The sequence below is a fragment of the Halomonas sp. ANAO-440 genome, assembly GCF_019915905.1.
In the GTDB taxonomy this organism is placed as follows: Bacteria; Pseudomonadota; Gammaproteobacteria; order Pseudomonadales; family Halomonadaceae; genus Halomonas; species Halomonas chromatireducens.
The window spans coordinates 114,395-169,222 of sequence record NZ_JAHXBV010000009.1; the positions used below are offsets into that span (position 1 = coordinate 114,395).

At 61.5% G+C, this 54,828-nt stretch carries 58 protein-coding genes and 1 tRNA gene (2 of these 59 only partly in view); 33 read left to right on the top strand and 26 right to left on the bottom strand.

All coding sequences use genetic code 11. From position 1 onward, the window contains the following. Positions 1–124 carry the beginning of a carbonate dehydratase gene (gene can, locus KZO25_RS08625; RefSeq protein ID WP_223136633.1) on the bottom strand. Its footprint begins 530 nt before the window's first position, so only the first 124 of its 654 coding nucleotides appear in the window; it begins with the start codon at positions 122–124; its stop codon lies beyond the left edge, outside the window. A 167-nt stretch (positions 125–291) separates the two neighbouring features. Here can and gorA point away from each other — a divergent pair, with 167 nt between their 5' ends. From gorA to KZO25_RS08685, 12 genes are all read left to right on the top strand, one after another. Next, a complete protein-coding gene (gene gorA, locus KZO25_RS08630; protein ID WP_223136634.1) occupies positions 292–1,653 on the top strand; it encodes a glutathione-disulfide reductase in 1,362 nt (453 codons plus the stop codon). A gap of 241 nt (positions 1,654–1,894) precedes the next feature. Beyond that, positions 1,895–2,473 carry a diaminobutyrate acetyltransferase gene (ectA, locus tag KZO25_RS08635; RefSeq protein WP_066448118.1) on the top strand — a complete coding sequence of 193 codons (579 nt, stop codon included), beginning with the start codon at positions 1,895–1,897 and terminating at the stop codon, positions 2,471–2,473. Positions 2,474–2,558: 85 nt separating this feature from the next. Next, a complete protein-coding gene (gene ectB / locus KZO25_RS08640; RefSeq protein ID WP_223136635.1) occupies positions 2,559–3,824 on the top strand; it encodes a diaminobutyrate--2-oxoglutarate transaminase in 1,266 nt (421 codons plus the stop codon). A gap of 89 nt (positions 3,825–3,913) precedes the next feature. Continuing rightward, entirely contained in the window at positions 3,914–4,309 is a 396-nt protein-coding gene (locus KZO25_RS08645; RefSeq protein ID WP_066448122.1) for an ectoine synthase, read from the top strand. Positions 4,310–4,600: 291 nt separating this feature from the next. Beyond that, on the top strand, positions 4,601–5,449 hold the full coding sequence (locus tag KZO25_RS08650) for an ATP-dependent zinc protease (protein ID WP_223136636.1): 849 nt from the start codon (positions 4,601–4,603) through the stop codon (positions 5,447–5,449). Between the two features lie 34 nt (positions 5,450–5,483). Further along, a complete protein-coding gene (locus tag KZO25_RS08655) occupies positions 5,484–6,989 on the top strand; it encodes a UUP1 family membrane protein (RefSeq protein WP_223136637.1) in 1,506 nt (501 codons plus the stop codon). A gap of 4 nt (positions 6,990–6,993) precedes the next feature. Continuing rightward, on the top strand, positions 6,994–7,995 hold the full coding sequence (locus KZO25_RS08660; protein WP_223136638.1) for an alpha-L-glutamate ligase-like protein: 1,002 nt from the start codon (positions 6,994–6,996) through the stop codon (positions 7,993–7,995). A 32-nt stretch (positions 7,996–8,027) separates the two neighbouring features. Further along, positions 8,028–8,480, top strand: coding sequence for a transcriptional repressor (locus tag KZO25_RS08665; protein ID WP_066448255.1), 453 nt, complete (start codon positions 8,028–8,030; stop codon positions 8,478–8,480). 39 nt (positions 8,481–8,519) lie between these two features. Next, positions 8,520–8,972: a phosphoribosyl-AMP cyclohydrolase gene (hisI, locus tag KZO25_RS08670; RefSeq protein ID WP_223136639.1), complete on the top strand. Its 453-nt coding sequence runs from the start codon at positions 8,520–8,522 to the stop codon at positions 8,970–8,972. A gap of 3 nt (positions 8,973–8,975) precedes the next feature. Continuing rightward, positions 8,976–9,326 (top strand): membrane protein insertion efficiency factor YidD, encoded by a 351-nt coding sequence (gene yidD / locus KZO25_RS08675; RefSeq protein ID WP_223136640.1) that lies wholly within the window; start codon positions 8,976–8,978, stop codon positions 9,324–9,326. Positions 9,327–9,451: 125 nt separating this feature from the next. Further along, a complete protein-coding gene (locus KZO25_RS08680) occupies positions 9,452–10,033 on the top strand; it encodes a DJ-1/PfpI family protein (RefSeq protein ID WP_223136641.1) in 582 nt (193 codons plus the stop codon). A 123-nt stretch (positions 10,034–10,156) separates the two neighbouring features. After that, on the top strand, positions 10,157–10,564 hold the full coding sequence (locus KZO25_RS08685; protein WP_223136642.1) for a ribbon-helix-helix domain-containing protein: 408 nt from the start codon (positions 10,157–10,159) through the stop codon (positions 10,562–10,564). Here the strand turns inward: KZO25_RS08685 and KZO25_RS08690 are convergent. Together KZO25_RS08690 and KZO25_RS08695 are read right to left on the bottom strand one after the other, a co-directional pair. Further along, positions 10,528–10,959, bottom strand: coding sequence for a SufE family protein (locus KZO25_RS08690; RefSeq protein ID WP_223136643.1), 432 nt, complete (start codon positions 10,957–10,959; stop codon positions 10,528–10,530). The genes KZO25_RS08685 and KZO25_RS08690 overlap by 37 nt on opposite strands. A 27-nt stretch (positions 10,960–10,986) precedes the next feature. Next, a complete protein-coding gene (locus tag KZO25_RS08695) occupies positions 10,987–12,099 on the bottom strand; it encodes a site-specific integrase (protein ID WP_316935628.1) in 1,113 nt (370 codons plus the stop codon). A gap of 341 nt (positions 12,100–12,440) precedes the next feature. Here KZO25_RS08695 and KZO25_RS08700 point away from each other — a divergent pair, with 341 nt between their 5' ends. Beyond that, positions 12,441–13,520 (top strand): DNA-binding protein, encoded by a 1,080-nt coding sequence (locus tag KZO25_RS08700; protein WP_223136644.1) that lies wholly within the window; start codon positions 12,441–12,443, stop codon positions 13,518–13,520. A 30-nt stretch (positions 13,521–13,550) separates the two neighbouring features. On the opposite strand, the gene nfuA is transcribed toward KZO25_RS08700, so the two are convergent. Further along, positions 13,551–14,141 (bottom strand): Fe-S biogenesis protein NfuA, encoded by a 591-nt coding sequence (gene nfuA, locus KZO25_RS08705; protein ID WP_223136645.1) that lies wholly within the window; start codon positions 14,139–14,141, stop codon positions 13,551–13,553. A 235-nt stretch (positions 14,142–14,376) separates the two neighbouring features. Here nfuA and metH point away from each other — a divergent pair, with 235 nt between their 5' ends. From metH to KZO25_RS08725, 4 genes are all read left to right on the top strand, one after another. Next, the gene (gene metH, locus KZO25_RS08710) at positions 14,377–18,078 is read left to right on the top strand and encodes a methionine synthase (protein ID WP_223136646.1); all 3,702 of its coding nucleotides are present in this window, start codon (positions 14,377–14,379) and stop codon (positions 18,076–18,078) included. A gap of 82 nt (positions 18,079–18,160) precedes the next feature. Beyond that, the gene (locus KZO25_RS08715) at positions 18,161–19,489 is read left to right on the top strand and encodes an MATE family efflux transporter (RefSeq protein ID WP_223136647.1); all 1,329 of its coding nucleotides are present in this window, start codon (positions 18,161–18,163) and stop codon (positions 19,487–19,489) included. 138 nt (positions 19,490–19,627) lie between these two features. Beyond that, a complete protein-coding gene (locus tag KZO25_RS08720; RefSeq protein WP_066448156.1) occupies positions 19,628–21,280 on the top strand; it encodes a nitrite/sulfite reductase in 1,653 nt (550 codons plus the stop codon). Next, complete coding sequence (locus tag KZO25_RS08725; RefSeq protein ID WP_066448158.1) at positions 21,273–21,806, top strand: DUF934 domain-containing protein; 534 nt, start codon at positions 21,273–21,275, stop codon at positions 21,804–21,806. Before KZO25_RS08720 ends, KZO25_RS08725 begins: the two co-directional genes overlap by 8 nt. Before the next feature lie 115 nt (positions 21,807–21,921). On the opposite strand, the gene smrA is transcribed toward KZO25_RS08725, so the two are convergent. After that, positions 21,922–22,515 carry a DNA endonuclease SmrA gene (gene smrA, locus KZO25_RS08730; protein ID WP_223136648.1) on the bottom strand — a complete coding sequence of 198 codons (594 nt, stop codon included), beginning with the start codon at positions 22,513–22,515 and terminating at the stop codon, positions 21,922–21,924. Between the two features lie 164 nt (positions 22,516–22,679). On the opposite strand from smrA, the gene KZO25_RS08735 reads away from it, so the two are divergent. The 5 genes from KZO25_RS08735 (at position 22,680) to pdxH (ending at position 25,458) form a co-directional block, all read left to right on the top strand. Next, a complete protein-coding gene (locus tag KZO25_RS08735) occupies positions 22,680–23,138 on the top strand; it encodes a gamma-glutamylcyclotransferase family protein (protein ID WP_223136649.1) in 459 nt (152 codons plus the stop codon). A gap of 61 nt (positions 23,139–23,199) precedes the next feature. Next, the gene (gene arsC / locus KZO25_RS08740; protein ID WP_066448167.1) at positions 23,200–23,553 is read left to right on the top strand and encodes an arsenate reductase (glutaredoxin); all 354 of its coding nucleotides are present in this window, start codon (positions 23,200–23,202) and stop codon (positions 23,551–23,553) included. A 35-nt stretch (positions 23,554–23,588) separates the two neighbouring features. Next, a complete protein-coding gene (gene wrbA / locus KZO25_RS08745) occupies positions 23,589–24,209 on the top strand; it encodes an NAD(P)H:quinone oxidoreductase (RefSeq protein WP_066448170.1) in 621 nt (206 codons plus the stop codon). Continuing rightward, entirely contained in the window at positions 24,206–24,607 is a 402-nt protein-coding gene (locus KZO25_RS08750; protein WP_066448174.1) for a DUF2069 domain-containing protein, read from the top strand. Before wrbA ends, KZO25_RS08750 begins: the two co-directional genes overlap by 4 nt. Before the next feature lie 209 nt (positions 24,608–24,816). Next, the gene (pdxH, locus tag KZO25_RS08755; protein WP_223136650.1) at positions 24,817–25,458 is read left to right on the top strand and encodes a pyridoxamine 5'-phosphate oxidase; all 642 of its coding nucleotides are present in this window, start codon (positions 24,817–24,819) and stop codon (positions 25,456–25,458) included. Positions 25,459–25,536: 78 nt separating this feature from the next. On the opposite strand, the gene KZO25_RS08760 is transcribed toward pdxH, so the two are convergent. Beyond that, positions 25,537–28,284: a bifunctional acetate--CoA ligase family protein/GNAT family N-acetyltransferase gene (locus tag KZO25_RS08760; protein ID WP_223136651.1), complete on the bottom strand. Its 2,748-nt coding sequence runs from the start codon at positions 28,282–28,284 to the stop codon at positions 25,537–25,539. Positions 28,285–28,394: 110 nt separating this feature from the next. Here KZO25_RS08760 and KZO25_RS08765 point away from each other — a divergent pair, with 110 nt between their 5' ends. Both KZO25_RS08765 and KZO25_RS08770 read left to right on the top strand, forming a co-directional pair. Continuing rightward, positions 28,395–29,330, top strand: a complete 936-nt coding sequence (locus tag KZO25_RS08765; protein WP_066448595.1) for a histone deacetylase family protein — start codon at positions 28,395–28,397, stop codon at positions 29,328–29,330. A gap of 125 nt (positions 29,331–29,455) precedes the next feature. Beyond that, positions 29,456–30,088, top strand: a complete 633-nt coding sequence (locus tag KZO25_RS08770) for a helix-turn-helix domain-containing protein (RefSeq protein WP_066448597.1) — start codon at positions 29,456–29,458, stop codon at positions 30,086–30,088. 2 nt (positions 30,089–30,090) lie between these two features. Here the strand turns inward: KZO25_RS08770 and KZO25_RS08775 are convergent, their stop codons facing one another. Continuing rightward, positions 30,091–30,936: a formate dehydrogenase accessory sulfurtransferase FdhD gene (locus KZO25_RS08775; RefSeq protein WP_066448599.1), complete on the bottom strand. Its 846-nt coding sequence runs from the start codon at positions 30,934–30,936 to the stop codon at positions 30,091–30,093. 168 nt (positions 30,937–31,104) lie between these two features. Here KZO25_RS08775 and KZO25_RS08780 point away from each other — a divergent pair, with 168 nt between their 5' ends. From KZO25_RS08780 to glp, 3 genes are read left to right on the top strand one after another with little or no spacing between them, the layout of a single operon-like run. Continuing rightward, positions 31,105–31,428 carry a DUF1244 domain-containing protein gene (locus tag KZO25_RS08780; protein WP_223136652.1) on the top strand — a complete coding sequence of 108 codons (324 nt, stop codon included), beginning with the start codon at positions 31,105–31,107 and terminating at the stop codon, positions 31,426–31,428. After that, positions 31,425–31,946 (top strand): molybdenum cofactor biosynthesis protein B, encoded by a 522-nt coding sequence (gene moaB, locus KZO25_RS08785; RefSeq protein ID WP_223136653.1) that lies wholly within the window; start codon positions 31,425–31,427, stop codon positions 31,944–31,946. The genes KZO25_RS08780 and moaB overlap by 4 nt, the downstream gene beginning before the upstream one ends. Next, on the top strand, positions 31,939–33,147 hold the full coding sequence (glp, locus tag KZO25_RS08790) for a gephyrin-like molybdotransferase Glp (protein ID WP_223136654.1): 1,209 nt from the start codon (positions 31,939–31,941) through the stop codon (positions 33,145–33,147). The genes moaB and glp overlap by 8 nt, the downstream gene beginning before the upstream one ends. Here the strand turns inward: glp and KZO25_RS08795 are convergent. The 7 genes from KZO25_RS08795 to KZO25_RS08825 all read right to left on the bottom strand — a co-directional run bounded on the left by KZO25_RS08795 (position 33,134) and on the right by KZO25_RS08825 (position 36,545). Next, positions 33,134–33,730, bottom strand: coding sequence for an ACP phosphodiesterase (locus KZO25_RS08795; RefSeq protein WP_223136655.1), 597 nt, complete (start codon positions 33,728–33,730; stop codon positions 33,134–33,136). The genes glp and KZO25_RS08795 overlap by 14 nt on opposite strands. Positions 33,731–33,788: 58 nt before the next feature. Next, positions 33,789–34,142 (bottom strand): TusE/DsrC/DsvC family sulfur relay protein, encoded by a 354-nt coding sequence (locus KZO25_RS08800; RefSeq protein ID WP_066448611.1) that lies wholly within the window; start codon positions 34,140–34,142, stop codon positions 33,789–33,791. Next, on the bottom strand, positions 34,142–34,432 hold the full coding sequence (gene tusB / locus KZO25_RS08805) for a sulfurtransferase complex subunit TusB (RefSeq protein WP_223136656.1): 291 nt from the start codon (positions 34,430–34,432) through the stop codon (positions 34,142–34,144). Before tusB ends, KZO25_RS08800 begins: the two co-directional genes overlap by 1 nt. Positions 34,433–34,466: 34 nt before the next feature. Beyond that, positions 34,467–34,844 carry a sulfurtransferase complex subunit TusC gene (gene tusC, locus KZO25_RS08810; RefSeq protein ID WP_066448618.1) on the bottom strand — a complete coding sequence of 126 codons (378 nt, stop codon included), beginning with the start codon at positions 34,842–34,844 and terminating at the stop codon, positions 34,467–34,469. A gap of 10 nt (positions 34,845–34,854) precedes the next feature. Next, the gene (gene tusD / locus KZO25_RS08815) at positions 34,855–35,247 is read right to left on the bottom strand and encodes a sulfurtransferase complex subunit TusD (RefSeq protein ID WP_223136657.1); all 393 of its coding nucleotides are present in this window, start codon (positions 35,245–35,247) and stop codon (positions 34,855–34,857) included. Positions 35,248–35,320: 73 nt separating this feature from the next. After that, positions 35,321–35,989 (bottom strand): Bax inhibitor-1/YccA family protein, encoded by a 669-nt coding sequence (locus tag KZO25_RS08820; RefSeq protein ID WP_066448620.1) that lies wholly within the window; start codon positions 35,987–35,989, stop codon positions 35,321–35,323. Positions 35,990–36,086: 97 nt separating this feature from the next. Then, entirely contained in the window at positions 36,087–36,545 is a 459-nt protein-coding gene (locus KZO25_RS08825; protein WP_223136658.1) for an NUDIX hydrolase, read from the bottom strand. Positions 36,546–36,620: 75 nt separating this feature from the next. On the opposite strand from KZO25_RS08825, the gene KZO25_RS08830 reads away from it, so the two are divergent. Together KZO25_RS08830 and KZO25_RS08835 are read left to right on the top strand one after the other, a co-directional pair. Then, a tRNA-Ser gene (locus KZO25_RS08830) sits at positions 36,621–36,710 on the top strand. Positions 36,711–37,326: 616 nt separating this feature from the next. After that, positions 37,327–37,623, top strand: coding sequence for a hypothetical protein (locus tag KZO25_RS08835; protein ID WP_223136659.1), 297 nt, complete (start codon positions 37,327–37,329; stop codon positions 37,621–37,623). Positions 37,624–38,042: 419 nt separating this feature from the next. Here the strand turns inward: KZO25_RS08835 and KZO25_RS08840 are convergent, their stop codons facing one another. From KZO25_RS08840 to KZO25_RS08860, 5 genes are all read right to left on the bottom strand, one after another. Then, a complete protein-coding gene (locus tag KZO25_RS08840; RefSeq protein WP_223136660.1) occupies positions 38,043–40,217 on the bottom strand; it encodes a helicase RepA family protein in 2,175 nt (724 codons plus the stop codon). A 485-nt stretch (positions 40,218–40,702) separates the two neighbouring features. Next, complete coding sequence (locus KZO25_RS08845; protein ID WP_223136661.1) at positions 40,703–40,969, bottom strand: hypothetical protein; 267 nt, start codon at positions 40,967–40,969, stop codon at positions 40,703–40,705. Next, complete coding sequence (locus KZO25_RS08850) at positions 40,966–41,211, bottom strand: helix-turn-helix transcriptional regulator (protein ID WP_262488913.1); 246 nt, start codon at positions 41,209–41,211, stop codon at positions 40,966–40,968. The genes KZO25_RS08845 and KZO25_RS08850 overlap by 4 nt, the downstream gene beginning before the upstream one ends. 175 nt (positions 41,212–41,386) lie before the next feature. After that, entirely contained in the window at positions 41,387–42,625 is a 1,239-nt protein-coding gene (locus KZO25_RS08855) for a tyrosine-type recombinase/integrase (RefSeq protein WP_223136662.1), read from the bottom strand. A 364-nt stretch (positions 42,626–42,989) separates the two neighbouring features. After that, positions 42,990–43,250: a hypothetical protein gene (locus KZO25_RS08860; RefSeq protein ID WP_223136663.1), complete on the bottom strand. Its 261-nt coding sequence runs from the start codon at positions 43,248–43,250 to the stop codon at positions 42,990–42,992. A gap of 580 nt (positions 43,251–43,830) precedes the next feature. Between KZO25_RS08860 and KZO25_RS08865 the strand changes: the two genes are divergently transcribed. Next, complete coding sequence (locus KZO25_RS08865) at positions 43,831–44,376, top strand: YaeQ family protein (RefSeq protein WP_223136664.1); 546 nt, start codon at positions 43,831–43,833, stop codon at positions 44,374–44,376. Positions 44,377–44,416: 40 nt separating this feature from the next. On the opposite strand, the gene KZO25_RS08870 is transcribed toward KZO25_RS08865, so the two are convergent. Continuing rightward, positions 44,417–46,123 (bottom strand): potassium/proton antiporter, encoded by a 1,707-nt coding sequence (locus KZO25_RS08870; RefSeq protein WP_066448629.1) that lies wholly within the window; start codon positions 46,121–46,123, stop codon positions 44,417–44,419. A gap of 146 nt (positions 46,124–46,269) precedes the next feature. Between KZO25_RS08870 and KZO25_RS08875 the strand changes: the two genes are divergently transcribed. Beyond that, positions 46,270–47,532, top strand: coding sequence for an ABC transporter substrate-binding protein (locus tag KZO25_RS08875; RefSeq protein WP_223136665.1), 1,263 nt, complete (start codon positions 46,270–46,272; stop codon positions 47,530–47,532). Between the two features lie 20 nt (positions 47,533–47,552). On the opposite strand, the gene KZO25_RS08880 is transcribed toward KZO25_RS08875, so the two are convergent. From KZO25_RS08880 to KZO25_RS08890, 3 genes are all read right to left on the bottom strand, one after another. Next, on the bottom strand, positions 47,553–48,335 hold the full coding sequence (locus KZO25_RS08880; RefSeq protein WP_223136666.1) for an alpha/beta fold hydrolase: 783 nt from the start codon (positions 48,333–48,335) through the stop codon (positions 47,553–47,555). A gap of 24 nt (positions 48,336–48,359) precedes the next feature. After that, on the bottom strand, positions 48,360–49,031 hold the full coding sequence (locus tag KZO25_RS08885) for a 7-cyano-7-deazaguanine/7-aminomethyl-7-deazaguanine transporter (protein ID WP_066448639.1): 672 nt from the start codon (positions 49,029–49,031) through the stop codon (positions 48,360–48,362). A gap of 195 nt (positions 49,032–49,226) precedes the next feature. Beyond that, positions 49,227–51,179 (bottom strand): propionyl-CoA synthetase, encoded by a 1,953-nt coding sequence (locus tag KZO25_RS08890; RefSeq protein WP_410505380.1) that lies wholly within the window; start codon positions 51,177–51,179, stop codon positions 49,227–49,229. Positions 51,180–51,497: 318 nt separating this feature from the next. Between KZO25_RS08890 and KZO25_RS08895 the strand changes: the two genes are divergently transcribed. Beyond that, positions 51,498–51,818 carry an ArsR/SmtB family transcription factor gene (locus KZO25_RS08895; protein ID WP_223136668.1) on the top strand — a complete coding sequence of 107 codons (321 nt, stop codon included), beginning with the start codon at positions 51,498–51,500 and terminating at the stop codon, positions 51,816–51,818. Between the two features lie 15 nt (positions 51,819–51,833). Here KZO25_RS08895 and sohB read toward each other — a convergent pair whose 3' ends face one another. Continuing rightward, on the bottom strand, positions 51,834–52,874 hold the full coding sequence (gene sohB / locus KZO25_RS08900) for a protease SohB (RefSeq protein WP_223136669.1): 1,041 nt from the start codon (positions 52,872–52,874) through the stop codon (positions 51,834–51,836). Positions 52,875–53,022: 148 nt separating this feature from the next. On the opposite strand from sohB, the gene KZO25_RS08905 reads away from it, so the two are divergent. After that, positions 53,023–53,334: an SCP2 sterol-binding domain-containing protein gene (locus tag KZO25_RS08905; RefSeq protein ID WP_223136670.1), complete on the top strand. Its 312-nt coding sequence runs from the start codon at positions 53,023–53,025 to the stop codon at positions 53,332–53,334. Positions 53,335–53,390: 56 nt separating this feature from the next. Here the strand turns inward: KZO25_RS08905 and nudC are convergent, their stop codons facing one another. Then, a complete protein-coding gene (gene nudC / locus KZO25_RS08910; RefSeq protein WP_223136671.1) occupies positions 53,391–54,167 on the bottom strand; it encodes an NAD(+) diphosphatase in 777 nt (258 codons plus the stop codon). Beyond that, positions 54,167–54,828: the 3' portion of a DNA polymerase III subunit epsilon gene (dnaQ, locus tag KZO25_RS08915; RefSeq protein WP_223136672.1), read on the bottom strand. 97 nt of this gene lie beyond the right edge of the window; 662 of the gene's 759 nt are visible here — the last part of the coding sequence; its start codon lies beyond the right edge, outside the window; it ends in the stop codon at positions 54,167–54,169. Before dnaQ ends, nudC begins: the two co-directional genes overlap by 1 nt.

Below are 54,828 nucleotides of genomic sequence, written 5' to 3' on the forward strand. Positions count from 1 at the left end.
CGATCCAGAGGTAATGCGGTTGTTGCTGGCTTGAGAGGCGGGAGAAATAGTCCGGGTCTTCATCACGCATGCGCTCTGCCCAGGAGCGGTTGTTCTCGAGCAGGGCGGCGATTTCCTTGTCCATGCAAAGCATACCCGGTGGTTGGATTGGCAAGCCCGTATCGGACGATCTTTTTACAGGCGGTCAGTACAGTGGTCAACCGCCGCACTCCCGGGCAAGGGTCTGCACTGGTATCATCGCACCATTCCAACGGGCCCTGTTCGAGAGCCCGGTTCGAGAAGGAGAACTTCGTGCCAGACTTCGATTATGACCTCTTCGTCATCGGTGCCGGTTCCGGCGGCGTACGTGCTGCACGCACCGCCGCCGCCACGGGCGCGCGCGTCGCCGTGGCCGAGGACCGCTATCTGGGTGGCACTTGCGTCAACGTGGGTTGCGTACCCAAGAAACTCTACTCCTATGCCGCCCACTTCCATGATGCCTTCGAGGATGCCGCCGGCTTCGGCTGGCAACTGCCAGGTGTGCCCACTTTTGACTGGGCTACACTGCGAGACAACAAGACCGGTGAAATCAAGCGACTCAACGATATCTACGGCCGCCTGCTGGAGACGGCGGGAGTCAGGTTGATCAACGGTCGAGCCCAAGTGGTTGACACGCATCATGTCGACGTGGCCGGTGAGCGAATCAGTGCCGCCAAGATCCTGGTTGCGGTAGGCGGCTGGCCGTGGGTGCCAGACTTCCCCGGCAGTGAACATGCGGTAACATCCAACGAAGTCTTCGATCTTGAGCGCTTTCCCGAACGCTTTCTGGTACTAGGCGGTGGCTATATCGCAGTGGAGTTTGCGAGCATCTTCAACGGCCTGGGTAGTGAGGCCCACCTGGTCTATCGGGGCGAACTGTTCCTCCGTGGCTTCGACCGCGAGGTGCGGGAATTCACCCGAGACCAAATGGCTATCAAGGGCGTGAACCTTCATTTCGAAACCAACATCGAAGTGATCGAGCAGGGCGAGAATGGTCTGCTGGTGACGCTCACCAACGGCAACACACTGGAGGTCGACGCGGTGCTCGCAGCGACCGGCCGCAAGCCGCATCTGGAAGGGCTGGGCCTCGGTGAACTGGGTGTCGAGAGCAACTCGGACGGCACGCTCAAGGTCAATGAGCGGTTCGAGACTTCGGTACCATCCATCCTGGCCCTGGGCGACGTCACCGGCGGCCCGGAGCTGACACCGGTGGCCCTCGCCGAGGCCATGCACCTGGTCAAGCATCACTTCTCCGACACCCCGCCGGCGCCTCTGGATTACCAGAATATCGCCACGGCGGTTTTCTGCCATCCGAACATCGGCACCGTCGGTATCTCGGAAGAGCAGGCTCGGGAGAAATATGGGGCGATCCGCGTCTACCGAACCGACTTTCGTCCCATGAAGCACACACTTTCCGGAAGCCAGGAGCGCTGCCTGATGAAGCTCATCGTCGATGATGCAAGCGATGTGGTGGTGGGAGCCCACATGGTTGGCGAGGAAGCCGGGGAACTGATCCAGGGCATTGCCATTGCGGTGAAGGCTGGCCTGACCAAGGCCGATTTCGATGTCACCGTGGGCATTCACCCGACCGGTGCAGAGGAATTCGTCACCATGCGCTCGCCGTCGCGTACATAAACTCATAGGCGCTATGGTCATCCCGGCGAGCCGCCTCCGTGCGGCTCGCTTGCCTGGGGTAAGCAAGCGAAACCTGGACTAGACTATCGGAGTGATGCGTAAAACTGTCTCGATCGGTGAATGAATCGAGGCGCTGCATAATCTGCTGTTATGGAAGAGGGCGCGGGGCATAATGCCGAGTTTAATTTCGCCAAAAGCCCTGTTATCATTATGCGCAACATCGCTACAGCGAAGTCTGAACATGAATGTGACACCACAACCCTTTACGCCTTCTGCCGATCTCGCTAGGCCCAGCGTGGCAGATGCAGTGGTTGGCAGCGATGCTGCGCCGCTGTTTATCCGCAAGCCCAACCCCGATGACGGTTGGGGGGTCTATGAGCTGATCAAGTCCTGTCCACCGCTGGACGTCAACTCCGCCTACGCTTATCTGCTGCTGGCTACACAGTTCCGGGATACCTGTGCGGTGGCGACCAACGAAGAAGGCGAAATCGTTGGCTTTGTCTCTGGCTATGTGAAAAGCAACGCCCCCGACACCTATTTCCTTTGGCAGGTGGCAGTCGGTGAAAAGGCCCGCGGCACGGGACTTGCCCGGCGCCTGGTAGAAGCCGTCATGACCCGCGACGAGCTTCGCGATGTCCATCATCTCGAAACGACCATCACACCAGACAACCAGGCCTCATGGGGTCTTTTCCGCCGCCTGGCCAACCGTTGGCAAGCCCCCCTTAACAGCCGCGAATACTTCTCCACGGACCAGCTCGGTGGTGAACACGACCCCGAGAACCTGGTGCGCATCGGTCCCTTCGATACCGGGCGTCTCTAGAAGTCTATCCTCTGGATACCGGGCGGCCACGTCACTATGCCGTCACGCTCTCTCTCCCTTTCTACCCTTACCAGGAGGTCGCACGATGCAGACCCAGACACTTGAACGCATGGAATCCAACGTTCGGACCTATTCACGCTCTTTTCCGGTGGTCTTCACCAAGGCCATGAACGCGCGCCTCACCGACGAAACCGGCCGTGAATACATCGACTTCCTGGCGGGTGCCGGCACGCTCAACTACGGTCACAACAATCCCCACCTGAAGCAGGCGCTGCTCGACTACCTGGCCAGCGACGGCATTGTCCATGGCCTGGATTTCTGGACGGCAGCCAAGCGTGACTATCTGGAAACGCTGGAAGAGGTAATCCTCAAGCCGCGCGGACTGGACTACAAGATCCAGTTGCCCGGACCGACCGGCACAAACGCCGTCGAGGCAGCGATTCGCCTGGCACGCGTGGCCAAGGGGCGCCACAATATCGTCACCTTCACCAACGGTTTCCATGGTGTCACCATGGGATCGCTCGCCACGACCGGCAACCGCAAGTTCCGCGAGGCCACCGGCGGCATCCCGCTCCAGGGCGCGGCCTTCATGCCCTATGATGGCTATCTTGGCGAAAATACCGACACCCTGGACTATTTCGAGAAACTGCTGGCCGACAAGTCCGGTGGCCTTGACACTCCTGCGGCCGTGATCATCGAGACCGTGCAGGGGGAGGGCGGTATCAATGTGGCCGGGCTCGAGTGGCTGAAGCGCCTGGAGCAGATTTGCCGCGCCAATGACATCCTGCTGATCGTCGACGACATCCAGGCCGGCTGTGGCCGTACCGGCAAGTTCTTCAGCTTCGAGCACGCCGGCATCACGCCGGATATCGTGACCAACTCCAAGTCGCTGTCAGGTTTCGGCCTGCCATTTGCCCACGTGCTGATGCGTCCCGATCTCGACAAGTGGAAACCCGGTCAGTACAACGGCACTTTCCGCGGCTTCAACCTGGCCTTTGCCACCGCCGCTGCGGCCATGCGACAGTATTGGTCCGATGACACCTTCGAGCGGGATGTCCAGCGCAAGGGAGAGATCGTCGCAGAGCGCTTCCAGAAGATCGCAGCTTGGCTCACCGAGCGGGGAATCAAGGCGACCGAGCGGGGGCGTGGCCTGATGCGCGGCATCGATGTCGGCAGCGGCGATATCGCCGACAAGATCACCGGCAAGGCCTTCGAAAACGGTCTAGTGATCGAGACCAGCGGCCAGGATGGTGAAGTGGTCAAGTGTCTTTGCCCGCTGACCATTCCCGACGAGGATCTCCAACAGGGCCTGGACATTCTCGAAGAGAGCGTCAAACAGGTCATCACCTGAGGGAGCTTGAGAGAGCAGGGCGCTAGCGTCTGGTGTATCGGCCGGTTGCCCCACCGCCGGCCCGTCAATAGTTAATGGAGTGACACGTTATGATCGTTCGCAATCTTGAGGAAGCGCGCCAAACCGACCGTCTGGTCAAGTCCGAGAGCGGGACCTGGGACAGCACCCGTCTGGTACTTGCCGCCGATGGAGGTAACTTTTCCTTCCATATCACTCGCATCTACGAGGGCACCGAAACACACATCCACTACAAGCATCACTATGAATCGGTGTACTGCATCGAGGGTGAAGGTGAAGTGGAAACCTTGGCGGATGGCAAGATCTGGCCGATCAAGCCCGGCGACATCTATATTCTCGACCAGCATGACGAGCACTTGCTGCGAGCCCACAAGACCATGCATCTGGCATGTGTCTTCACGCCGCCGATCACCGGCAATGAAGTGCATCGCGAAGACGGCTCCTACGCACCGGCAGACGACAATTGATTGATTGACGTCATCACCGTGTAGGCAACCCCGGCAACCATGTTGTCGGGGTTTATTATTGGCTACCTTTTGGCCATCCCTCTTTAGCACATCTTAAGGTTCGCATAATGTATATTATGTTAAATTGGTGATGTCGCCACTTCCCCGGCTTGTCATGGGGTTGGACAACCCGGCCACAGACTCCTTATCATCTCTCGTCGCGCGCCGCGCGCGACGACTGCTCGCGCTCCACTCCACTCTCCAGGTCTCACCCACGCCGCGGGTGAAGCCCGATACGGAGGTTTTTGATTCATGCGACCGAGACCACTGATCGCCGCTATGCCCTGGTTGCTGGCCTCCCTGCTGATTTCCGGTTGCGCGCTGACGCCTCAGGTCGAGCCAGAGCCCGTCCTGAGCCCAGATGCCTTCGATGCACGTATCGACCGGCTCGAACAGACCATGGCCCTGCGCTGTGACCAGACAGAAGATCGCCTCTCGCGGCATGACCTTCGTCAGATCGAGATGATGGCAGATGTCAGGGATGCCAGCGCCTTGCTTCAACAGCTTCGCGGCAGCATCCAGCGGCTGGAACAGCGCGGCGAAGAACCCGTCATCGTCATGGCGGAATGCAACGAAGAGGCCAATGCATCGCTTGGCGACAAGGCACTGGTAGGTCGCGCCGAGTGGATTGGCTTGCCCGACATAGGCACTTATCTCAGGGCTCGTATCGATTCCGGTGCCAATACGTCCTCTCTTTCAGCCAAGGACATCACCCGTTTCGAACGCGATGGCGAAGATTGGGTGCGTTTCAGATTGGGCATCACTGATGACGATATCGTGGTCGACAAGGTCCGCAATGAATGGATCGAGGCGCCTGTCGAGCGGCGCGTACGCATCGTGCAGGCCGCGGGCAGCGAATCGCGTCCCGTTGTCAGCCTGCTGATGACCCTGGGGTCGATTCGCGAGCCGGTTGAGTTCACCTTGAATGACCGCACCCATCTCAACTTTCCCGTACTGCTGGGACGCCGGTTCCTGATGGATATCGCGCTGATCGATGTCGCCGAGACTTACCTGCATCCAAGGCCTGAATTCCCCGGAGGTCGACCCGCTGCAGAGGCGGAACAGGACGAACTCAACGATCAGGAGGAGGAAGACCGCTGAATAGCGGCGCCTCCAGCCCCAACAAGGAAGCTTCATGTCACGATTGCCCTTCTATCTTATTGTAGGCTTGCTGATGGTGGTGGGCATCGGCATGAGCGTGCATCGGCACGTCCAGCTCGAGGTCCCCTGGACCCAGGGGGAGCAGCGAACGATATGGGAAGTGGAAGCAATCATCGATTTCACCGCCCTGGGCGATCCGGTGCGCGTGGACCTTGCCCTGCCCCAGCATCAGCGCGGCTATCGCCTCCTGACCGAGAACACCGCCTCTCCCGGCTATGGCCTGACGTTTCTTCAGGACGAAACCGGTCGACGCGCCCAGTGGTCGATACGTGAAGCGGCCGGCAGCCAGCAACTCTACTACTCGGCGCGCCTGCTGGTGACAGAGGACCGACGTCAGCGTGAGTTGCCGGTGCCCCCCCTGCGCGAAGTGATCTGGGAGCGCCCCTACGATACTGCAGCCGCCCAGGTAATCGAGCGCGCCTGGACTCGAAGCGCCGACCCCTACACCTTTGCCCGCGAGCTGATTCATGACTTCAGCGAGGATCGTCAGGGCGAAAACGCCCGACTTCTGTTGACCCAGTTCGATCGCAGTACGCTGCTGGTCAGGCTGCTGAACCAGGCCGGCGTCCCCGCTCGCGAGGTCAGCGGGCTGCTCCTTGAAGACGGACGTCGCCGCCAGACGCTTACCCCCTGGATCCAGGTCTTTGCTGGCGAAGACAATTGGTCAATCTTCAACCCGACAACCGGGCAGCAGGGACAACCCGAGAACCTGCTGCTGTGGGAAAGCGGCGGTCGTGCCGTACTAGAGGTCCAGGGAGGAACCAACTCCCGGGTGACCTTCTCGATGCTGTCACGCAATCAGCCTGCCGCCGCCGCCGTGCGCAGCCAGCTGGCCGATGACACCCTGCTGAATTTTTCGATACACAGCCTTCCCCTCGAAGAGCAGGCCCTGTTCCAGACCATTCTGCTGATTCCGATCGGCGCGCTGGTAGTGGTTTTCCTGCGGATCATGGTGGGAATCAAGACCTCCGGCACCTTCATGCCGGTGCTGATCGCACTGGCCTTTATCCAGACCACCCTGCCCACCGGGCTCATCGGCTTTCTTCTGATCGTTGCCGTCGGCCTGGTAATCCGGAACTACCTTTCCTATCTCAACCTCCTGCTGGTCGCGCGAGTGTCGGCGGTGATCATCACGGTCATCGCCATCATCTCGATCTTCTCGGTGCTCTCATACCGCGTGGGCCTCAATGCCGGGCTGACCATCACTTTCTTCCCGATGATCATCCTTGCCTGGACCATCGAGCGCATGTCGATCCTTTGGGAAGAGGAAGGTCCCAAGGAGGTGCTCATTCAGGGTGGTGGCAGCCTGGTCACGGCCGTATTGGCCTACCTGGCCATGAACAATCCCTGGATCCGCCACATCACCTTCAATTTTCTTGGCGTTCAGCTCATCATCATGTCGCTGATCCTGCTGCTCGGGAACTATACAGGGTACCGCCTACTCGAATTGCGGCGCTTCAAGCCTGTTACCGAGGACTGACACCATGTGGGCAAGACCTAGCCAACTGCTGGAGCGCGGTATCATCGGCATGAACCGCCGCAACATTCGCTACATCGGTCGCTACAACGACCGTCGGCTCTACCCGCTGGTGGACGACAAGCTGCAGACCAAGCTGCTGGCCGAGCGGTTCGGCATCACGACGCCGGCGCTGATAGGCACCGTGACGACTCAGTTCGGCATCAAGCAACTCCAGAAAATGGTGGCGGGACACGAAGGCTTCGTCATCAAGCCCGCCAAGGGTAGCGGCGGCAAGGGTATCCTCGTCATCGATCACATCGATGGCGATGGCTTCATCAAGCCCAGCGGCGTACGCCTGGGGTTGAAAGACCTCGAGCGACACGTCTCCAATATCCTGTCGGGGCTCTATTCGCTGGGCGGCACCCCGGACGTAGCCATGATCGAAGCCCTGATCAACTTCGATGAGCACCTCTCCGAGTACACCTACGAAGGTGTGCCGGACATCCGCGTCATCATCTTTCAAGGCTACCCGGTGATGGCCATGATGCGCCTCTCCACTGCCGCCTCCGACGGCAAGGCAAACCTTCATCAGGGCGCCGTGGGGGTGGGGCTCGACATCGCCTCGGGTACCGCTGTGCGGGGCGTGCAGTTCGATCGCCCGCGGCGCGAGCACCCCGATACCGGACACGAGCTGGCCAGCCTGCTCATACCCGACTGGCAAAATCTGCTGGAGCTGGCCGCCGGCTGCTTCGAGATGACCGGGCTTGGGTACCTCGGCACCGATATGGTGATTGACCGCAACCGCGGGCCCATGCTGCTGGAGCTCAACGCCCGCCCCGGCCTCGCCATCCAGATGGCCAATGGGGAAGGCCTGCGTTCACGCCTGGACCTGATCGAAAAGCAGCCTGCCGGCCTCGGTGTGGCAGAGCGCGTAGCCTTTGCCCAACTGCACTTTGCTCGCTGTGGAGAGCTCAAGAATATGGCTCCTCCCCCCCAGCCGCTGGCCGCCCCTCTGTCCAGCGCGTAGAATGGGACAATCTTCCCAGCATCGGGTCACCCATGACCGATTCACATAGCCTGCTGCAACAGGCAGAAAGACAGTGTCAGCGCCACGGAGTACGCTTCACCCCGATTCGCAGGCGCGTCCTGGAAATGATCGCCGGAGCCACCGGTGGCATAAAGGCCTACGACCTTCTCGACCGCCTGGCCGTCGAGCATGCCGCCGCTCGCCCCCCGACGATCTATCGCGCCCTCGACTTCCTGATCGAGCAAGGTCTGGTGCATCGCATCGAGTCGCTGAACGCCTACGTGGCCTGCCCCTGCCCCGAACATGCACATGGCTTTCAGTTGCTGATCTGTCGCCATTGCGGTCGGGTCGAGGAGCTGCATCTGGATGAGGTCAACGATCAGCTCAACACCCAGGCGCGCCATTTCGGCTTTCGCGTCGAACGCCAGACCATCGAGCTGCTGGGTAGCTGTGATGTCTGTCTAAAGGCCACTGCTCGTGCCTGACGTCAGTGCCCGAGCTCAATACCGTATTGTGGAACCGTTATGGTCAATACCTTCAAGGAACTCGAACGGGCCGAGCTCAACGCACGACGCCCCCTAACCGCGATTCTTGCTGCCATTCGCTTCAACGCCGACGGCCTGATCCCTGCCATCGCCCAACAGCATGACAGCGGCGAGGTGCTGATGATGGCGTGGATGAACCGGGAGGCGCTGGAAGAAACGCTGGATACCGGCAGGGTCTGCTACTGGTCGCGCTCGCGGAACAAGCTATGGCGCAAGGGAGAGTCCTCCGGCCAGCAACAGCACCTGCGCGACGCCCGCCTCGACTGTGACGGAGATACCCTGCTGCTGCAGGTGGAGCAAACCGGCCCCGCCTGCCATACCGGGCGGCGCAGCTGTTTCTACGTGGCGCTGGAGAAGGACGCCGCGCGGATCACCAGCGAGCCACTGATCGACCCCGATACGCTCTACCAGAAGCCCCAGGAGGGACGCTGAGCGATGAATTGCCTGGCAGCCTGGCTCCATCGGCTGGGGCGTCTGCTGGCTCGCGGGCTCGGCCTGCTCATGCTTGGCCTGGTGAAGCTCTACCAGATCACCTTGAGCCCCTTGCTGGGTCCCCGCTGTCGCTTCTGGCCCAGCTGCTCCCACTACACGGCGGAAGCGATCAAGGTTCACGGGCCGTTCAAGGGAGGCTGGCTGGCCGCTCGCCGAATCGTGCGCTGCCACCCGGGTAGCGAGGGTGGGATCGACCCGGTACCCGGCGGGCCCAGCGAGCAGCTGTGCCGCGACGACCCTGAGCTCGACGAGGACTTCCGCTGCCGTTGCACCGGACATGCTTTGGAGCGCTGAAGCCCTGCTGTCATCTCTGAATCATGGATACCCTGTAGTAGCCCGCTAACACCCTCCTTCGGCTCGACCGTGCCAGACTGGTCAACGGCAACCCAACCACAACGAGCCGATCAGGAGATACGCCAATGTCCGCCAAACGCTTGCTCTTGCTATGTGGCGATTTCGCCGAAGACTACGAGACCATGGTGCCCTTCCAGGCCCTGCAGGCCGTGGGGCATCGTGTCGATGCCGTGTGCCCCGACAAGCGGGCCGGCGACAGCATTGCCACCGCCATCCACGACTTCGAGGGCGACCAGACCTACACTGAGAAGCCGGGACACCGCTTCACCCTCAATGCCGATTTCGCGGATATCGATCCCGCCGAGTACGACGGCCTGGTGATTGCCGGCGGTCGCGCCCCGGAATACCTGCGCCTGAACGACAAGGTCATCCAGCTTGTGTGTCATTTCTTCGATACCGACAAGCCGGTGGCGGCGATCTGTCACGCAGCCCAGCTTCTGGCGGCCGCCAGGGTGCTGGAAGGCCGCACCTGCGCGGCCTACCCTGCTTGCCGCCCCGAAGTGGAGCTGGCTGGCGGGCGCTACGCCGACATCGCCGTGGACGATGCCGTGACCGATGGCAAGCTGGTCACAGCCCCGGCCTGGCCTGCTCACCCAGCGTGGCTCGCCCAGTTCCTGGTCGTTCTCGAGACACGCATCGAGCTATAGGCGCCAATCCGAAAGGCTCACAGGAAGGGTTCTTAAGCGAAGTTCACTTCCAGCCACTTGCCCTGGCTCGCGCCCGACGCCATGATGGAAATGTCGGCCGGGCCAGCGAGGGAGGGAAACGGCATGTGCAGACTATTCATCGGCGCAGAGCCGGGTCTCTGGGAGCCTCAGACCCGCTCCATGCGGCTCGACGGGGTCTCCACCAGCGTTCGCCTGGAACGCTTCTTCTGGGCGGTATTGGAAGAGGTCGGCAGGCGCGACGATCTCACGCTCAATCAGCTGGTGGCGAAGCTCTCACGGGAATGCACGGAAGCCGGACATGACCCCGCCAACTTCGCCTCCTTCCTGAGAGTCTGCTGCGGACGCTATCAGGCACTGCAACTGGCGGGTGAGATACCGGTCGCGTCTGACGTCTCGATCGGTAGCCTGGATGCCGAGGGTATTCTTGCGCGGGAGCGGGTGCGCCACATCGCGGCGCGCCCCGCGGCCTCGCGTCAGGCAGAGGCCGCCTCCCGCTCCGCCACTTCGTAGATCGTCTTCAGCATGGCGTGCAGCCCGTTGCTTCGCGTCGGCGAGAGATGCTTGTCCAGGCCCAGGTCCTGCATGAAGTGCGGGCTGGTGGCGCAGATCTCCCCAGCGGGGCGTCCGCTATAGATGCGCAGCAGTACCGCAATCAGGCCTGACACGATGGCCGCATCCGAGATGGCATCGAAGTGGAGCACGCCCCCCTCGCGGCGATAGTGCATCCAGACATTCGACTGGCAGCCCTGGATCTTGCGCTCAGGCGTCTTCCACTCCTCGGGGAACGCCGGCAGCTGCTTGCCCATGTCGATGATGTACTGGTAGCGATCCATCCAGTTGTCGAACATCTCGAACTCATCCAGCAATTCCTGCTGCGCCTGTTCGGCGGTAGCTTCAGTCGTCATGGGAACTCCGTGGTTGGCATGGGCCCATTATACCGATTCATCCAGGGGTTCGTCCGCCCCAACCGGCAACCCGTGCAGCGATGACTGGCGATGCCACTCCTCATCCTCGGCGTGCAGGTAGCGAGCCGTGGTATCCAGTCGGGAGTGCCGCGCGGTACTGGCCAGATAGCGAAGCTCCACGCCGGCCTGGGCCTGGTGTGTCAACGCCGTATGCCGCAGCCAGTGAGGTGTCGCTTGCCGCAGCCGCTGCACCTGCGCCTTGCCGCCCTGCTCGGCTTCCAGGGCCTTGGCGGCATCGACGAAGGCCTCACGAATGAGGCGATAGAGCTGGTTGTCGCCCAGGCCGCGGCGCCCATTCAGACCGCGCAGCAACGGCGTATCCTCGCCGGACTCCGGCAAGGGTGCCAGGCCCAGGCCGGCTCGCCACTCCCCCAGCAAAGCCAGCATGTCCTGCGGCACGGGAATGGTCGCCAGCTTGTCGCCCTTGCCCACGACCCGCCACCACCAGCGCCCTTCCCGCATGACGAAGTCGTCCATGCGTGTCGCCGCCATTTCACTGATCCGCGGCGCCAGAAGGTAGGCGAAGCCGAAGATCATGCGACGTCGTGAACGATTGAAGCGGGCCTTTGTACCGGCACCCTCCTCCAGCGGCCGTTCCAGCCATTGCCACAGCCACTCCCACAGCGGGCGCTCCAGGTAGCGCTCGATCCTGGCCTGGCGGTTGTCGAGGCGACGGCGCTTGTCACGCATCAGGCGGAAGGGGTTGTGTGCCACCCAGCCCGCCTCGACCAGCCAGGCGAACAGGCCCTGAAGAATCACCAGGCTCTGCCGACGGCTGGCCGGTGATAGCGGTCCGCGAAACGGGCGCCACTCCGGGGAATGCCTGGGTCTCGGCGGCCCGACCCAGCGCTCGCCGGGCCGCGGGTCGGCAAGGAAGGCGTCGAAGGCATCGAGATCCTGGCGCCGGAGCTCACCGAGCCCCCTGCCCTGTTCGCCCAGCCAGAGCAGCAACCGCTCGGCCTCACGCCGATAGGCACGCAGCGTCTGCGGGCTGGTGCGAAACTCGGCCAGCCACAGCGCCACGGCATGGTGGTCGTCGTCCGCGGCGATTCGTGCCGCCCCCCGGTCGGCCACCGGCACGACCGAGGCGGCCTGCCCCACGGTCAGCTGTGGCCGTGGTGTTTGCTCTTGCCCTGCCTCGCTCACGCTGCGCTCTCCCGCCCACGGCTGGGGCTCTATCTGCTCATTTTCGCGTGGGTAACGTCAAATAATCAAGATAAGACGGGTAATCATGAATTTATTGCTATTTCATAAGGTATTTTACGTAATGAATATAATGTAATTATCTTCCCCTTCTGCTCGACTCGCACTAGACTATCTCCAACAGACGTCGAGCTGGGCAGATAGGACGACGAGGGAGCTAGGGCGCCTAGCAGCGCTTCTCAGCAGGGCATGTACATGGATGACGGCAGGAGAGCGGCATGGCACGCAGCGGAGTGCAGTACGAAGATGTAAAGCAGGCAATCGATACCCTAATGGCCAAGGGGGAAGCCCCCAGCGTGCAAAAGATCAGGGACGTGCTGGGAACCGGCAGCTTCACGACCATCAGCGACCACCTGCGCGAATGGCGCGCGCGGCGGGAAGTGCGCGCCGAAAACGTGACCACTCAAGCCATGCCAGAGCCGGTTCAGCAGCTGGCCGAAGGGCTTTGGGAGAAGGCGCAGGATGCTGCCGGAGCTGCCCTCGCCGAGTATCGTGAAGCAGCGGACCGCGAGGTCACTGCGGCCAGGGCTGCCGTTCAGGATGCCAGGCGCGAGGCTGAGGATGCGGAGCAGCGCGAAGCGGCACTCTCCGCACACCTGGCCAGCATCGAGCAGCGGCTGGAAGCGCGCAGTGCCGCCCTGGCCACCGCGGAAGTCGAGCGCGACCAGGCCATTGAAAAGGCCCGCAGGCTGGGTGAGCGACTCGCCCGAAGCCTTCAGCAGCTTGAGCGACTGCAGGCGGAAAGCGAGCTGCAGCTTCAGACCCACCAGCAGGCCCTGGGGGAGCGGGAAGCACAGCACCAGGCTCGCCAGCAACAGGAGGAGCAGCGCCACGAAGCCGCCGAAGCGAGACTGATGAGCCTGCTGGACGAGGCGCGCCAGGAGCGCCTGTCCGGCGAGAAGCGCTACGCGGCCAACCTGCGACAGCTGGAAAGCCGCCAGGAGGCGCTGAAGCAGGAGCTGCAGGAAATGCGCGCCATACTGGCCAAGGAAGAGAAACAGCACCGGGAAACCCAGTGGGCTCGAACCCGAGCAGAAGAGCGGGCCGAGACCATGCGCCACGAACAGTCACTGTTGCAGGCGCGCATCGACGACCAGAAGCGCCATCTGGAAGAGCAGGCCAGTCGCTTGCGCCTGCTGGAGTCCGAGATCAGCCGTCGGCTCTGGCAGGGCGAAGCGCATCACCAGAGGGAAGAGCGAGGGGCTCCCGCGACGAAAAAAGGCCCCGCCAATACGGAGCCTGCAAAGGTATCAATCGCCAAAAGTGAAATCGACAGGAGTGAGGGCGAGAGCCGCTAACCTCCGCGGCACTCACCAGCCCCTGGGGTATCAGCGATAATAGGCGTTCGTGGTGTCGGTATGGTCGGTGACGTCACGGATGCCCGTCAATTCGGGAATACGCTCCATCAGGGTCTTCTCGACCCCCTCTTTCAGAGTCAGGTCGACAGCAGCGCAGCCCTGGCAGCCGCCGCCGAACGCCAGCACCGCCACCTTGTCCTCTGTCAGCTCGGTCAGCTTGATCTCGCCGCCATGGGCAGCCAGGCCGGGGTTGATCTCGCTGTAGAGAATATAGTTGACCCGGTCCTCGAGGGGGCTGTCGGCGTTGACCTTGGGCATCTTGGCATTGGGGGCCTTGATGGTCAGCTGTCCCCCCATGCGGTCGGCATTGAAATCGACCACAGCCTCGTCGAGGAAGGGAAGGCTGTTCTTGTCCAGGAACACATTGATCTTCTGCAGCTCGACACGCTCGTCGGTGGGCTCCTCCTCACCCGGCCGGCAATAGGCCAGGCAGGTCTCGGCATAGGGCGTACCGGGCTGGGTAATGAAGATGCGCACGGCGATACCCTCGACGTTCTGCTTCTCCAGCAGTTCGGCAAGGTAATCCTGGGCACTGTCGGTAATCTGGATAGTCTCGCTCATGGTGTTCTCGCTGCTCTGGTCGCTGCCCAGTCGGGCAGGCCGTATTGATATACCCTCATGGTAAGCAAAACCGGCCGGCGAGACAATCCCGACTATTTTGGTCGGTTTTTGATCAGCCCTGCCCTCGCGGCGCCGCTTTTGGTAACATACGGGCCGACTCGGCCCGCCCAAGAAGACGCCCAGAGGCGCCTGCGCGGCCGGCTACCCGTGACTTCGCTGGAGACCGACCCCACCCATGGCCGCCGTTCCCTCTGCCTTGACCGCCACCCTCACCGAACAACTCGGTCAGCGTATCCTGATGCTCGATGGTGGCATGGGTACCATGCTGCAGAATGCTGAACTCGATGAGGCCGACTTCCGCGGTGACCGTTTCCACGACTGGCCCTCGGACCTGAAGGGCAACAACGACCTGCTGGCCCTGACCTGCCCGGACCTGGTGACGCGGATTCATCGCCAGTACCTGGAGGCAGGCGCCGACATCATCGAAACCAACACCTTCAACAGCACACGCCTCTCCCAGTCCGACTATGGCATGGAGGAGCTGGTCCCCGAGCTCAACCGGGAGTCGGCACGGCTGGCCCGTGAGGTATGCGACGCCGTGGCCAGCGAAACCGGCGTGCCACGCTACGTGGCCGGCGTGCTGGGGCCAACCTCCCGCACCGCCTCGCTGTCGCCGGACGTCAATGACCCGGCCAAGCGCAACGTCACCTTCGACGCGCTGCGTGAGAATTACTATGAAGCGGCCGAAGCGCTGATCGAAGGCGGCGCCGATCTGATCATGATCGAAACCATCTTCGACACCCTCAATGCCAAGGCGGCCATCTTCGCCCTGGAGCAACTGTTTGCCGATCGCGGCGAGCGCCTGCCGGTCATGATCTCGGGCACCATCACCGATGCCTCGGGGCGCACTCTTTCCGGCCAGACCACCGAGGCATTCTGGAACTCGGTGCGCCATGCCGAGCCGCTCTCCATCGGGCTGAACTGCGCCCTGGGTGCCGCAGAGCTTCGCCCCTATCTGGAAGAACTCTCCACCAAGGCCGACACCTTCGTTTCCGCGCACCCCAACGCCGGCCTGCCCAACGAGTTCGGCGAATACGACCAGACGCCCGAGGAGATGGCCGCCATCGTCGCCGAGTTCGCCGAAAGCGGCCTGGTCAATATCATCGGTGGCTGCTGTGGCTCCACGCCGGAGCACATTGCCGCCATCCACGCCGCGATCGAGGGCATGGCCCCGCGGCAGGTGCCCGAGCGCCCTCGAGCGTGCCGCCTGTCCGGCCTCGAGCCCTTCAACATCGAGAAGGATTCACTGTTCGTCAACGTCGGCGAGCGTACCAACGTCACCGGCTCGGCCCGCTTCAAGCGCCTGATCGTCGACGAGGACTACAACACCGCCCTGGAGGTGGCACTGGAGCAGGTGGAGAACGGTGCCCAGGTCATCGACATCAACATGGACGAGGGCATGCTGGAGTCCGAGGAAGCCATGGTGCGCTTTCTCAACCTGATCGCCGGGGAGCCCGACATCGCCCGGGTGCCGATCATGATCGACTCCTCAAAGTGGGAGATCATCGAGGCCGGTCTCAAATGCGTCCAGGGCAAGACAGTGGTCAATTCCATCTCCATGAAGGAGGGTGAGGACGCCTTCCGGGAGCAGGCTACCCTGTGTCGGCGCTACGGTGCCGCCGTGGTGGTCATGGCCTTCGACGAGCAGGGCCAGGCAGATACCTTCGCCCGCAAGACGGAGATCTGTCAGCGGGCCTACGAGATCCTGGTCGACGAGGTGGGGTTCCCGCCGGAAGACATCATCTTCGATCCCAACATTTTCGCCATCGCCACCGGCATCGAAGAGCACAACAACTATGCGGTGGACTTCATTGAGGCCACCCGCTGGATACGCGAGCACCTGCCTCACGCCATGGTCTCGGGCGGCGTCTCCAACGTCTCGTTCTCGTTTCGCGGCAACAATCCGGTACGCGAGGCGATCCATTCGGCCTTCCTCTATCACGCCATTCGCGCCGGCCTGAGCATGGGCATCGTCAATGCCGGCCAGCTGGCCGTGTATGACGATCTGCCCGCCGAACTGCGCGACGCGGTGGAGGACGTGGTCCTGAACCGGCGCCCCGACGGCACCGAACGACTGCTGGATATCGCCGATCGCTACAAGGGCGACGGCAGCGGCCCCGCCAAGAAGGAGGACCTGGAGTGGCGCAGTTGGGAGGTCGAGAAACGCATCTCCCACGCCCTGGTCAAGGGGATCACCGTCTATATCGAGGAGGACACCGAGGAGGCGCGCCAGCGGGCCAGCCGCCCCATCGAGGTGATCGAAGGGCCGCTGATGGATGGCATGAACGTGGTTGGCGACCTGTTCGGGGCCGGCAAGATGTTCCTGCCCCAGGTGGTCAAGTCGGCACGGGTCATGAAGCAGGCGGTGGCCTATCTGATCCCCTATATCGAAGCGGAGAAGACCGAGGATACCAAGGCCAAGGGCAAGATCGTCATGGCCACGGTGAAGGGCGACGTCCACGATATCGGCAAGAACATCGTCGGCGTGGTCCTGCAGTGCAACAACTACGATGTGGTCGATCTCGGCGTCATGGTGTCGGCGGAGAAGATCCTGCAGACGGCCAGGGCCGAGAATGCCGACATCATCGGCCTGTCGGGCCTGATCACCCCTTCCCTCGACGAGATGGTCCATGTGGCCAAGGAGATGCAGCGACAGGGCTTCGACCTGCCGCTGCTGATCGGTGGAGCCACCACCTCCAAGGCGCATACCGCGGTGAAGATCGAGCCCGGCTACGAGCACCCGGTGATCTACGTGGCGGATGCCTCCCGCGCCGTGGGCGTGGCCGGCAAGCTGCTGTCGCCGGCGTTGAAGCCAAGCTATGTGGCCGAGATTCGCGCAGAGTATGACCAGGTGCGCGAACGCAATGCCAGGCGCCGCCCCAAGGCGGCCGACCTGAGCTATGCCGAGGCCCGCGAACGCAAGTTGCCCATCGACTGGGCCAGCTACACCCCGCCGCGCCCCGCCGTCACCGGCCTGAAGGTATTCGACAGCTATGATATCGAGGAGCTGATCGAGCGCATCGACTGGACCCCCTTCTTCATGAGCTGGGAGCTGGCGGGCAAGTATCCGAAGATCCTCGATGACAAGGTGGTCGGCGAAGCCGCCCGCAGCCTCTTCGCCGATGCCCAGGAGATGCTGCGCAAGCTGATCGACGAGAAGCACATCCAGGCGCGCGGCGTGATCGGGCTGTGGCCGGCCAACAGCGTCGACGATGATGTCATCGAGGTCTACGCCGACGAGTCGCGTACCCAGGTGGTCGAGCGGCTGCACCACATCCGCCAGCAGACCACCAAGAACCGCGACGGGGTCTGCTACAGCCTCGCCGACTTCGTGGCGCCGAAGGCGTCGGGCAAGCCGGACTGGATCGGCGGTTTCGCCGTGACCACCGGGCATGGTGTCGAGGCACTGGCCGAGCGCTACAAGGCCGCCGGCGACGACTACAGCGCAATCATGGTGCAGGCCTTGACCGACCGCATGGCCGAGGCCTTCGCCGAACGCATGCACGAGCGGGTGCGCAAGGAGTTCTGGGGCTATGTGCCGGACGAACGCCTGGACAACGTCGAGCTGATCGCCGAGAAGTACCAGGGCATCCGGCCCGCGCCGGGGTATCCCGCCTGCCCCGACCACACCGAGAAGAGCACCCTGTTCCGTCTGCTCGATGCCTCCGCGAATGCCGGCATCGATCTCACCGAGAACTTCGCCATGTGGCCGGCGGCAGCGGTTTCCGGCTGGTATTTCTCGCACCCACAGTCGAAGTACTTCTCCACCGGCAAGATCACCCGGGACCAGGTGGAAGCCCTGGCTGAGCGCAAGCAGATGAGCCTGGAGGAGCTGGAGCGCTGGCTGTCGCCGGTGCTCTCCTACGACCCCGCATGATCGGAATCGGGGCCTGAAGAGGCTCCGGAAGCCCTCGTTCGCGAGGGTTTCCTCCCCACTCACCCTTTCGACCGGAAGCCGGATGCTGCCCGAATCGCTCCGCCGCCAGAAAATCCTGCGCCTGGCCCTGCCGATCATCGCCGGCATGCTGTCGCAGAGCCTGATCAACCTGATCGATGCGGCCCTGGTCGGTTCGCTAGGCCAGGTACCCCTGGCCGGCATCGGCATCGGCGGCTACGCCATGTTCCTGATCACTGCCGTGGTGTTCGGCCTGTCGTCGGGGGTGCAGGCACAGACCGCCAGGCGCCATGGTGAGGAGGATTGGCCGAACTGCGCCATGCCGCTCAACGCCGGCCTGGTGATTGCATTCGCGGTTGCACTGCCCATTGCCCTGCTCTGTCTGTGGCAGGCGCCCGCTCTGCTCGGCCTGATCAATCAGGACCCCGCCGTGAGCGCAGTAGCCGTGGAATACTTCCGCTGGCGCGTCCTCTCGCTGATTGCCGTGGCGATGATCTTCTGTTTCCGCGGCTACTGGAACGGTATCCAGCAAACCGGGATCTACCTGCGGATAATCCTGTTCACCCATGTGATCAATGTGGCCGCCAGCCTGGTGCTCATCTTCGGCTACCTGGGGCTTCCGGCGATGGGGCCCGCCGGTGCGGGCGCGGGCACGACCCTGTCGCTGTTCATCGGGCTTGGCATCTGGGCACTGGTCAGCGTGAGGCATGCAGGCAAGCGTGGCTTCCTGGTCGAGCTGCCACGGCGCAGGACCTTCACCACCACTCTGCGCCTGGCCCTGCCCCACTCCTTCCAGCAGCTGTGGTTCGCCGCAGGCTACGCGGTGCTGTTCTGGATACTGGGCCAGATCGATTCCGCCAGCGTGGCGGTGGGCCATGTCCTGGTCAATCTCTCGCTGCTGCTGATCCTGCCCGGCGTGGGGCTCGGCATGGCGGCCATGACATTGGTCGGCCACTCCCTGGGCCAGCAGGCCCATCAGGAGGCACATCGCTGGGGCTGGGACGTGGTACGCTTGGCCTGGCTCTGCCTGGCGGCCCTGGCGCTGCCCATGGCGCTGTTCCCCGAGCTGGTGCTGGGCCTGTTCCTTCACGACCCCGATCTGATCGAGCTCGGGCGACTGCCACTGCAGCTTACCGCAGCCATGATCGTGCTGGATGCCGCGGCGCTGGTACTCGGTCAGGCCCTGCTTGGCGCCGGCGCCAACCGCACCGTGATGACCACCACGCTGACGCTCCAATGGCTGGTCTTCCTGCCACTGGCCTGGTGGGTTGGGGTGGCTATGGAGCAAGGCCTGCTGGGCATCTGGTGGGTACAGCTCGGCTACCGCTGTCTGAATTCAGCCTGGTTCGGCCTTATCTGGCAGCGACGCCACTGGCAGCGGCTGGCGGTATAGGCGCAAGCCAGCGGACTTGACTCCTTATATTACTTTCCGTATAAAAAATATGAATATTTATTCTTTCATAGAATAATGCAGGGGCGTTAAGGTGGCCCCCTGACGCTTCGCCACTCCCACAGCAGCAGGACCGGCTGAATGTATCGCTACGACACCCACGATCAGACCCTGGTCAATGAACGCGTCGCCCAGTTTCGCGACCAGATGAACCGTTATCTGGCCGGGAGGCTCAGCGAAGAGGAATTTCTGCCGCTGCGCGTGCAGAACGGCCTCTATGTCCAGCGCCATGCTCCCATGCTGCGCATCGCCATCCCCTATGGCATGTTGGCCTCCTACCAGCTGCGCAAGCTGGGCGATCTGGCCCGCGATTACGATCGCGGCTACGGCCACTTCACGACCCGGACCAACCTGCAGTTGAACTGGCCCAAGCTGGAAACGGTGCCCGACATGCTCGCCGAGCTGGCCAGCGTGCAGATGCATGCCATCCAGACCAGCGGCAACGATATTCGCAACACCTCCAGCGATCAGTTCGCCGGCGTCGCGGAAGACGAAGAGGTGGATCCACGTCCCTGGTGCGAATTGATCCGCCAGTGGTCGACCTTCCATCCGGAGTTCACCTACCTGCCGCGCAAGTTCAAGATTGCCGTTACCGGCTCTGCCGAGGATCGCGCCGCCATCCAGGTTCATGACGTAGGCCTCCGCCTGTGGCGCGATGCGCACGGCGAGGTTCGGGTCAAGGTGCTGGCCGGTGGCGGCCTCGGTCGTACGCCGATGATCGGCGAGGTGGTACGCGAGGACCTGCCCTGGCAGCACCTGCTGACCTATCTGGAAGCCCTGGTCCGGGTCTACAACCAGTTCGGCCGCCGGGACAACAAGTTCAAGGCGCGTATCAAGATACTGGTGAAGGCGCTGGGCGTGGAAGAGTTCCGGCGCCGCGTCGATGCCGAGTGGGCCCACCTCAAGGATGGCCCACAGACGCTGACCCGACAGACCGTCGAGGACATGCAGCACCATTTCGTCGACCCCGAGCGCCGCCCGATCAGCGAAGCAGCGATCGCCGACTACGAGCGGCTGCGCAGCGAGAATCGCGCCTTCGCCCGCTTCGTGACCAATAACGTGCATGGTCACAAGGTGCCCGGCTACAAGGCCGTGACCCTGTCGCTCAAGCGCAGCGGACACTCGCCCGGCGACCTGACCTGGGAGCAGATGCACCAGGTGGCGGACCTGGCCGACGAGTACAGCTACGGCGAGCTGCGGGTGACCCACGAGCAGAACCTGGTGCTCTCCGATGTGGCCGTCGACCAGATGGAGGCGCTCTGGGAGCGCCTCGGCGAGCTCGGCCTGGCCAACCCCACCGTAGGCACCCTTGCCGATCTGATCTGCTGCCCCGGCGGCGACTACTGCGGCCTGGCCAACGCCAAGTCGATTCCCGTCGCCCACGCCATACAGGAACGCTTCGAGGATCTCGACTTCCTCTACGACCTGGGCCCGGTGGAGCTGAACATCTCCGGCTGCATGAACGCCTGCGGCCATCACCATGTCGGCAACATCGGCATTCTCGGCGTCGACAAGAAAGGCGAGGAGTGGTACCAGATCTCGCTTGGCGGCGCCCAGGGCAACGAAGCCTCACTGGGCAAGATCCTCGGCCCTTCCTTCAGCCGTGAGAAGGTACCCGAAGTGATCGACAAGGTGCTGCAGGTCTATGTCGGTGAACGCATCGAGGGCGAGACCTTCGTCGAAACCTATCGCCGTATCGGCCTCAAACCCTTCAAGGAGCGGGTCTATGCCTGATCAAGCTACCAACGCACGGCCTTTCATCTTTCAGGGCCGCCCGGCCGAGGATCGCTGGACGCTGATCCGCGAACCAGAAGCGGCGCTCCCCGATGGACCTGCCATCGTGCCATTGGCCCTGTGGCGGGAGCAGGCCGGGAACCAGCAACGGGCTCCGTTGCTCGGCAGCGATACTGAGCTGACACCCGAACTCGCCGCCGAACTGGCCGATGCACCGCTGATTGCCATCGACTTCCCCAAGTTCACCGATGGGCGCGGCTACAGCATGGCGCGCCTGCTGCGGGAACGCTTTGGCTATGCGGGTGAAATCCGTGCCGTCGGCGACGTGCTGGTCGATCAGGTCTTCTTCCTGACCCGCTGCGGCTTCGATGCCCTGTCGCTGCGCGAAGACCAGTGGCTGGAAGATGCCCTGCAGGCACTCAATGCCTTCAGCCGCGCCTACCAGCCGGCCGTCGACGAACCGGAGCCGCTGTTCCGCCATCGGCTGCGCGAAGCGGTCCGCGAGGCCGAGGCCTCGATGGCCTGACGAACTACACCGTGTTTAACCAAGAAACCGGCTCCTGGGAGCCGGTTTCTTGGTTTACAAGCGCAAGGGCCGTACAACGTAGCGTTTCGCCGCACAGGCATTTGTGCAGTGTTTCCTAGCCGCGGCGCTTCTGCTGCCGTTCCCTATTGTCCGCCCTCGCCCGCTCGCTCTTGCGTAGCATCACCCAGGTGGCCCCCAGGCCCCCATCGGCCTGCTGGGCGGAGGCGAAGGCCTGCACTTCCTCGAACTGGGCCAGCCACTTGACCAGATAGGAGCGCAGCACATTGGGCCGGCTGTCGATCTCGCGGCCGCGGCCATGCACGATCAGCACCGAGCGAAGGTCATGGGCATAGGCTTCATGAACGAAGGACGGCAACACCCGGCGACACTCTGCCAGCGGACGGCGCAACAGATGCAGCCGCGACTGGGCCGGGTAGCCGCCGTGGCGGAGACGGTCCACTACCCCCTGCTGGATGCCCTCACGCCGATACTCGACCGGATCGAATGGCGGCAGCAGCTCGACGAAATCGTCGGAGAGAAAGCTGTCCTCGCCGGTCTCGGCCTGGGCACTCTGGCGACGGGCCAGTTGCGCCTCCGTGGGGCGACGCACCTGCCGCCCGGGGTTGGCCCGGTTGGCGGCAGCGGGGAGCGGCCGCACATCACCCATCATCGTTCGGAAATCCTGATCGTCACGGGCAGACTGACTCATGGGGGCCACCTCCGTCATTGTCGAGCCGACTAGGAGCCTGTCGGATTTGACCGATCATCGCAGTAGATCAACGTCGAGTCCGATAGGCTCCTGATATCCTAGCCGGACGGCAAGGGTCCTGTCATGGCAGGATGAGCCGCGTCACATCAAGTGAGGAAGCCCCTATGCAGGGATTGCGATATCTATTGGCTGGCCTGGTGGCCCTGCCGCTGGCCATCATGGCCTGGCTCTGGTTCACCATGCTCAGTCCCTTCACCTATGATCGCCCCGATCACCTGCCGGAGGTGGACGAAGGGCCCCATGCGGTCTTCGTCTATGGCACCCTGCGTCTTTCACCGGTGCGCTGGATCGTAATGGGCCGAGCCGGCGAATCCGAGCCCGCTGTGCTCGAAGGCTTCCGCCGCGAGGGGCTGGACCTGGTCGAAGCCCCAGGCGAGCGGGTGGCGGGGGAAGTGATCGTGGTCCGCGCCGATGAGCTGGAACGGCTGGATCGCTACGAACGACTGGGTATTCGCTATGCCCGCGTGGAAAAGCGCCTGACGGACGGACGCTCGGTCTGGGTCTACCGCAGGCTGGCCGACGAGGACGTCGGTGTCGAGGAGCTGATGGAAGGGGATGTGTAGTTGTGGTCAGCATGAGCCCCCTTCTACAATAGCCGCACTTCCAAGGATCGAGGAACCCGCCATGACGATCACGCTCTACCACAATCCCCGCTGTTCCAAGTCCCGCCAGGCCCTCGCCCTGCTCGAGGAGCACGGCGCCGAGGTGACCATTCGTCGCTATCTGGACGAGCCGCTCGACGAAGCGGAGCTTCGCGACCTGATGTCGCGATTGGATGCGGACGGTGAGGCGCTGGTAAGGACCCAGGAACCCGAATGGGAATCCCTGGACGTTGATCTTCAGGATCAGGAACAGGTGATCCAGGCACTGGTCGACCACCCTCGCCTGCTGGAACGCCCCATCGCGGATGATGGCAAACGCGCCGTGCTGGGCCGCCCGCCGGAAGATGTACTCGCCCTGCTTCACACTGAAGAGTGACCCGGCCCAGTTTCCCTTAGCCTTCAGGAGCCAAGATGCACGACGTCCTGCCTTACGTTTTGATCCTCTACTATTCTCGTCACGGTGCGACCCGCACCATGGCCGAGCAGCTCGCCGCCGGCGTTGAATCCTGCCCTGGCATCGAGGCCCGGTTGCGAACCGTTCCGGCCGTCTCGCCGACCTGTGAAGCCGTCGACCCCGAAATACCCGCACAAGGCGCCATCTACGTTGACCTCGATGATCTGCGCCACTGCGCGGCGTTGGCGCTCGGCAGCCCGACCCGCTTCGGCAACATGGCGGCACCGCTAAAGCACTTCATCGACACCACCAGCACGCTATGGCTCAACGGGGCCCTGGTCGACAAGCCGGCCACCGCGTTCACCTCCACCTCAAGCCTGCATGGTGGCCAGGAAACCACGCTGATCTCCATGCTGTTGCCGCTGCTGCATCATGGCATGGTCTATGCCGGCCTCCCCTACAGCGAGACTGACCTGATGGATACCACCGCCGGCGGTACGCCCTACGGCGCCAGCCATGTCGCCGGCCAGCGCAGCGACCAACCGCTTGCCGACAGCGAGCGACGCCTGGTGCGCGCCCAGGGCAAGCGTATCGCTCGCCTTGCCTTGGCCATGCAGAGCCTGCGGGAGCCCTCATGAGACGCTGGATGGAGGATCTGGAGGCCCGCCATGGGCTCGACAACCTGACCGATCGCTCGCGGCAACTGGTGCTGGGCAGCTTCGGCCTGCTGATGGTGCTGTTGATCTGGAGCGGTCTGTCGATGCAGGCCGGGGACAACCCGCTGACGCCAATACTGATTCGAGTACTGCCCCTGGTCCTGTTCCTGCCATCGATCATTGGCCGCCGTCCCCGGGGCCATGCCTGGTTGGCTTTCGTCAGTCTGCTCTACTTCACCCAGGGAGTCATGTTGGCCACGCTGCCCGGGCAAGGTGTGGTGGGCGGGCTCGAAGCGATCAGCGCGCTGGGGCTGTTTACCGGCTGCATGCTCTACGCCCGCTTTCGCAGCCGCCAGATGAAGGCGGGCGCCGGCAACTAAGCCTCTGCCTCGGGGCAGGAAGCCTCAGCAATGTCCCAGTCGCTGGAATAGAATGGTAAAGAAGACAAGCTGTGTGCCCCGGCAAAAGGAGGTCGCCCCGCTACCCGCCTCTCTCTTGTCTCTTGTCTCTTGTATCCGGACAGAGCGTCGATCTGTTGTGCTTCGGCCGCGCAACAGCGACCATGTAAGAAAATTTCTAGGAGAACGCCATGACACGCAAGATCGCCGACATACGGCGCGACTACGAGGGCGGCCAGCTGGAAGAAGACAAGGTGCCCGCTGACCCCATGGTACTTCTGGACGAGTGGATCACCCTGGCGCTGGACGCCGAAGGCGACGATGGCAACGCCATGACGCTGGCAACCGTTGACAGCCAGGGGCTGCCCCATGCGCGGATTGTCCTGCTCAAGGGATACGACGAAAGCGGCCTGGTCTTCTACTCCAACTATCACAGCCACAAGGGCAGCGAGCTGGCCAATGTGCCTCATGCCGCACTGACCTTCTGGTGGCCATCGCTGGGGCGTCAGCTACGCGTCGAGGGACGTGTCGAGCTGGTCGCCGACGACGAGTCTGATGCCTATTTCAACAGCCGCCCGCGAGCCAGCCAACTGGGCGCCTGGATCGCCACCCAGAGCGTGGTCATTCCCGGTCGGACGTGGATAGAGGAGCGACAGCATCGCTTCGAGCAGGCCTACGAAGGCCAGGAAATCCCTCGCCCCGTACATTGGGGAGGCTACCGGGTCATACCGGAGATGATCGAATTCTGGCAGGGACAACCCAGCCGGCTGCATGACCGTATCCGCTACGAGTTGCGCGACGGCAGATGGCACTTCTTCCGCATGGCGCCCTGAACCATTCGATAACAGGGGTCGCGAGGCCAGCGTGGCACACCAGGCCTCTCGCCCCCGGGCGACCAGCCACCACCATTTTCAGTCCGGCATGCTCTCCAGGCGATGGCGCTGCCACTCGCTCTCGGGCTCGTTGAGACGCAGCACTGCGTCCACCACCTGCTCTTCCATGTTATAGCGACAGCGGAAGCCCAGGTGCTTCATCAATGCCCGCATGGGATGGTTATCGACCATGATCTTGCCAATCATTTCCAGTGTACCCACGCTCTGGCAATAGGCGATCATCTTCTTCATCAGCAGGCTCCCCAACCCCTGCTCGGCCATGTCATCACGGACAATCACCGAGAATTCCGTTCGGATATTATCCGGATCGTTCCAAACCCTGACCACACCCAGCATCTCCTTGCCGCCATCTTCTCTACGATGTTCGGCGATGAAGGCCATCTGACGATCGTAGTTGATATGCGACAGGATCGAGAGGTCGCGCTGGCTCAGGTCGGACTTGTTGTGAAAATAGCGAAAGCGGATACTCTCCTCGGAGAGCTGACCGTGGAAATTGGTGATCAGCGGAGCGTCCTCGGCACGAATAGGGCGCACCTCTACCGCCATGCCATTCTTGAGCGTCGTCCACTCACGCAGCTCTTCGGGATAAGGCATGATGGAAAAACGGGCCGGAGCACCCAGATCCATGGCGAAGTCCACTGCCACCATGCCGTCGCGGTTGAGCAGCAGCGGGTTGAGCTCCAGCCCGCGCAGCTCCAGTAGATCGGAGGCCATCTGCGACAGCTGGACCAGCAGTTGGCATAGACGCTTCAGGTCCCGTTCCGGGTCGCTGGAGTGTTCGCGAATCAGGCGGGCAGCGTGAGTGCGGCCCACCACATCGGCCGCCAGCGTCATGTTCAGTGGTGGCAGCGACACCTGACGGTCGGCCAGCACATTGACCTTGTAGCCGCCGATACCGAATACGATGAGCGGGCCGAATATCGGGTCCCGGGTGATCCCCGCGCAGAGCTGCATCGAGTGCTTGCCCCGCTGCATGGGCTGTAGACAGTACTCTCGAATCCTCACCGGCGGGAATCTTTCCCGATGCTTGTCACCGAGGCGTGTGACACCCTCGGCCGCCTGCTGGGGCGAATGGAGGTCCTGCAGCAGGCCCGCCGAGAGCCTGTGGGGCTGCCGGCGATAGCGGAAGGGCCGGCAATTGCTCTCATGCACCACCTTAAGGGCCATGGGGCCATCGATACTGCCGGCGGCAGCAAAGGCCTCCTCCGGTGTCTGCACATAGTGGCTGGGCGCGACGGAAATACCGTAGGCCTCGAGTACCTGGGCGGTCTCGGAGTGAGACAGCGTCTCGCGCCCCTCGGACTTGGCTTCCTCGATCAGGGTGCGGCAACGGGCACGGATATCCGGCGTAGTGGCAAAGGGAATCGTCGGCGGGGTCTCCTGCAGCAGCGCCTGGACCCGCTGATAATCAACCATGTGCATGAAGGCCTTCACCGCCTTTTCCGGTGAAACGTAGGTTGGGATGCCCGCTGCACTGCACTCATTTCGGGCATCGAGTGCGGCCTCTAACCCCATCCAACTGGTCAATAGGTTGCGACGAAAACGCTTGCGATTGGCGATTACCGCCTGGGCCGTGACCCTGGATGGCGCCAGGCGAGTCGGTGCATGTACTACCAGGACGGCATCCACGCCAGGGTCGGCTGCGACGATCTCAAGTACCTCCACCAGTTTTTCCGGCGTCGCGTTGCCACCAAGGTCCACCGGGTTCTCCCCGGGCTTGCTCATATCGAAGTCGCTTTTCGTCAGCGCCAGTCGCGTCTCGTCGGAAAAATTCGCCAGCTTGCCCCCGGCACTGATCAGCTTGTCGATGGCGAGCATGGCCGGACCCAGACCGTTTGAGACGATCGCCAGCCGGTCGCCCTTGAGCGGCTTCATCTGGGATAGCGTCATCAATGCGTCGAACAGCTCATCGGAGTCGTTGACCCTCACCACGCCGGCACGGGCAAAGGCTGCGTCAAAGACGACGTCACGGTTGGCAATCCCCGGCGTCGGCGGCATGTTGGACAGGTCGGACTCCGGCGTCCGGCCGCTCTTGATGGCAAGGACCAGCCGGTTGCGCGAAGCATCGCGTAGCGCCGTCATGAAGTGCTGGGAGTCCTGGATGCGCTCCAGGTGAAGCAGGATCGCCTGGGTAGGAGAGTACTGGTTGATGTAGTCGAGCAGATCGGGAAGCATCACATCGACACTGTCACCCACGGTGATGAGGTGGGAGAAACCGATGCCCCGGCCGGCGGCCCAGTCGATCATGGCGTTGCCGAGCATCCCCGACTGCCCCAGATAGGCCACCCGCCCTGCCTTGACCGGCTGACTGGCGTAAGAGGCGTTGAGCTTGCGCCCGGGCACGATCAGTCCCATGCACTCTGGACCCAGCACCCGGATGCCTGACTCACGTGCCGCCACCAGCATTCGTTCACGGATGGAAGCCTTGCCCTCACTAGCTTCATCGAGGTCAGACCCACCGGATAGGACCAGGGCGGCCTTGACACCCAATCGTCCCAGCCGGGAGATCACCTTGGGCAGGCTGTGTGCTGGCGTACAGATGACCGCCAGGTCAGGTGTTTCTGGCAGCTCACGTATACGCGAAACACAGGGCTGACCGAACACCGAGGCGTAGCCCTTGAGGTTGACCGCCCAGATGGTGCCCGTAAAGCCGGCCTCCTGCAGGTTGCGAATGACAAGCCCACCAATGGAGTGAGGCTTTTCCGATGCCCCGATCACTGCAATGGTGCGCGGCTCGAAGAAATGCCGTAGGAATCGGGTACCCAAGTCGTTACCTCCACCAAGTCAGTTCCTGTCATCCTGTGTACGACTTATTGACACTGTTGTGCAAGGGCTTACCGGCATTATGGTGACCCCTGTCATTGTGGAGCACCCATATGATCACGGCTTACATTACCCACCCGGATTGCCATCTTCACCATATGGGCCCGGAGCATCCGGAAAGCCCGCTTCGGCTTGAAGCCATCAAGGCTCGCCTCTCGCTCTCGGGGCTTCTACAGCAAACCATGCAGTCGGATGCTCGCGAAGCCACCGAAGATGAACTGGCTCGAGTTCACCCGCTACGTCATCTCAGGGCGCTGGACAAGTGCGTGCCCCAAACGGGCATCGTCACGCTGGACAGTGACACCATGATGAATCCCGACAGCCTCCAGGCCGCTCGCATGGCCGCTGGCGCCGTGATTCGCGGGGTGGAGCAGGTCTATCGTGGCCAGGCCGACAATGTCTTCTGTGCGGTACGCCCACCGGGACACCACGCCGAAGCCACCGACGCCATGGGCTTTTGCTTCTACAACAATGTCGCCGTCGGCGCCGCCCACGCTCGGGCGAAGTACGGCGCCCGACGCATTGCCATCCTCGACTTCGACGTTCATCAGTGCAACGGCACCATCGATATCTTCAAGGATGACCCCGACATCCTGATCTGCACCAGCTACCAGTACCCGTTCTACCCCTGGCGCTACCTGCGCAGCGAATGGCAGAACGTGGTCAACACACCCCTGGAAGCCGGTACCGACAGTACCGCCTTTCGACGTGAGCTCGAGAACGACTGGCTTCCAGCCCTGCACGCCTTCAAGCCGGAGCTGGTGCTGGTATCGGCAGGTTTCGATGGCCACCGGGAAGATCCCATGGCGGAACTCTGCCTTGAGGACGAGGATTTTTACTGGGTAACCCACATGGCCATGGAGATCGCTGCGCTCTATGCCGACAATCGCCTCGTTTCTGTCCTGGAAGGCGGTTACGACCCAGCCTCGCTTGGCCGTGGCGCTGAAGCGCACGTTCGTGCGCTACTGGGCCTGCCTTTCGGTGACTGACGCCGATTCACCCGAGCCAGGAAACACTCCGTCGCGATTGGGTGCGCGAATGTCGCTATGACAATGCGCTTCACGCCATTTGTGGTACGCTTTGGGGAAACTTGTTTCCTATAGTGAACCTGCCCATGCCAGCCACCACCGACCAGCAGGCCGCGCTGCGTATCGCATCCGGCCGCAAACCCTTCGTGGAGCCACTACGTCTTGGGGAGCGCCTCAAGGAGCTTCGCCTGGCCAACCAGTGGACGCTGGAGGACGTCAGTCAGCGCACCGGCCTGGCCCGTTCGACCCTGTCCAAGATCGAGAATAATCAAATATCGCCCACCTTTACCGCCGTACAGAAGCTTATCAACGGTCTCGGCATTGACCTGCCACAGCTGCTGACCCCCCCTCGCGCCCAGCCCCGGACCATGGGACGCCGAGATCTGACACGGCAGGGAAAGGGCGAACACCACCCCACCCCCACCTACGAGCATGAGCTGCTGAGCTGTGAGCTGGCCCAGAAGCGCATGATTCCTTTCAAGACCATCGTTCGGGCACGCAGTTTCGACGAATTCAGCGAATGGGTTCGTCATGACGGGGAAGAGTTTCTGATGGTCCTGGAAGGCGAGATCTGTCTCTATACCGAGTTCTACGAGCCGTTGCAGCTCTCCCATGGTGACAGCATCTACTTCGATAGCGACATGGGCCATGCACTGGTCTCGACCAGCACAGAGGATGCCGTGGTCCTGTCGGTCTGTACCCACGGGGACACTACCTGAGCTCAGCGCTGCTGTCTGTCGCCCGGTCGCCGTGCGGGCATGGCATCCAGTTCCAGCCTTTCCCCGGCATTGATCGCCTGGAAGTGACGCCCCTTGGCCCGGGCGATCAACAAGACGCCGAAGCGCTCGGCCAGCTCCACTCCCTTCTGGGTGACTCCCGAACGTGACACCAGAACGCTGATTCCCATTTGGGCGACCTTGAGCACCATTTCGGAGGTCAATCTTCCGGTGGTATAGAAAATATCGCAGCCTTGGGTCTCGCTGGTTTCCAGCCACTGCCGCCCGGCCAGGGTGTCCACTGCATTATGTCGTCCCACGTCTTCGACGAAATCGAGCACTTCTGCCTGGCGGCAGAGCGCACAGCCATGCACAGCTCCTGCGTTACGATAGGTCTCGTTGTAATCACCCAGCCGCTCGAGCAACGCATAGAGCACCGACTGTGACAGTCGGGTCTCTGGCATCCGCTGCAGCGAGGTCGTATCCAGCAGCCGGCCAAAAACCGTGCCCTGGCCGCAGCCGGTCGTCACGGTGCGCTGCCCCAGCCGGGTCTCCATGTCGTCCGGCAGCCGTCGGGTCACCACGGCGGCAGCCTCCACCTCCCAATCGACCTGAACCGCCTCGAGATCCTCTACGCTCGGGAGCAGCCCCTGGTTACGCAGGTACCCGACCACCAACGCTTCCGGGTCGGCTCCCAGGGTCATCAAGGTGACGATTTCACGCTTGTTGAGATAGAGCGTCAGGGCGCGTTCGGCCGCAATGGCCTGGCGACGCACCTGGCCAAACTCATCGAGGACGTCAACTTCCAGCGTGGTGGGCAGTCGAGCATGACTGAAACTGGTGAGGGACATCACGTTTACCCCTGTTCCCCATGACTGATTTCTCTACGCAAATGACATGATCGCATCCCTGGCGGAGGCTGTCTGTAGCCGGGGGGACTACATCCCTAAGCCACGACAGCTAGCCCCCATGTCGCGCACTTTTGTTATCCTGTGACGAACCTGACGAGGAGCGCATACATGCAGAATCTAGACGAGAAAACCCGTACCGAGCTCGAAGCCGCGGCCTTTCGCCGTTTGCTTCAGCACCTCGACGAGCACAAGGAAGTGCAGAACATCGATCTGATGATCCTGGCCGACTTTTGCCGCAACTGCCTCTCCAAGTGGCTGGTGTCGGCGGCCGAGAAGCAGGGTGCCGATCTCGACTACGAAACAGCCCGGGAATATGTCTACGGAATGCCCTACGACGAGTGGAAGGCCAACTACCAGCAAAAAGCCACGCCGGAACAGGTGGCCGCCTTCGAGGCTCGCCAGGCTCGCAAGAGGGAGAGCCAGGGCTCATGAGCGAATCGATGATACCGCTGACAATAGCGGTGCTGACCATCTCCGACACCCGGGACCTGAACACCGATCGCAGCGGCGCCATGCTGGGCGAGCGCCTGGAGCTGGCGGGCCATCGGCTTGCCGAGCGTCGGATCGTGATCGACGATATCTATCGTATTCGTGCGGCAGTCTCAGAGTGGATTGCCGACCCTGGCATTCAGGTCATCCTGACAACCGGTGGCACCGGTTTCACCGGTCGCGATTCGACCCCCGAAGCCGTGTCGGTGCTGCTGGACAAGCGCATCGAAGGGTTCGGTGAACAGTTCCGTCAGCTCTCCTTCCTGGACGTCGGCAGCTCGACGATCCAGAGCCGCTGCCTAGGCGGATTGGCCAATGATACCGTGATCTTCTGCCTGCCCGGCTCCAGCGGCGCCTGCCGCACCGCCTGGGATGGCCTGCTGGCAGAGCAGCTCGACAGCCGTCACAAGCCCTGCAACTTCGCCAACCTGGTCATACCCGGCCGGGGTCAGCATGGCTGAGCTGCAACCCATCGAGGCAGCACTCGCCGCGCTACTCGAGGATGTCGTCCCGCTACCGACGGAGGTCGTCAGCTGCAGCCAGGCCGCAGGACGGGTGCTGTCCGAACCGGTACTGGCCCGACTCGACGTGCCCCCCTTCGACAACAGCGCCATGGACGGCTATGCCCTGCATCACGGCGATGCGGGGCAGACTCTGCCGATCACCCAGCGCGTCGCCGCGGGGAGTGGCGTCCAGCCGCTGTCGCCGGCAAGTTGCGCACGGATCTTCACCGGCGGCGAGCTCCCGCCAGGGGCCGATTGCGTGGTGATGCAGGAGCGCGTCGAGAAGAAGGATGGCCTGGCGGTCATCCCCGCGGATATCCCGGCCGGTGATAACGTGCGCCGCCGGGGCCGCGACGTACGGGCTGGGGCGCCGCTGCTGGATGCGGGCATACGCCTTGATGCCGCCGCATTGGGTCATCTTGCCGGACAGGGCATCACCGAGGTGGCTGTGCGCCATCGCCCCCGGGTCGCCCTGCTCTCCACCGGTGACGAGATCGTCGATCCGGGCCAGCCCCTGGCCCCGGGACAGATCTACAATTCCAACCGCCCCATGCTCAGGCAGCTGCTGGAACGTTTCGGCGCCGAGGTGGTGCTCGTCGCCTCGGTGCCCGACGACCCGGAAGGGACCCGCGCCACACTGAGCCGGGCCGCACAAGGGGCGGATGTGGTGGTCTCCACCGGTGGCGTCAGCGTGGGAGAGGAGGACCACGTCCGCGCGGCACTGGAATCCATCGGTCGGCTCGACCTCTGGCGCCTGGCCATACGGCCCGGCAAGCCACTCGCCCTGGGGCGGCTGCCCGGGGAAGGCGGCAGGCCAGTGCGCTTTGTCGGCCTGCCGGGCAATCCCGTGTCGTGCTTTGTCGGTGCCTGGTTGTTCCTTCGCCCCCTGATGGGCGCGCTGCTTGGCTGCCCGGCCCTCGCCGAGCTGCCGACGCTCTCCGCCCGTGCCGACTTTGCCACCAGCACCGGCCCTCGTCGTCACTATATGCGCGTGGCCCTCGAGTTCAGCGAGCAAGGGATCGTGGCAAGCGCGTTCCGAGACCAGAATTCCGGCGTGCTCTCTTCCTGCGTCGGCGCCGATGCACTGGCCGTGATACCCGAGCAGTCACACATCGCGCGCGGCGACGCCCTCGACTGCTTGTGGCTCAGGGTCGATTGAACGATGAGCCCTTCCCGGTATCGGTTACCTCGAGCTCGTCGTTCACTGCAGGCCAGAGGCGCTGAAAGTCCTTCTCCAGGCCGGCATAATCCGCCTCCAGCCAAGGCACCAGTTCCGCCAGGCGGTTGGGGCCGGAGAGTCGCTGACCGATACCGCGCACCGCCCGGCAGGTGAAATCGAAGTCGACGTAGCGATGCAGCCAATCCTGCTCCACCAGTACCGGCATCATGAGAGCCAGGCGGGCGGGGGCAGGACGCTGCTCCAGCAGGTGGTAGCAGCGCAATACCAGCCGGGACTCCACCACGTCGAGTTGCAGCTGGCGAGCCACGAAGTGGTCCCACATCAGGTCCAGGGCGATACCGGTATAACGCCGGAGCGTCTGCGGCGCCCGGCTCCGTGCCGAATGGATCACCGGATGGCCATCGACAAAGGCATCGACCCGGCGATGGTGCCGGATACCGCTGGCGACCTCGACGGGCCAGGCCGAGAGGTCACTGCCCTTGACGCCGTCGGCAATCAGGTTGCCGTAGAGAAACTCGTCGCTGCCGCCGCGGGCCAGCCAGGCATGAGCCAAAAAATTCATGGGGAATGCTTCATCGAGAATGCGCTTTCATGGCAAGGCCCTCATGGACACCCCTTCATCAGAGGCAGTTCGCAGGCTTCGGCAGGCCTGCCAGCCGCGCCGCCACCTTGGCGGGGCTTTCCGGGAAGAGGCGCATGAGGTGAAGCGAACGCCCCTTCTCGCTTCCCAGCGACTGCGCCACGGCCTTGACCAGCGGCCGCATGGCCGGTGAGGCTTCGTAGCGGGCATAGAAGTCGCGCAGTACCGTAATGATCTCCCAGTGCTCATCGGTCAGCTCACGCCCCTCCTCGGCCGCCATGGCGCTGGCCACGGCCGGTGTCCAGTCATCGAGCGCTATCAGGTAGCCTTCCGGATCGAGGGCAATGCGCTGGGCTCCCACCTGCAGATAGCGGTCGATTTCCGTAGAAGCCATCAGAACCAGCTCACTGTCTTGTCGGCTTCTTCGGTAAGCGTTACGAAGCCGTCGACGTCCACTACCTGGACACTGGCATCGCAGTGGCCATCCAGTCCGTGGGCCACCAGGTCCTCACGCAGGGCGAACAGCCGGCCGCCGATCACCTCGAAATGACGAACCTGGGACGGGAGCGCGCCATGTACGCCATCTTCGACCAGCAACAGGCGATCTTCCGGCCCCATGCCGGCAAGGGCCTCACGGTAGACCAGGCTCGAGCTGGGAGAGCGATTGAGAATGTGCAGGATCATGATCGACCTCGCGGTTATCGTGTCACCGATGGCGTCAGAATGTCAGTACCAGCCGGTGCCCGGCAATCAGCGCCGCTATCGATGGCGGCTCGAGGGGGCTTGCCGGCAGCTGCAGCGTCTCGGTAGACAAGCCCAGGCGGGCGAGTGACGTCGCGTCCAGGAACAGCGACTCGATATCGTACATTGCCAGCATATCCAGCGTGGCAGAGGTACCCTTCTGCCCCAGAGGTCCGGCCCCCTGTCCCTTGAGCAGCGCCAGAACCCCATCGCCCTGGAACAGCAGGCTCACGGCCTGTCCGAAGGCCGCCGCTACCAGGGCGGCATCGAGGCCTTCACGCAACCAGCTGCTGCCGTGGGGCGGATGACGCAATATCACCAGCACATCTCCGTCCAGAACGGTCTCTGCCTGCATCGCATTCTCCTCAGGGCGCAAAGGTCACCAGGCGATCGACGCCTAGCCCCAGGTCGATCAGTTGGCCCAGCCCCGTCAGTTCGAAAGGGGGCTCAACGCTATGGCCCGACTTGCCGTGGCGGGAGGCCTCACGCTCATCGAGCAAACCCCGGCGCAGGGCGGCAGCGATGCAGACCTGAAGCTGGGTGCCGTGCTCCTTGCTCAGCCTTATCCAGGCGTCCACCAGATGGGGCTCATCCTGAGGGGGCGCCGCCAGCCGTGCGGCGTTATAGACACCATCATGATAGAAGAAGACGCAAGCCAGGTGATGCCCCCGGGCCAGGAGGGCCGCGGCAAAGCGCAGTGCGGAATGGGAGGCCTGGCTGCTGTAGGGTGCGCCCTGAACGAGTAACGCGTAGCGCATGGACGGCTCCTGCCCTAGCAAACGAGCAGGCCCCGCCTGAGCGGGGCCTGCGGATTACACTTCGAACCTGAGATCAGTCGTTGCTCATGATACCGAGCAGCATCAGCAGGCTGACGAAGAGGTTATAGATCGAGACGTAGAGCGTGATGGTGGCGAGGATATAGTTGGTTTCCCCGGCACGGTGCACGATCTCACTGGTCTGGTAGAGGATTGCCGCTGAGGCGAACAACACGAAACCAGCCGACACCATCAGCATCAGGGTCGGTATCTGGAAGATCAGACCCGCCACCATGGCCAGGATCAGCACGATCGCACCAGCCATCAGGAAATTGCCGAGGAAGCTGAAGTCCTTCTTGGTGATCAGCGCTACGGCAGAGAGGCCGATGAAGGTCAGGCCAGTCATGGCCAGTGCATTCATGATCAGCGCAGCGCCATTTGGCAATGCCAGGTAAGCGCTGAGGATCGGCCCCAGTGTGAAGCCCATGAAGCCTGTGAAGGCGAACGTGGCTAACAGACCGGCAGCTGAATTGGCCGTCTTATGCACCAGGAACATCAAGCCGTAGGCACCGATGAAGAAAACCAGAATGTTCATCCGCTCGACGCCCATGGTCATGGCGACGCCAGCCGTCACAGCGGAAAACAGCAGGGTCATGGCCAGCAGGCCGTAGGTATTACGCAGCACCTTGTTGGTGCTGACTACCTGTGACGTGTGCTGTGCCACATGTGTTTCATTATAGGCCATTGATCCAGAGCTCCCTGTAGTTGATCTGAGTGATCTTGGCAGTGGACAAAGAATGCCGTCGGATGGTTCCCAACGCAACCCCTTAGTTCTGAAAGCCTCAACGCACCATCATCGCAGAATTTTCGCCGACGAGCAGCTGGTTCGCAATATTTCGGGCACTGGGACAGATCGTTGTGTCCTCCTCCACCGCACCTGCATCCACCCAGTGGATTTCACTGGCATCATCACCGGCCACAGCCGTGCCACCAATCCAGCGGCATCGCACCACCACGATGACGAAATGGCTAAGGAGCCTGCCGTCATCATCGTACTGTCTGTCCTCCACCGCCGTCATGACACCCAGTGGCTCGGCTTCAATCGCAGCCTCCTCCCGCACTTCGCGAATCGCGGCGGCCATGAGAGATTCTCCGGGTTCGACCCGCCCCCCGGGCAGAGCCAGCATGCCGGCATTTGGCGGGTGTCGGCGCCGGACCATCAATACAAGGCCTTGGTGCAACAACGCCGCGGAAATCGCCACGCATGGCGTAATGAGCGGTCTTGACTGCGGCTTCTCCATGGCCCTCTCCTGTCCCGATATGGCGGAAGCCCTTGACCTCATGAGCATAACTGGTAATATTCGCCCCCGTGAGCCGGAGGGATGGCAGAGCGGTTGAATGCACCGGTCTTGAAAACCGGCGTAGGGTCAAACCTACCCAGGGTTCGAATCCCTGTCCCTCCGCCATTACACCTTAAAAACCAGTCGCTTACGGCTGGTTTTTTCGTTTACCCGCCCACCTACCCGCCCACCTCAAAACGGTAGGCCCGGCGACCCGGGAACCCAACTCCACCCTCCCCCTAAGGCTAGCCAGGCCGGGGTTCACGTAGCACTGCCAAGCCCCTTATACCCGGCATCAGTCCTTTAGCACGCCTCCAAGAATGCCCTACACGATGGCGGGGCGGTAGTACTGGCGCCACCCCCAGACGAGGCAAGTTCATCGCTTTACTGGCAAGAGCAAATGGCTCAAGAAAATCACTCCTATCATTAACCCGACCCCCATCCAATCGCCCCTAAATGCGAATGCAATGGCAATGCCAATGGCCCCAGCTCTCATCAAAGCGACTCCTTGGATCGAAGCTAGCTGCTGTCTTTGCTTGCGCTTCTCTACCCCAGTCAGATGTTTTGTGTCTGGCATGCTCTCTCCCCTTTGCCATGTCATCGAAAATTTTTCAAAGCTTTGCTGGTTCTACATTTTTCCTGAAATGAGCTCTGGCGCTGTTCATCACCATTGCAGTCGCCGCCTATTTGTGTCGATATGTAATTTTTAGATCCTTGAGAGCAAAGCACCGGAGAGCCCAACATGAAACACCTGATTGCCACCCTCACCCTCGCCGCTGGTCTTGCCGGTACCGCACAGGCCGACACGAAGAGTCAGCTCTGTGACATTTTGTACGCGATATCGGAAGACATCATGTTTATTCGGCAGAACAATGCGCCAATGCCGGAGGCCATGCGAATCGTCGCCGGTGAACCAGTCCTTGAGGCAGTCGTCCGTGATGCATACAGCCGCCCTCTTTTCAGTACTTCGAAGCACCAGCAACGCACCATTCGGGAATTCGCTAACGACAACTACCGGCGCTGCATCGAGCAGGACTAGGCTGCACCGCTCTAGTGACTTCCGAAAAGTCCAATTTCAGAAGTTCTCTATTCAGCATTCTAGTAGAAAGCGAGAGGTCTATTAGCAAATTGCGAGACTTTCCGAATTCCGCGCTCGGCGCCGCCCTCGGCTGGTGGAAGGCCCCGGATGGGACCCTGAGCGAATGGGCACCTAGCATGCCGGCGATTGTGGTTCGTAGCTTAGGTAGGTTTGTTGCTGGGAGCCCTGAAGCTGGCCGCTGGTGGCTTAGCCTCCCGGGGGTGTTGCCGGGTTTGCTAAGTCGGACGCTTTTTGCCGGGTATAGTCCGCCTACCGTCCGCCTAACGTCCGCCTACCGTCCGTTTTGTCCGACCCCTGCCCGTGTCCGCGTTTGCCGCCCCCCCTAGTAAGGGGCGGCAACCCGGACGGTCTCTCAAGGATCAAACTGAGTAAGGAAGCAGGACCTCCATTCCCTCCTTTTCCTCTACGACCCACCCCAGTTCGGCTAGGCGTGACATAGCTTCCAAGAAGCGGCGACGGTCCATGCCTTCAGCACCCAATATGCGGCGGCACTCCTCGACAGGAACCCGGCAACCGGCCCCCAAATGATCCGGAGATAATGCTGCTAGGTTCTCCAGCACCTCCAGGACGCGGCGGGGATGCTTCCCCTTTGGTCTTTTCGGTGTGTAGGCCCTGTCTTCCATGGGCTTCAGGATGCATGAACCCGACTCTTCCCCCTCGATGCCTTTCAGTTCCACCGGCTCCAGGCTAAAAGCCAGTCGGTCAGGCATGTCGGCGTCTTTCATCTTTGTGGGCTCAAGGGTCACCGTGCCTGCGTGGTCCTTGGTAACCCGGTATTCAGCATCCACGGCACCCCGCAACGCAGTCGATCCCCGGGCGCCCCTAGTGCTGTCCTTGCCACTGTGGTGAACTACCAGCACGGTGGCCCTCCACCGGTGCCGCAGGGCGTCCAGGTTAGCAACGAATGCTCCAATGTCCGTGGCGCTGTTCTCGTCACCAGCAAAGCAACGTGCCAGGGTATCCACGACAATAAGGGCTGGGGCTTGCCTAGCGTCAGCAGCCAGGGCGTCGACGGCTTCTAGGACTTTGCCAGCTGACTCCTTCTCGTCCAGCGGGGCGGCACGCTCGGAGATGTATAACGGCACCCCCGCCAGGCTAGCCTCCCGGTGCTGTGCCCAGGCCTTGAACCGGCGCCCAATTCCGTTTTGCCCTTCCCCAGCGATATAGAAGACTGGGCCTGGCTTGGTCTCAGCACCATGCCAGGGCGTACCCGTAGCGATACTGGCAGCCAGGTCGATGGTCAGGAAGGATTTTCCGTGGCCCGGCTCGCCATAGACCAGGGCCAACGAGTCGGCTTCAACGTAGCCCCGCACCAGCCAAGAAACAGGGCGGATACTGGCCACTAGCTCCCCCACTGGTGTGAAGCCGAATGACCGGCGCGGGCGCGCGCCAATGCCGGCCTGACTAGCCTCCAGGTTGTCCAACTCAGTCAAAGCATCCATGGCGCCTTGTTGCCTGCTTTCACGGTAGCGGTCCTGATTGAACTCCGTCAGGGTGCGCCCGTCCTCCGTGGTCATCATGTCGCCTACCGCCCGCAAAGCGGCATCTCGGTCGCCGTCGTGCTCCCAGAATGTGAGCAGGTCGAAGGCATCACCCCATTCCGGTAGCCCGGCCTCGATGTCGCTTTCATGCGCCGTATGCCAGCGGGCGCCGTCCTTGGTGATGGATACGCCAGGCGTCCCGCTCTCTGACAGCGGCGAAAGCCAGCGGGGTCCATGCTGACGGTAGCCATAAGCCTCCAGGACCAGCGGCAAAGGATGGGCGGCGTTATAAGCAACGATTGGGCTAGCCTGCCCGGTGGTATGCCGTTCCGCCAACTTGGCCCGTGCCTCGGCCTGCCAGCGATCCAGTGCCACCAGGCGTTCGGCCTCGGCCTTGTCGTGGGCGGTCAGCTCGGAAGCAAACACCGCCTCCCAGTCGAAGCCATCGCTAACCCCCACCAAATCCTCCGCATCCTCCCCGACAGTCGCCGCGAAGAACTGGCCGCGGTTGGGTAGGTAGCAAAGCTGGTTCGGACGTTCCGTAACCCGGTCGGGGACGATGCCCAAGGCTTCGAGCCGGTCATTCAAGATGCGCTGGCACGCCTCGAAGCGCCCCCCAGGGCAGGCTACATTCAAGGGAATCACCAGCCGGGCTTTTGGGTTGTCAGGCGTAGCGCTGGCGCTGGTATAGGCCAGTACAGTGGAGCCAATGTCTTCGGCCAGGCTGTCGGCGGCGTCCTGCAACTGGGGCGGGTTGCTGTCCAGGTCCGCCCACAAGGCATAGAAGCGTCCATGCTGGCGCTGATCCTCCGCCCGACGACTGGGATAGTCGGAGAAGATAGCCCACCGTGCTTGAGCCTTGTCGACGCACTGTGGCGCTTCCAGCATCTCGACCACTTCGGCGCCCGTGATGGTCTGCAAGGGTCTGGGATTGCGCCGAGCGGTCGGGCTGTGGTGTTGTCCAAGCCCACTGCAGAACTCGGCTTCCCTGAAGGCTCGGGGCATCGGCAGCGACCGCAGGTTAACGGGGAACTTCAGAACGGCGGCAGTCATACGGCGTCCCCCGTAGCCGTGGCGTCCAGGATAAGGCCAATTTTCCGGCGATCCGCTGCCGTGGGCGTGTACTGCCCAAACCATGAAGGCCCACCGTCAACAGGAAAGCAAGGAACCCGCACGCAGGGCAGCGTCAGCAGGTAGCAGCGGCGGAGTATCCCGACGAAATGGGGTGAATTGCTGGCCGGAGCTATGCGGTCGGCATCCTGCCTGGTGACTGGCCCACGCGCCAGGGCCTCCAGCAGACGGCGCTGCCGGGTATTAGGGTTTACAATGGTCGACATTGCTGCACCTCCAATATGAAGGCGCCAGCGTGGCCCGGGGCGGGACTGCCCATAGTCAACAATTCGTTGAAAAGAGGGCTGTGGTTGGCTATTCTCCTTCTTAGCCCAAGACACATGCTGGCGCGGGTTGTGGAATGTTCAAGGCGAAGGTTTGGCGGCCATACCTTGAACGGTTCCAAGAAAGTAGATGTAAGCGCTCGGCTAGCCTCTCGGGGTGCTGCCGGGCGTCTTGGTATCTGCGCTCAGCATCATTTGAACCCCCGGTGATTTCTGTAGCACATCTGCAGCGGCAGCTGCCTGATAAAGTGCCTCCTTCCCTCCTGGTGCATCCTTTGGCAGTGAGTTGTAACGTGACCAGGCAACATCGAATGTCACAACAGCCCGTGCTTGCTCATTAGTGGTTGCCGTCACCATGACTGCCCGGCTCAAAGCATCCGCCAGTGTTTGCATGTAGAGCATGGTTGTCATACATCCTCCACTGATTTTTGTTCATATTCCAGCAGGTCAGACAGGCGCCAGCGAGCACAGCCGGGGCCTACTTTAATCGGTTTCGGAAATACGCCTTCACGCGACTTTTGCGACCCCCGCGACCAACGCCAGATTGTCGACGGATGCACCCCGTACCTTTCGGCAACCCCCTTGTCAGCCAAAAGCGGTTGAGTATTTGTCCCCGCATTCGCGTGTGAGTCTTTTTTAGTGATGCCAGCCATGGCTAGTCCTCTTGTCAATAATGGGGAATAGGTATTATCCCCCCGCAAGAGTGACTATATCCGGGCTTTGGGAAACAGTTCAAGCATTTGATTTTCTTCAACTATCCGTTGAAAAGAGGGCCGCTGTTTGGAGAGGTGCCGCATAGGGTCGCATAGGGTCGCACACGTTCGCCTTTCAAGGATTGTGCCTACGAATAGGCGTTACCTTCTCTCCTTCTTTGGGCACGATACGGCAGAATTCCGCCCATTGCTTCATGAGACGCCGACGCTTCTCCAGCAGGTCGCCACGGCGGTAGGCGGCTTCCGCGCTGTTCTTGATGGTATGGGCTAGCGCCATCTCTGCAACATCGTGTGGGGTGGCAGTAAACTCAGCTACCCAATCCCGGAAGGTGGACCGGAAGCCGTGAGCTGTGGCCTCAACTCCCATTCGTTTCAGCAACGCAGTGAATGCGTTTTCTGATAGCTGGCGCCCGTGGCTGGAATTAAATACCAGCTCCCCCGGCTCTCCTGCTGGCAGCCCCCGCAGGATGGCTAGGGCATCATCGGATAGCGGTACCCGGTGCGGCTTCCCGGCCTTCATGCGCTCGGCAGGTATGGTCCAAACTGTCGCATCTAGGTCTATCTCGCTCCAAGTGGCCCCGCGGACCTCACCGGAACGGGCAGCAGTCAGAATAGCGAACTCCAACCCACGGGCGGCCAAGGCGTCGCGCTGGCGCAGGTCACGCATAAAGACGCCCATTTTCGGAATCGGTAAGGCGGCATGGTTTCCGCTTATCTTCACCTTGGCCGGCTTCGGCAGCACGGTATCCAGGTTGCCGCGCCACTCTGCTGGGTTGGGACCTTCTCGATAGCCATGCGTGGTGGCCCATGACAAAACAGCCTCGATCCGCTGGCGCACGCGGGTCGCAGTCTCCGTCTTCGTCTCCCAGATAGGCCGCAGGACCTCCACGATATGGGCCAGCTCTACCTCCGACACGGATAGGGCCCCCAATACCGGGGAAGCATAGGTTGCCAAGGTGTTTTCCCATTGGGCAGCATGCTTTTTGTTGCGGGCCTCCGCTTGTTTCACCTTCACGACTTCGGCGGCGCATTGGTCAAAGGTTATCCGCTTACGCTCACCGGCTAGCAGTGCAGCCCGTGCGGCCTGACGCTCGGCAACCGGGTCGATCCCTTCCGCCAGTTTTTCCCGCAGCTCGGACGCCTTAGCCCGGGCGTTGGCCAGCGATACAGTAGGAAAGCTCCCCAACCCGAACTCTCGACGCCTCCCGGCGACACGAGCGCGCAGGAGCCACGAACGCCCACCTTTGCCGGTGATTTGCAGCAGCAGCCCCGGCACCCCGCCCACGGAATGAGTTCCAGGCTCCACGATTCGACGGACTTCCAGCGCCGATAACTCTTTGACCACTTTGGGCATTTTCAAAGCCTCCGCCACGCTCTACCCGCCCAACTACCCGCCCAAAAGAGTAGCATTGGACGCCATTTGGTGCTACTTAATACGAGAGCATGCGAAGAAAAGTTCTTTTAAACCAGCAGTTTAAAAGTCTAACTAATTGAGAGAAAAGAGAAAGTGACGGACTGTCCCTCCGCCAACTCACCCGAAACATGGATAGCTTGATCGCATCCCGACCAAGCTATCCAACAAACCGCCCATCGCAGCTGAAACGGTAGCGATGGGCGGTTTTTTATTTTTCCCTGCCCTCCCCTGCAATGACTCCCGCCTTTTCTTTACCTCAGCACCAAGGACGAAGGTCCAGAGTGAACCGAATGGCCTTGTTGCCTCAGTTGGCAAACATCATCACGCTGGCGGGAGCAAAGAAGAGGACGTAGCCAACAATCATTCCAATTGCAGCTCCGGCGACGCCCTTGATCCTCCCTATCACCGCCCCGAGCAAGGCCAGGGCGGTGGGCACCAGCATGCCGCCAAAGGCGATGAAAAGATCATGATGGGCATGGGGAGGCCATTGGATGATCATGAAAAAGAAAGTACCTGACCCCTGACCAAGGCCTATCGCAGCCCACTGCCTCCCAGTCAACCACATCAATTACTCCTTCAGTAACGTATCCCGAAGGTTACGCAATGCAGTCGCACCGGAGAAGGATGACAAGAGATCATGCAGAGAGACTCAATTCATCAGGAATCGACGCAGGAATAGCAACACTACTGACTTGCCAGGAAAACCGCTCCTAGAATATCAACATCAACAGGCCAATGACGACGATCAGACCAATGAGAAAGATGATACCGGCAGTACTGGCCAAGAATTTCAACATGATTACCTCCGTGTACAGGTATTTTTCCTGAGGCTTTATTGCAATTGAAAAATGTCCTTATCTTCCCTCTGTGTGCGCCTTCCTCTTGCTATCTGCCACCTGCCATTACGTAACAAAACTCAGACTTACACATTAATGACTTTTGAACGTTTTTCTTAACTTCCTGATACTCCACGCTTTGCTACAGGAAGACTCAGTAAGGAGAAACATAGTTGCAACTCCGACCTTATTGCAAGCTTGCCACGCTCTGACGCATCTTTTTTTTCGCCTTTTACAACGCTACCCACCGAGCGAGCCGCTGGAATATGGCATCATGGGGAATACCCCCGAACAAGGCAAACCCGACAAATGGCTTCGAAGGCAACGATTCACAAGGCCCAGCTGCAGATTGCTGACATGGATCGACATTACTATGCAGACCACTCGCTGACCGTAGCACGCCACCCCTCAGAAACCGACGAGCGCATGATGGTCCGGTTGCTGGCGTTTTCACGCCATGCAACCGAGTCCTTGGCTTTCGGCCGGGGCCTCAGTACCGATGACGAGCCGGACCTCTGGGTGAAGGACCTGACCGGGGCCGTCGAGCACTGGATACAGCTCGGCCAGCCTGATGAAAAAGATATTCGCAAGGCCTGCGGCCGTGCTCGCCAGGTCACGCTCTATACCTACAGTGGGCATGGCGCAGCGCTTTGGTGGGAGCAGCATCACACCAAGCTCGCCGCCCTTCCCAATCTGTCAGTGATCGATGTCGACACCGCATCGGTTCAAGCATTGGCTGGATTGGCGGCAAGGAGCATGTCGCTGAACTGCACCATTCAGGATGGCATGCTCTGGCTGGCCAGCCCCGAGCAGTCGGTGGAAGTGACACTCAGCGAACGCCAGCGAGCGAAATGAAGCGGAGCCCGCCCCGCCGGCTCCATCCATGGCCAACGGCTCAATAGAGACGCAGACCGACGCGCGTCACCTTGTTGCCTTCCATTTCGCCAACCACCCAGTGGATGCCGTGCCAGTCCACGTCATCCCCTACGACCGGGTGACCACCAACTCTCAGGGAGACGAACTCCCCCAGTGTCATGTCACTTTCCCCAGGGCTCAGGGTCAAGCCATAGACGCCTGCGATATCGCGCATCAACGCCTCACCGTCGAAAGTGAAGGTGCCGAAGAAGGCACGCTCCTGCTTGAGCTTGGCATCCCCACTGAAGAGTCGATTCAGCGCAGGCAGATCATCGCTGCGTCCGATCACGCAAATGACATCGCCCAGCTTCAACCGGGTACTGCCCTTGGGGTGGAGCATGGCATGCTGGCGAAACAGCGCCGATATGACGGCGCCTGATGGAAAGCGCAGTAGCCGTATCGGTACATCGTCAAGATCCCGATTGTCGACCTGATAGACGAACATTTCGTAGTCGTTCTCAGGCAGGATGCCCAGCGGCCCACGGTGGTTGGGCGTCACCCCCACCGGAATTTCCACGCGCATCCAGCGTGCCATGAACGGCAGCGTTCCCCCCTGTATGAGCAGTGACATCAATACCACGGCAAAGGCGACGTTGAAGTAGAGCCCTGCGTTCTCAACCCCGCCGATTACCGGAAAAATGGCCAGCACGATGGGTACGGCTCCTCGTAGCCCCACCCAGGAGATGAAGCCGATTTCTCGCCATCGGAACTTGAAAAAGGGCTTGATGGTAACCAGCACCGCCAGAGGCCGAGCCACGAAAATCAATGCAAGGGCTACCAGTGATGCAGGTAACGCATACTCCAGAAGACCGCTGGGACTGACCAGCAAGCCAAGAATGAGGAACAGCCCAATCTGACTCAGCCAGGCAAGGCCGTCATGCACGGGAAGAATGAAATTGAGATGCCGTCCCGGTTGGTTGCCAATCATGAGACCAGTCAGGTAGATCGCCAGGAAGCCACTGCCTCCCAGGATGCTCGTCAGGCCAAAGACGAAAAAGCCCAACGCCAGTGCCAGCAAGGCGTAAAGGCCCGGCGCCAGATCCAGCCAGCGCAACAGCTTGCCACTCAACCAACCGGCGGCAAGGCCAATCAGCACCGCCAAGCCAAATTGAGTGACAAGGAACAGCAGAGTGGAAGACACGCCTCGAATATCGCCGACCAGCACTTCAACCAGTAGCAGCGTCAAGAAGATCGCCATGGGATCGTTGGTGCCGGACTCGATTTCCAGAGTAGCACTGACACGCTCGTTGAGATGGACGCCCCGCCCGCTGAGCATGGAGAAGACGGCGGCCGCATCGGTGGAGCCCACGATGGCTCCCACCAACAGGCCCTGGACGAGAGTAAGACCGAACACCCACATGGCAATGAGACCAACCAGGGCGCTGGTAACGAACACGCCGAGCGTCGCCAGAGACAAGGCCGGCTTGAACGCGACCCGGAAGGTCTTGAGGCGTGTGCGAAGCCCACCGTCCAGCAGGATCATGGCCAACGCAAGGTGACCGATCACAAAGGCCAGGGAGTAATCATCGAACCGGATGCCCAGCACCCCCTCCTCGCCTGCCAGCATCCCCAACCCCAGAAAGATCAGTAACAGGGGCAGCCCCACCATGGAGGAGAGGCGGCTGGCCAGCACGCTGAGAGCGATTAGAAAACCGCTCAACAGGAAAAGGGTATTGATGGTGTCCATACAAGCCTCAAGGCGCGGAGCCCATCATTATGACATGCCAGGGAAGGATGGGCAGCGGACGTCGTTGCTGGCCTTCGACCATTCGGCAAGGCTAAACTGGCGCTTCACCGATTGATCGCTACCGCCGCTGGAGACGCACCCATCTCATGGCTAAACCCTATCGATGGTTCGCATTACGCGTTCTGGCCCCACTGGTCGTGCCGCTGAGCCTCACACCGCTCCCTCTTCTTGCCGATTCGTCATCGCCGCCCTCTGCCGCCCTGGATGCTCCTCCATTGTCGCTGGAAACCGAGGTAACGATTCCTCCATCGGCTTTCTACCGGGCTGAAGCCTTGGCCCAGGATCAACAGCCACCGCAGCTCCAGCTACCGCCGCTCATCGAAGGACCTTCTTTCATAGAGCTGTTCCTGCCAAATACGCCCGCGTCTATCGAAGAAGCAGAAGATGCCGAGATACCCTCCGTCACCAGCACACCGGCCGAACCGATCGTACCACCACCACTGATCTCCCTGGAGATTACCCTGGATTGGTACCTCAACCTGCAGCATGCCGCCCTGCTGGTAGCACGTGAAAAGGGTATGTTCCTTCGCAGGGGGTTGGATGTGACCCTGGTCAGCCCAGCGGACCCCAATGTCCCGGCCAAGCTGTTGGCGGCCGGCAGAACCGACTTGGCGCTGGGACGGCAACCGCAGCTGCACTTGCTGGCCAACAAGGGGCAGCCCCTGGTTCGTGTTGCCACCCTCATCGGAACCCCGATGGCAGGACTGTTGCTGCGTGCCCCCTTGGTCGGCGACAACGGTGAACTCAGCCTGGAAGGTATACACCTTGGTTATACCGACCTCGACGGGCGCGATATCCTGCTCTCACGGCTACTGGCCAACGTGCTGACGCTGGAGAAAGGGCTGGACCTGGTGGACGCCCGGGACGTCCACTACTCGGCGCGGGACACCATCAGAGAGGGCGTTGTCGATGGCGTGATGATCAACCACCGCTTCCTGCTGCCTCGACAACTTCTGGATGAGGGGGTCGCTTCCCATTTCCTGAGCGTCGAAGAGCATGGTATCCCCAGTCATGACGGACTGATCCTGATGGCCAACCGGGACAAGCTGAACGGCAACAAGCGTGAGGCCATCCGCTCGCTCATTTCGGCCATAGAAGAGGCCACCCTCTGGATATTCAACCATCCGGAGCAAGCCTGGGAACTGCTGGCAACGGCAGAGCCGGCGCTGGACGACCCGGCTACCCGTGAGGCCTGGGAACTGATATATCCACGCCTGTCGCTCCAACCAGCCGCCGTTGACCAGGGGCGCTACTATCGCTTCGAACAATACCTGCTCAATGCGGGTGTGTTCGATACAACCACCCCCCTTGAGCGACTCGCCATCGACCTCGGCGCTCCCAATCCTTGAGCCCTGCTCCGCGATAGGATTCAAGCCTCCTGGGCATCGAGGAAGGCGCTCACCGCCGACTGAAAAGCCTCGGGCTGCTCGGCATGTAGCCAGTGCCCCGCTTCATCCAGGGTCTTGATCTCGGCTCGGGGCAAGACGCCACGCAGCACCGGTAACATCGCATCCGTCACGTAGTCGGATTTGCCCCCGCGTATCACCAGCGTCGGCCCATCAAAGGCACCGTGCCCTGCCGGCGCCTGCATGATGTCATCGTAGCCGGCCATGATCTCGTCCAGGCCGATACGCAGCTCGAGGTTGCCGGTGCTGCCTCGCTGAAGGTTAGTCGCCAGGAATAGACGTGTGGTGCGCTCCTCGACGTGCTCGGCCAACAACTCATCGGCCTCACGACGGTTGCCGGGCTTGCCCTCCTCCAGACGCCGAAGACCAGCAAATACCGCGCTGTGTCCATGGCTATAGGCCTGAGGAGCGATATCGGCGACGATCAAGGATGCAACGCGTTGCGGAGCCAGCCGTGCGAGCGTAATAACCACCTTGCCGCCCATGGAGTGTCCCAGCAGGTGGGCACGCTCGATGTTGAGCCGATCCATCAGAGCCAGCAGATCCTGCGCCATCGCTGTGTAGCTCATCCCCTGGACATGGGGGGATCGGCCATGGTTGCGAAGGTCCACGGCCACGACTCGCCGGTACTCTTGCCACTGCTTGACGTGGCTACGCCAATTGTCGGCGCTTCCCAGTAGTCCATGCACAACGAACAGCGGCGTACCTTCGCCACCGGTGTCCAGGTAGTTGATTTCAACAGTCATCGGGCCTCCAGTGCCAGGTTCAAGTCAGGCACGCTGCGGCGCCAGGTCCTGCTGGCCAGTTAGCGTGACCAGCCGTCGACCAAGCCAGGCCAGCAGCACCCCGTAAAGCGGAAGGAAGAACAGCAGGCTGATGCCAAGCTTGATCACATAGTCCACTGTAGCGATCTCGACCCAGTTGGCTGCCATGAAGGGGTCGGGGCTACGGTAGAAAGCCGAAGCGAAGAAAACCGCGGTATCGGCCAGGTTGCCAAAGACGGTCGATATTGCAGGCGCAATCCACCAGGATTTCAGCCCGCGAAGCCGATCGAAAACCTGGACGTCGAGCAGTTGGCCCAGCACGTAGGCCAGGAAGCTCGCCAGTGCTATCCGTGCCACGAAAAGGTTCCACTCGCCCAAGGCCTCCATTCCGGCGAAGCCGCCCCGCGGAAAAACCACCGATATCACATAGGAGATCAACAGTGCCGGCAACATCACTCGCATGACGATGGCACGTGCCGCCTCCTTGCCGAAGAGCCGCACAGTCAGGTCTGTGGCCAGGAAAATGAAGGGAAAGCTGAAGGCCCCCCAGGTGGTATGAAATCCGAACAGAGTGAACGGAAGCTGAACCAGATAGTTGCTGGCGGCGATGATCAATATATGAAACGTTACCAGCAGAAATAAGCAGCGGCGGTACTGAACTTCGTTCAACACGAACATCGGTTGGTCCTTTTTGACGATCCCGCCAAACGGAATCGTGTCATTACAGAGCGAGGGGTGAGGGAACCCTCGGAAAGTCGCGGATTATACGTAGGATGGAGGTCAGTGGCCAATAAACCAGTCACCCAACGCGACGACGCCACCCGCTGGGTGGCGTCGTGCAAATCCCGGGCAACAAGGCGCAGGAAGGATGGCTCAGACCTGGCGTGCCTCATGGGCGGCGCCCACCGAACGATCCTTCATTGCATCGTGGACGTCTTGCAGGCTGGCCGGATCGTCAATGGTCGAGGGAACGCCGTACTCTTTTCCATCGGCAATATTGCGCAACAGCTTGCGCAGTATCTTGCCGGAGCGCGTCTTCGGCAGGCGGTTGACCACCAAGACCTGCTTGAAGCAGGCAATGGGCCCGATCTTCTCGCGCACCAGGGCAATCAGTTCATTTTCCAGCGCCAGTTCATCACCCTCGAAGCCATCCTTGGGGATGACAAGCCCCACTGGCACCTGCCCCTTGAGTGAATCATGGATACCGATCACTGCGCATTCGGCGACGGCCTTATGGGCGCCCACGACCTCTTCCATCTCGCCGGTGGACAGGCGATGTCCGGCGATATTGATGACGTCATCGGTACGACCCATGATGAACAGGTAGCCATCTTCATCGAAGTAGCCACCGTCACCAGTCAGATAGAAACCAGGAAATGCGGCCATGTAGGCACTATGAAACCGCTGAGGATCTCCCCATACACCCACCAGGCAGCCAGGAGGCATGGGCTGCTTGATAACGACGCTGCCCTGCTCCATCGGCTTGGCCTGCTCACCCTCCCGGTCGAGAACCTGCACATCGAAACCGGGAACCGGCACCGTGGCGCTACCTGCCTTTGTCGGCATCGGGTCAAGGCCATGCAGGTTGGCGGCAATGGGCCAACCGGTCTCTGTCTGCCACCAGTGATCTATCACGGGAACGTCAAGCAGGTCGTCAAGCCAATGGAACGTCGGAGGATCCAGCCGCTCCCCGGCCAGAAACAGCGCCTTCAGGCAGGAAATGTCGTACTGAGCCAAGAGCTTGCCATCAGGGTCCTCCTTCTTGATAGCACGAAAGGCAGTGGGAGCCGTAAAGAAGCTCTTCACGCCATACTCGCTGATCAGCCGCCAGAAGGCCCCGGCATCCGGAGTCTTAACCGGCTTGCCTTCGTAGACCACGGTGGTACAGCCTCGCAGCAGCGGGGCGTAGACGATATAAGAGTGCCCCACCACCCAGCCCACGTCCGAGGCGGAAAAGAAAACCTCACCGGGAGCCACGTCGTAGATCGCCTCCATGGAGTAGTGGAGTGCAACGGCATAGCCGCCGGTGTCGCGCACCACACCCTTGGGTTTTCCAGTGGTGCCGGATGTGTAAAGTACATATAGCGGGTCGCTGCCCTTGACCGGTACACACTCGGCCGGCTCGGCTTTCGCCATCAATTCAGCCCAGTCGTGATCGTTGTCGCCAAGCTCGGCTTGCTGCTGCTCGCGCTGAAGTATCACGCAGGCATCCGGTTTATGCTGGCTCTGCCCGATGGCAGCATCGATGATCGGCTTGTAGGAAATGACACGGTCTATCTCGATGCCGCAGGAGGCAGCCACGACGACCTTGGGCTGGGCATCGTCGATGCGTACCGCCAGCTCATGGGGCGCGAAACCACCGAAGACAACGGAGTGGACTGCTCCCAGCCGCGCGCAGGCATACATCGCCATGAGGGCCTCGGGCACCATGGGCATATAGATGACCACCCGGTCCCCTTTTTCGACGCCTAGCGCTCTCAGGGCCCCGGCGAATAGCGCCACCTGGTCACGCATCTCTCGGTAGGTCACCGTACGCTTGCTCTCGGTAACCGGCGAGTCCCATAGCACCGCCGGTTGCTCGCCACGCCCCTGGTCCACATGGTGGTCCAGCGCGGCATGACAGATGTTCAGCTCACCGTCGACGAACCAGCGTGCATGCTGCTGGTCATCATAGCTGAGAACGGTCTTGGGCGTTGTAAACCAGGGAATGCGGCGAGCCTGCTCGGCCCAGAAGGCTTCAGGCTGTTCGATGGAGCGGTTGAATTCGTTGGTATAGGTGGTCATGAGCGTCCTGTCCGACACGAAGTTGCCTGGGATTGTTGACACTCTAGAGAATTTCTCAGGAATTTCCTTCATACCATCGGCTAATCAAGCCCCAAGCAGCGGTCGAACCGCCCTCATTGTTGACAATAACGACGCATTTACCCGACCTATATCAATTTTCCGTTGACTCGACGTTTGACAGTTGATGGGCCACTATCAATGATAACTAAATGAGCAATGCCATAAACCACGAAGGGCACTGTCACACCCCTGCCTCCTGCCACAGCCTGCAGTAAGGCTGTTGTCGCAGCCGAGGTAGCCGCCAGAAGCAGCTAGCCTCGGCCTGCATTGCAGCCGGGCAGCCAAACCGGGGAGATCGACATGAGCACCTCGCACAGCAACGCATCCCGCCTGCTCGAAGCCGGCGATGTCGCCATCGACCAGGCCACTGCCCTTCTGAAGGCGCTGGCCAACGACAATCGACTACGCATTCTATGCCTGCTTGATGACTCGGAACTGTCTGTGACCGAGCTCAATCAGCGTCTAGCGCTGAGTCAATCAGCCTTGTCGCAACACCTCGCCATCCTGCGCAGGGAGGGACTGGTGACGACACGCAGAGCCTCACAGACTATCTACTACTCCCTGCAGGGCCAACAAGCCAAAGGGTTGATCGAGACACTCGTCAGGTTGCAGGAGCCATGAAAGGCAATACGGGGATCAGCGTTTCTCCCAGCGGCCAGCATCGAGCCGCTCCATGACCCGGTCGATGCCACCCTCGATCCCCTTCGATACGGCCATGCCGAGCCGTTCACCCATGGGATTGCGCGCTTCCAGCCGCATGCTGATGACTCGCGCCTCCTCCATGCGTGACAGCAAGTATGCCTCGCTGGTGCCCAGGGCATCGACTAGCCCCATATCGAGCGCATCCCGGCCATACCATGTCTCGCCGGTTGCAACCGCCTCGATATCCAGACTTGGGCGACGCTCGGCAACATGCGACTTGAATAGGTGATGGATGTTTTCCAGGTCCGCCTTGAACTTCTGCCTGCCTTCTTCGGTATTCTCACCGAAGACCGTCAGGGTTCGCTTGTACTCGCCGGCGGTCAACAGCTCGACATCGATATCGTGCCGCTTGAGGAGCCGATGGAGGTTCGGCAGCTGCGCTACCACGCCGATGGAGCCCAGGACCGCAAAAGGCGCTGCGCGAAGCTGGTCGGCAGCACAGGCCATGAGGTATCCCCCGCTGGCAGCCACCTTGTCGACACAGACCGTCGTTGTCAGGCCTGCCTCACGTAGCCGATCCATCTGGGCCGCGGCAAGGCCATAGGCATGCACCAGCCCGCCGGGTGATTCAAGGCGAACCACCACTTCATCCCCTTGTGTCGCGGCTGCCATGACTGCCGATATCTCTTCGGCGAACCTTCCCACTCCAGATGCCTTTATATCGCCACGAAAATCCAGCACCCAGACGGTCTGACGGGGCTTGCCCGGCTCCTTTCGTCCTTGCCGGCCTTCCGTCTTGTCCTCACGTCGAAATCCCTTGAGTAGTCGCTTGCGAGCGCCCGGCTCACTGGCAGCGAGAGCCAGCCGCCTCCGCCGGTACTCATGTCGCCGGTTGAGCTCCTCGATACGCAGACGCAAGCGGTCGCCTCCTTCGCTCCTGGCTCGGGCCACAATGACCACCACGACCCCCACCAATAGCAGCAGAATCGTCAATTGGGCCGTGAAGCGCCCGATATCAAGCAGCCACTCGTTCACGTTACTCTCTCCGCTTACTGATTGAGCGATTAATACTGACGCCGCCTGCCCCAAGGTACAATGGTCTTGATTAAAACATTCGTTTGAAATACTCTCGCAAGTAGTACCTCACTCCTCCCTTGACTGCTACGACAGAGGAAGCTCTCGCATGTCCAGCAACACTTTCGATAAACTACAAGATCGTTTCGACCCTCAGGCCGCAAAAGGCATGAATGACATTTTCCAGTTTCACTTCAGCGACAATGGCAGCCACTATCTGGTCATCAAGGATGGCAGCCTGGCCATTGAAGAGGGCGAGCACGATGATCCCTCGGTCAGCCTGAGCATGAGCACCGATACCCTGAAGGGTGTGATGAATGGCGATATCAACGGCATGACCGCCTTCATGACAGGTAAGCTCAAGGCAACCGGTAATGTCATGCTGGCAACCAAGCTGACGAGCCTCTTCCCGTCACGCTGATATGGCGCAGCAACGAGACACCCACGCGGGCCGCCATATGGCGGCCCGCGCGATTTTTATCGAAGACTGCCCTTCACCTCGGCGAGATGCGTCTCGATCAGGGCTCGTGAGATGGAATAGGGTGGCGGCAGCTGAGGCAGGCGCTCGGGCATGAACCAGGCGGCATCGGCTATCTCGACACCATCAATTCGTATACGCCTGGTAGCGGCTTCTGCGAAGAAACCCAGCATCAACGCATGGGGAAACGGCCAGGCCTGGCTGCGGTAGTAGCGTATTCGTCCCACCGTGAGTCCCACCTCCTCGTATATCTCACGCCGAACGGCCTCCTCGGCCGACTCGCCAGGCTCGATGAAGCCAGCCAGCGTAGAGAAACGTCCCGCTGGAAACCGAGGGCTCCTCGCCAGCAGCATGGCATCGCCATGTGTCACCAGCGTAATGATGCAAGGGGAAATTCTGGGATAGTTACGCAGCCCACAGGACTGGCAGTGCATGGCAAACTCGGAATCCAGCTGTGACGCTCCGGCTCCGCAGCGGCCGCAGAACCGATGATCGCGAAGCCAGGCAGACACCTGGAGAGCCGTGGAGAGCAGCGGGAACCAGGACTCGGGCAGCCTGGCCAACCACTCCCTGCCATCCGGCCAACTCTCATCCCCCTGTCCTTCCACTGACAGGGCCACCGGGTCGTCGTGCCAGTAGCAAAGCGGCTGCATGGTCGCCGTCCACTCCTGTGCCGGCTGCAGAGGAGATCCATCCGGTCCCGGCGCGATACGGCCAGAGCCAATCCGGATGACCCGACCACCAACCTCACCGAAGGGAAGGTCGCGGCGCAGCATCAGCTCGACTTTTCTGCGAGATCACGTGCCGAGGCAAGCTCATCCCAGTGGCAAGAGCCAGCAGCCTGACGGATCTGCTCGAGCTTGGCCTGATGGGCGACCAACTCCTCCGCGCCAGGGCGCAGGACGCTCAGGCTGGCCGTCGATGACAAACGCCGAATCGACAACCCCCCGGCCATGGCGTCATCGGCACGCCGCTCTTCGGCATCCAGTGTCAGGGCCGTCTGGCCGCCGGTCATGGCGAGGTAGACCTCGGCCAGGATCTCGGCATCCAGCAGGGCCCCGTGGAGTACCCGGCGTCCGTTGTCGATCTCGTAGCGCTTGCATAGCGCATCGAGGTTGTTGCGCTGCCCCGGGTGACGGTCACGAGCCAGACGCAGAGTGTCCAGAATGGAGCAGTGCTCAGCAACCGGGCCCAGGCGTGGCTCATGGCGCTGGGCGTGGAGCATCATCAGTTCGTGATCGATGAAGCCCACATCGAAGGCCGCGTTATGAATCACCAGTTCGGCACCGACGATGAAGTCCCAGAACGCATCGGCTATCTCGGCGAATACCGGCTTGTCGTCCAGGTCGTCGTTGGTGATGCCATGCACCGCGATGGCTTCGGCCTCGATTTCGCGCTGCGGATTGATGTATTGATGGTAGGTCTGTCCGGTAAGGC

Excerpts from the sequence above, each read along its gene's own strand:
- KZO25_RS08800 (WP_066448611.1), bottom strand. The coding sequence starts at position 34,142 with ATGGCTTCTACGGAAATCGACCGCTATCTGCAGGTGGGAGCCCAGCGC.
- smrA (WP_223136648.1), bottom strand. The coding sequence starts at position 22,515 with ATGAGTCAGTCTGCCCGTGACGATCAGGATTTCCGAACGATGATGGGT.
- tusC (WP_066448618.1), bottom strand. The coding sequence starts at position 34,844 with ATGCAGGCAGAGACCGTTCTGGACGGAGATGTGCTGGTGATATTGCGT.
- KZO25_RS08855 (WP_223136662.1), bottom strand. The coding sequence starts at position 42,625 with ATGCCCAAAGTGGTCAAAGAGTTATCGGCGCTGGAAGTCCGTCGAATC.
- KZO25_RS08665 (WP_066448255.1), top strand. The coding sequence starts at position 8,028 with ATGACCGATTCACATAGCCTGCTGCAACAGGCAGAAAGACAGTGTCAG.
- hisI (WP_223136639.1), top strand. The coding sequence starts at position 8,520 with ATGGTCAATACCTTCAAGGAACTCGAACGGGCCGAGCTCAACGCACGA.
- KZO25_RS08765 (WP_066448595.1), top strand. The coding sequence starts at position 28,395 with ATGATCACGGCTTACATTACCCACCCGGATTGCCATCTTCACCATATG.
- KZO25_RS08655 (WP_223136637.1), top strand. The coding sequence starts at position 5,484 with ATGTCACGATTGCCCTTCTATCTTATTGTAGGCTTGCTGATGGTGGTG.
- KZO25_RS08780 (WP_223136652.1), top strand. The coding sequence starts at position 31,105 with ATGCAGAATCTAGACGAGAAAACCCGTACCGAGCTCGAAGCCGCGGCC.
- KZO25_RS08820 (WP_066448620.1), bottom strand. The coding sequence starts at position 35,989 with ATGGCCTATAATGAAACACATGTGGCACAGCACACGTCACAGGTAGTC.
- moaB (WP_223136653.1), top strand. The coding sequence starts at position 31,425 with ATGAGCGAATCGATGATACCGCTGACAATAGCGGTGCTGACCATCTCC.
- KZO25_RS08835 (WP_223136659.1), top strand. The coding sequence starts at position 37,327 with ATGAAACACCTGATTGCCACCCTCACCCTCGCCGCTGGTCTTGCCGGT.
- KZO25_RS08870 (WP_066448629.1), bottom strand. The coding sequence starts at position 46,123 with ATGGACACCATCAATACCCTTTTCCTGTTGAGCGGTTTTCTAATCGCT.
- nfuA (WP_223136645.1), bottom strand. The coding sequence starts at position 14,141 with ATGAGCGAGACTATCCAGATTACCGACAGTGCCCAGGATTACCTTGCC.
- KZO25_RS08645 (WP_066448122.1), top strand. The coding sequence starts at position 3,914 with ATGATCGTTCGCAATCTTGAGGAAGCGCGCCAAACCGACCGTCTGGTC.
- KZO25_RS08720 (WP_066448156.1), top strand. The coding sequence starts at position 19,628 with ATGTATCGCTACGACACCCACGATCAGACCCTGGTCAATGAACGCGTC.
- KZO25_RS08895 (WP_223136668.1), top strand. The coding sequence starts at position 51,498 with ATGAGCACCTCGCACAGCAACGCATCCCGCCTGCTCGAAGCCGGCGAT.
- KZO25_RS08840 (WP_223136660.1), bottom strand. The coding sequence starts at position 40,217 with ATGACTGCCGCCGTTCTGAAGTTCCCCGTTAACCTGCGGTCGCTGCCG.
- KZO25_RS08700 (WP_223136644.1), top strand. The coding sequence starts at position 12,441 with ATGGCACGCAGCGGAGTGCAGTACGAAGATGTAAAGCAGGCAATCGAT.
- tusD (WP_223136657.1), bottom strand. The coding sequence starts at position 35,247 with ATGCGCTACGCGTTACTCGTTCAGGGCGCACCCTACAGCAGCCAGGCC.
- metH (WP_223136646.1), top strand. The coding sequence starts at position 14,377 with ATGGCCGCCGTTCCCTCTGCCTTGACCGCCACCCTCACCGAACAACTC.
- KZO25_RS08875 (WP_223136665.1), top strand. The coding sequence starts at position 46,270 with ATGGCTAAACCCTATCGATGGTTCGCATTACGCGTTCTGGCCCCACTG.
- wrbA (WP_066448170.1), top strand. The coding sequence starts at position 23,589 with ATGCACGACGTCCTGCCTTACGTTTTGATCCTCTACTATTCTCGTCAC.
- ectB (WP_223136635.1), top strand. The coding sequence starts at position 2,559 with ATGCAGACCCAGACACTTGAACGCATGGAATCCAACGTTCGGACCTAT.
- KZO25_RS08650 (WP_223136636.1), top strand. The coding sequence starts at position 4,601 with ATGCGACCGAGACCACTGATCGCCGCTATGCCCTGGTTGCTGGCCTCC.
- yidD (WP_223136640.1), top strand. The coding sequence starts at position 8,976 with ATGAATTGCCTGGCAGCCTGGCTCCATCGGCTGGGGCGTCTGCTGGCT.
- KZO25_RS08860 (WP_223136663.1), bottom strand. The coding sequence starts at position 43,250 with ATGTGGTTGACTGGGAGGCAGTGGGCTGCGATAGGCCTTGGTCAGGGG.
- KZO25_RS08905 (WP_223136670.1), top strand. The coding sequence starts at position 53,023 with ATGTCCAGCAACACTTTCGATAAACTACAAGATCGTTTCGACCCTCAG.
- KZO25_RS08865 (WP_223136664.1), top strand. The coding sequence starts at position 43,831 with ATGGCTTCGAAGGCAACGATTCACAAGGCCCAGCTGCAGATTGCTGAC.
- KZO25_RS08660 (WP_223136638.1), top strand. The coding sequence starts at position 6,994 with ATGTGGGCAAGACCTAGCCAACTGCTGGAGCGCGGTATCATCGGCATG.
- KZO25_RS08750 (WP_066448174.1), top strand. The coding sequence starts at position 24,206 with ATGAGACGCTGGATGGAGGATCTGGAGGCCCGCCATGGGCTCGACAAC.
- KZO25_RS08885 (WP_066448639.1), bottom strand. The coding sequence starts at position 49,031 with ATGTTCGTGTTGAACGAAGTTCAGTACCGCCGCTGCTTATTTCTGCTG.
- ectA (WP_066448118.1), top strand. The coding sequence starts at position 1,895 with ATGAATGTGACACCACAACCCTTTACGCCTTCTGCCGATCTCGCTAGG.
- tusB (WP_223136656.1), bottom strand. The coding sequence starts at position 34,432 with ATGATCCTGCACATTCTCAATCGCTCTCCCAGCTCGAGCCTGGTCTAC.
- KZO25_RS08690 (WP_223136643.1), bottom strand. The coding sequence starts at position 10,959 with ATGACGACTGAAGCTACCGCCGAACAGGCGCAGCAGGAATTGCTGGAT.
- KZO25_RS08825 (WP_223136658.1), bottom strand. The coding sequence starts at position 36,545 with ATGGAGAAGCCGCAGTCAAGACCGCTCATTACGCCATGCGTGGCGATT.
- KZO25_RS08795 (WP_223136655.1), bottom strand. The coding sequence starts at position 33,730 with ATGAATTTTTTGGCTCATGCCTGGCTGGCCCGCGGCGGCAGCGACGAG.
- nudC (WP_223136671.1), bottom strand. The coding sequence starts at position 54,167 with ATGCTGCGCCGCGACCTTCCCTTCGGTGAGGTTGGTGGTCGGGTCATC.
- KZO25_RS08775 (WP_066448599.1), bottom strand. The coding sequence starts at position 30,936 with ATGTCCCTCACCAGTTTCAGTCATGCTCGACTGCCCACCACGCTGGAA.
- KZO25_RS08880 (WP_223136666.1), bottom strand. The coding sequence starts at position 48,335 with ATGACTGTTGAAATCAACTACCTGGACACCGGTGGCGAAGGTACGCCG.
- KZO25_RS08770 (WP_066448597.1), top strand. The coding sequence starts at position 29,456 with ATGCCAGCCACCACCGACCAGCAGGCCGCGCTGCGTATCGCATCCGGC.
- KZO25_RS08725 (WP_066448158.1), top strand. The coding sequence starts at position 21,273 with ATGCCTGATCAAGCTACCAACGCACGGCCTTTCATCTTTCAGGGCCGC.
- glp (WP_223136654.1), top strand. The coding sequence starts at position 31,939 with ATGGCTGAGCTGCAACCCATCGAGGCAGCACTCGCCGCGCTACTCGAG.
- KZO25_RS08715 (WP_223136647.1), top strand. The coding sequence starts at position 18,161 with ATGCTGCCCGAATCGCTCCGCCGCCAGAAAATCCTGCGCCTGGCCCTG.
- KZO25_RS08850 (WP_262488913.1), bottom strand. The coding sequence starts at position 41,211 with ATGGCTGGCATCACTAAAAAAGACTCACACGCGAATGCGGGGACAAAT.
- KZO25_RS08680 (WP_223136641.1), top strand. The coding sequence starts at position 9,452 with ATGTCCGCCAAACGCTTGCTCTTGCTATGTGGCGATTTCGCCGAAGAC.
- pdxH (WP_223136650.1), top strand. The coding sequence starts at position 24,817 with ATGACACGCAAGATCGCCGACATACGGCGCGACTACGAGGGCGGCCAG.
- KZO25_RS08735 (WP_223136649.1), top strand. The coding sequence starts at position 22,680 with ATGCAGGGATTGCGATATCTATTGGCTGGCCTGGTGGCCCTGCCGCTG.
- KZO25_RS08685 (WP_223136642.1), top strand. The coding sequence starts at position 10,157 with ATGTGCAGACTATTCATCGGCGCAGAGCCGGGTCTCTGGGAGCCTCAG.
- KZO25_RS08845 (WP_223136661.1), bottom strand. The coding sequence starts at position 40,969 with ATGACAACCATGCTCTACATGCAAACACTGGCGGATGCTTTGAGCCGG.
- arsC (WP_066448167.1), top strand. The coding sequence starts at position 23,200 with ATGACGATCACGCTCTACCACAATCCCCGCTGTTCCAAGTCCCGCCAG.